The organism is Azospirillum sp. (assembly GCF_050789165.1).
This window is the reverse complement of the sequence record NZ_JBOZRT010000125.1, coordinates 1-57,251: the sequence shown is the minus strand read 5'-3', so window position 1 is coordinate 57,251 and position 57,251 is coordinate 1. Positions and strand designations below refer to the sequence as shown.

Sequence of the window (57,251 nt, the reverse complement as noted above, 5' to 3'; positions counted from 1 at the left end):
TCCAGCGTCAGGATCTGCTTGCCGGCGCGGGTCTGGGCGATCACCTCGCCCTCCTCCACCTGGAAGCCGCGGCCGTCCTCGCTGGCGACGATCAGGCGGCGGTCCGGCTGGTGCTTGAACAGCGCGACGATCTCGGTGTCGTTGCCGAGGTCGATCATGAGGCGCACCGGCTCGCCGAAGCCGCGGCCACGCGGCAGCTTGTCGGCGCCCAGCGTGAAGAACTTGCCGTTGGAGGCGAAGACCAGCAGCTTGTCCGTCGTCTCGCAATGGATGGCGAAGCGGGCGGCGTCGCCTTCCTTGTACTTGACGTCGGCGACCTCGGTCTCGTTCATGTGGCCGCGCACGGCGCGGATCCAGCCCATCTGCGAGCACAGCACGGTCAGCGGCTCGCGCTCGACCATCGCCTCCAGCGGGATGTCGATGACCAGCGGCGCGTCGGTGATCTGGGTGCGGCGGTCGTCGCCGAAGCGCTTGCGCGTCTCCTCCAGCTCCTTGCCCAGCCGCTTCCAGCGCAGGGATTCGTCGCCGAGCAGCTCCTGGATCTCCGCCTTCTCCGCCGACAGCGCGGCGTGCTCCTTGCGGATCTCCATCTCCTCCAGCTTGCGCAGGTTGCGCAGGCGCATGTCGAGGATGGCGTTGGCCTGCACCTCGGTCAGCTCGAAGGCCTTCATCAGCTGGACCTTCGGCTCGTCCTCCTCGCGGATGATGCGGATCACCTCGTCGAGGTTCAGGTAGGCGATCAGGGTGCCGCCCAGCACCTCCAGCCGGTGGTCGATCTTGGCGAGGCGATGCCGCGAGCGGCGCACCAGCACCTCGTGCCGGTGGTCGAGGAAGGCGTCCAGCACCTCCAGCAGGTTCATGACGCGCGGGACGTTGTCCTTGTCCAGCACGTTCATGTTCATGGCGAAGCGGGTTTCCAGGTCGGTGGCCTGGAACAGCGAGGCCATGAGGACCTCGGGATCCACGTTGCGGCTCTTCGGCACCAGGACGAGGCGGATGTCCTCGGCCGACTCGTCGCGCACGTCCTCCAGCAGCACCAGCTTCCGGTTGGTCAGCAGCTCGGCGATCTTCTCGACCAGCCGCGCCTTCTGGACCTGGTAGGGGATCTCGGTGACGACGATCTGCCAGGTGCCCTGGGCCAGCGGCTCCTTGTGCCACTTGGCGCGCAGGCGGAACGAGCCGCGGCCGGTGCGGTAGGTCTCGATCACCGTGGCGCGCGGCTCGACCAGCACGCCGCCGGTCGGGAAGTCCGGGCCCGACATCAGCGAGACGAGGTCCTCGATCTTCGGCGGCGCCGGCATCTCCTTGCCGGCGATGAACGCCTTCACCCGGTCCTGCCGGTGCTTGAGCACGAGGCGCAGCGCCGCGCAGATCTCGCCGACGTTGTGCGGCGGGATGTTGGTCGCCATGCCCACGGCGATGCCGCTGGAGCCGTTGGCGAGCAGGTTGGGGAAGTTGGCCGGCAGCACCGCCGGCTCCTCGCCGTCGCCGTCGTAGGTGGCGCGGAAGTCGACCGCGTCCTCGTCGATGCCCTCCAGCAGCGCCTTGGCGACATCGGTCAGGCGCGCCTCGGTGTATCGCATGGCCGCGGCGTTGTCGCCGTCGATGTTGCCGAAGTTGCCCTGCCCGTCGATCAGCCGGTAGCGCACCGCGAAGTCCTGCGCCAGCCGGACCAGCGCGTCGTACACCGCGGTGTCGCCGTGCGGGTGGTACTTGCCGATCACGTCGCCGACGACGCGGGCCGACTTCTTGGGCGGCGTCTCGGGGTTCAGCCGCAGCTCGTTCATGGCGTAGAGCAGGCGCCGGTGCACCGGCTTCAGCCCGTCGCGCACGTCGGGCAGCGAGCGCGCCATGATGGTGGAGAGCGCGTAGCTCAGATACCGCTCGGAGAGCGCTTGCTCGAGCGGCTTGTCGATGATGTCGGATGCAGGCACTGGGGTCTTCATGCCGGCAACCTACCAGATTTGGGGAGAAAATCCAGCGGGTTTTGTTCTCGTTACGTTCTCATCAGGCGCGCCGCCAGCCGCTCCCGCGCCGGCGGCAGCGGGGCGTTGAGAACATGGCGTTCCAGGAAGTGCCCGGTCAGCCGCAGCCCCGCCGCCACCTCCTCCGTCCCGCCCTGCCCGCGCCCGATCAGGAAGCCCGGCAGCGCCAGCAGGCGGTCGCGGTAGGGCTCGCCGGCGGAGATCGACACCGCCCGCCCGGTGCGCGGGCTGACGAAGGCTAGGTACTCGTTGCCCGACACCGCGCCGGTCACCGCGCAACGCTCCAGGTCCAGCCCGAAGCCCAGTTCGGCCAGCAGCCCGACCTCCCAGCGCACATAGGCTTCAGCCCAGGGGGCCTCGGCCCAGGCGGTGGCGCCGTCCAGCACCTCGAACAGGGCGCACAGGCCGTCGTAGAGCGCCGGGTGCGGTTCGTGCTCGGGCAGCGCCGCCTCGGCCAGGGCGCAGGCGGAGGCGAGCGCCGCCAGCCGCGGCGGGTCGTCGAGCAGCCCGGCGGCGTAGCCGCGCAGCGGTTCCAGCACGTAATTTCCCAGGTGCTCGGCCAGCCGGCCGCGCCAGCGCGCGGCGACGACGCTTCCCGGCTCGGTGTGGCCGCGCTGGCGCGAGGACCGGCCGCCCATGACGAGTCCCGCGTGGCGCCCGTGCTCGCGCGCCAGCAGAGTCACCACCGCCGCGCTCTCGCCGTGCGGACGGGTCGACAGCACGATGCCCTGGTCGGTCCATTCCATGGAACGAAAATAGTACATCCGCGCCGCGGATGCACCCCCGGCACCTCAGGCTGCGCGGCACGCCCGGTTCCGTGTCATGGCAGTTGCAATTTGCCGCGATCTGGGCGGCAATGGATGGAGAGAGATCGTACAAAAGGCTCAAGGGTGTTGACCAGTCCCGCCGACCGATACCTGCTTGCCGAGAAAGCCGGCACCGAAGGCGTGTGGGACTGGGACCTGCGCGCCGGCACGCTGTATCTGTCGCCGCGATTCCGCGCGTTCCTCGGCCTGCCGCCCTCCGAATCGCCGGGTCCGCCGGACGACTGGCTGGAGCGCGTGCACCCCGAGGATCTCGACTGGCTGCAGGCGGCGCTGGAGGGCCAGCGCGGCGGCGTCGCCCTGCCCTTCCACATCGAGCACCGCGTCCGCCCGCACGTCTCCGATGACTGGCGCTGGCTGGTCTGCCGCGGCATGGCGGTGTGCGACGAATCGCAGCAGCCGGTGCGCCTCGTCGGCTCGGTCGCCGACGTCACCGAGCGCAAGCTGGCCGAACTCCAGCTCCGCCGCAGCGAGGAGCGCTACGCGCTGGCCGCCGCCGCCAGCAACGACGGCCTGTACGACTGGGACCTGACGACGGGCCGCGTCTACTACGCGCCGCGCTGGACGGCGATGCTGGGCTTCGAGGAGCACGCCGTCGGCGACGACCCGCAGGAGTGGCTGGGCCGCGTGCACGAGGAGGACCTGATCTGGCTGACCGCCGCGCTGGACGGCGCCGGCGGCGACGGCAGGCCGTTCCAGATCGAGTACCGGATGCGCGACGCCCGGGACAAGGAACGCTGGATGTCGTGCCGCGGCATCGCGGTGAAGGACGCCGCCGGCACCCCCGTGCGCATCGTCGGCAGCCAGGCCGACGTCACCGACCGCAAGCTGGCCGAGCAGCAGCTGCGCCTCAGCGAGGAGCGCTACGCGCTGGCCGCGCAGGGCGCCAACGACGGGCTGTGGGACTGGCGGCTGGATCAGGACGAGGTCTACTACTCGCCGCGCTGGAAGGCGATGCTGGGCTACGCCGAGGACCAGATCGGCACGGCCAGCTGCGAGTGGTTCTCCCGCGTCCACCAGGAGGACGTGGACGGCCTGCGCGCGGCGCTGGACCTGCACCTGTCCGGCGAGCGCGAGAACCTGCAGCACGAGTTCCGCATGCACGCCGCCGACGGCTCGGTGCTGTGGATGCTGGCGCGCGGCCTGGCGGTGCGCGACGACAGCGGGCAGCCGGTGCGCCTCGCCGGCTCGATGACCGACATCACGGCGCGCAAGAAGGCGGAGCAGCAACTGCTGTTCGACGCGGTGCACGACGGCATGACCGGGCTGCCCAACCGCACGCTGCTGCTCGACCGCACCGGGCTGGCGCTCGACCGCCACCGGCGGGCGCGGGGCAAGCACTTCGCGCTGCTGCTGATCGACCTCGACCGGTTCAAGGGGATCAACGACACCAAGGGCCCGGCGGTCGGCGACCTGATCCTGCGCACCATGGCGCAGCGGCTGGAGGACAGCCGGCGCATGGGCGACACGCTGGCGCGGCTGTCGGCGGACGAGTTCGCGCTGCTGCTGAACGATGTGGACGACGTCGGCGACGCGCTGAGCGCGGCGCGGCGCATCGCCGCCATCGTGGCGGAGCCGGTGCCCCTGGACGACCACGCGGTGGTGCTGACCGCCTCCATCGGCGTGGCGCTGAGCGCCACCGGCTACGACCGGCCGGAGGACATGCTGCGCGACGCCGGCCTCGCGGTGTACCGGGCCAAGCAGAACGGCCGCAACCGGGTGGACGTCTTCGACTCCACGCTGCGCCGGCAGGCGATGTCGCAGATGCGCACCGAGGCCGACCTGCGCACGGCGGTGGAGCGCGGCCAGCTCTGCCTGTTCTACCAGCCCATCGTCAGCGTGCTGACCGGCCGCATCGCCGGGTTCGAGGCGCTGATGCGCTGGCGCCACCCGAAGCGCGGCCTCGTGTCGCCCGCCGAGTTCATCCCGCTGGCCGAGGAGTGCGGCCTGATCGTGCCGATGGGCCGCTGGGCCCTGCAGGAGGCGGTGCGCCAGCTGGCCGCGTGGCAGGACCGCTTCCCGCGGCGCAAGCCGCTGTTCATGAGCGTCAACGTCTCCTCCCAGCAGTTCCGCGACGACGACCTGCTGGGCCTGGTCGAGGCGGTGCTGGCCGAGCACCGCATCCCGCCCTCCTCGCTGAAGCTGGAGATCACCGAGAGCCTGCTGATGCAGGACCCGGAGAAGTGCCGCGAGCTGATGCGGGCGATCCGCGACCTCGACGTGCGGCTGAGCATCGACGATTTCGGCACCGGCTATTCGTCGCTGGCGTACCTGCAGAAATTCCCGGCCGACACGCTGAAGATCGACCGCACCTTCGTCTCCGCCATCTCCAAGGGCGAGAGCAGCGCCGCCATCGTCCAGGTCATCACCACGCTGGCGGCGATCCTCAACATGGACGTGGTGGCCGAGGGCGTGGAGACCGAGACCGAGGCGGAGTTCCTGCGCGACATCGTCTGCACCTACGGCCAGGGCTACCTCTGGGCCCGCCCGGAGCCGGCCGAGGAGGCCGAGGCGCGGCTGGTGGGGGAAAGCGTGGAGTTGGGGGTGGCGTAGCGCGGCTTCCGTTTCGCCGTGAAGCCCCTCCCCTCTTGAGGGGAGGGGTTGGGGAGAGGGGGCAAGGCGACGACGAACACATGTCTGAGCGGAACGGAGCCGTCAGGGCCGGTCGCAATCACTGCGCCAATTTCAACCCGACGATCCCGGCAACGATGAAGGCGATGCAGACCAGCCGAAGGACGGTCGCCGGCTCCCCGTGGAGCAGGATGCCAAGAACGGCGGTGCCGATTGTGCCGATGCCAGTCCACACCGCGTAGGCGGTCCCCAAGGGCAGCGTCTTGAGCGCAAACCCGAGCAGGCCAAGACTCGCCACCATTGAAGCGGCTGTCAGCAAGGAGGGAACGAGACGGGTAAAGCCTTCGGTGTGTTTGAGGCCAACGGCCCAGCCGATTTCGAGCAGGCCGGCGACAAACAGAACGATCCAAGCCATAAGAGCCTCCCTTGGCTCAGGCCGGGTCGTCCCAACCGATGCTTCCATAACGGTGTGGGGCCGTCCCCACGGAAGCGCGCCCCTCAGGTAGGACAGGCCAGACACGTCTTCAAGGTGATTCAGCGCGCTCGGAAATCGGGAATGCTCTCGCATCGGCAAGCGCCAAACGCGGCTTGTTGGGCAAGAGCGGCTCGATCAAGCGCCACTCGACGTCGGTCAGGTCATATCGGCTCATGCCCACCTTGAATCAGGGTTCCACGCGAGGGGGAAGACCGCCAGTCGATGAGCGCGCCGGTTCTTGCCGCCGCAGCCGTTACGTCACATGCTGAATGCGGACATTTGATCCGCTCGCGAGAGGAAGCCGATGTCGATATCACTCTATGACCTCAGCGTGCCGACCTTCCTGCAGACCATAAGATCCATCGGAGGCTTTCTCGGCCGTGCGGCCACGCATTTCTCGAACACCGGGGTCGATCCCGACAACGTCGTGAACACCCGCCTCTTCCACGACATGGCGCCCTTCCATTTTCAAATCGAAGCGGCATGGCATCATTCGGTGTGGGGGGTGGAGGCCCTGAAAACCGGCGCGTTCACCCCTCCCGCCCTGGTCGGCCCTGTTCCCCTTGCTGACCTGCAGGCCATGATCGGCAAGGCGGAAAGGGCACTGGAGGCGTTCACTCCCGACGAGATCGATGAGTGCGCGGGCAGGAACCTGAACCTTCACATCGGCCCGCGAACACTTGCCTTCACGTCGGAAACCTTCATTCTCTCCTTCTCGCTGCCAAACTTCCATTTCCACGCTGTCACCGCATACGACATCCTGCGCTCGCAAGGCGTGCCGCTCGGTAAGCGTGACTACGAGGGCCGGCTGCGCACCAGATCGTCTTAAGACAGAACCCCGGACTCCAACGAGCGGTTCGTCACCAACGCCGCGAATTTTCGCTATTATGGCGGAAACGCCACCAGCCATTGCCTTCCAGGGGACCGTTTCGCAACGCCCTGTCCGTTTTGTTCGGCTGCCGGTATGGTGAGATCCCTTACGGACACACCGGATGGCGGTCCCATGCCGACCTCGACGACGATTCTCGCCTTCGCCCTCGTGGCCCTGGGCATGGTCCTGACCCCCGGCCCCAACATGGTCTATCTGATTTCCCGCTCGATCTGCCAGGGGCGTGCGGCGGGGGTGATCTCGCTGGGCGGCGTAGCGCTCGGCTTCGTGTTCTATATGTTCTGTTCCGCCCTCGGCATCACGGCGCTGGTGTTCGCGGTGCCCTACGCGTACGACGCCTTGCGCCTGGCCGGAGCCGCCTACCTCCTCTATCTCGCGTGGCAGGCCGTGAAGCCCGGAGGGCGCTCTCCGTTCCAGGTGCGCGACCTGCCGGTCGACAGCCCCCGCAAGCTGTTCGTGATGGGGTGCGTCACGAACCTGCTCAATCCCAAGATCGCGATGCTCTACCTGTCCCTGCTGCCGCAGTTCATCGACCCGGCGCACGGCGACGTTCTGACCCAATCCCTGGTCCTCGGCTCCGTTCAGATCGCCGTGAGCGTGACGGTCAATCTCCTGCTCATCGTCGCGGCGGGATCCATCACCGTGTTCCTCGCCGGCCGCCCCGCATGGTTGCTCGTGCAACGCTGGCTGATGGGCACGGTCCTGGCCGGGCTCGCCATCCGCATGGCGACGGAAGCGCGTCGTTAGGCCGACGTCTTCCGCGACACGCCGGCCGCGCCGCCGCGCCGATCGTTCCCGTTGCGTTCGCACGCCGATCGCGCTAGGATGACGATCCCATTCCACCCCAGGAGCCCCGCGCCGGACCGTGTGAAGTGAACAGCCTCTGCACACTGTTCCACAGTGTTCCACTCTGTTCCATTCCGGCCTCCGCACCCCCGCCGCGGCACAGCGGCAAGCTTTCGTTAACCATAATCCACGACCGTGGCCGCTCCCTGCCCCAGCGCGGAGCGTCCTCCATGCCCATCCCCGCCCGCCGGTTCACGCGTGCCGGCGCCTTCGCCGCCTCCCTCCTCCTGGCCCTGCCGGCGCACGCCGGGCCGTTTGCGCTCGCCACCGACGGCGGCGACGCCTGGGGCTTCGCCAAGGTCGTCGAGGGCACCGCCGAGCCCGGCGCCTGCGACGAGGTGCTGGTCGAGGCGCCCGGCGGCACCGTGCCGGCGGAGCGCGACGGCGACCGCTTCACGGCGCTCGTCCGCCTGCGCGCCGGCGCCAACGCCGTGCGCGCGGTGTGCCGCGCCGACGGCGCCGAGTGGGCGGCGGCGGAGCAGCGCTGGACGGTGCGCCTCGCCGACGCGCCCAAGGCGTGGGTGCGCGCCTCGGTCACCCACGACGGGCTGGTGCTGGACGCCGGTCGCAGCGAGACCGCCCCCGGCCGCCCCGCCCCGCTCGCCCGCGTGGTCTGGAGCGAGGCGCCCGGCAACCCGGCGCCGCTGGTCGCCGCGGACGGCGCGCCGGTGGCGGGCAGCGGGGCGCGGCGCCTCGCGCTGCGGACGCCGACCGCGGACGGCACCTACCGGGTGAAGCTGACGGTCACCGACGCGCTGGGGCGCGCGGACACGGCGGCGGGGATCTTCCGGGTCGAGGACGGCCGGCCGGTCGCCGTCGATCTGCGGCGCGCGGCGCCGGAGTGGACGGCGGACGCGGTGGTGTACGGCGTCGTGCCCTGGCTGTTCGGGCCGCGCGGGCTGCCGGACGTGACGGCGCGGCTGGACGCCATCGCCGCGCTGGGCGTCAACACGCTGTGGCTGTCGCCCGTCACCGGCGCACCGGGGCAGGATTTCGGCTACGCCGTCACCGACCATTTCGCCGTGCGCGCCCGCTACGGCAGCGAGGCCGACCTCAAGGAGCTGGTGCGGGCGGCGCACGCGCGGGGCCTGCGCGTGCTGATGGACGTGGTGCCCAACCATCTGGCCGAGCAGCACCCCTACTTCGCCGACGCCGCGGCGCGGGGGGCGGAGTCGCCCTATCACGGCTTCTTCGACCGCGGGCCGGACGGCGGCGTCACCCACTATTTCGACTGGAGCAACCTGAAGAACCTCAACTACGACCACCCCGAGGTGCAGCGCTACATGACCGAGGCGTTTGCGCACTGGGTGCGCGCGGTGGGGATCGACGGCTTCCGGGTGGACGCCAGCTGGGCGGTGCGCGAGCGCGCGCCCGAGTTCTGGCCGCGCCTGCGCGAGGAGATCAAGCGCCTCGACCCCGACGTGCTGCTGCTCGCCGAATCCTCGGCGCGCGATCCCTGGTACGTCGAGCACGGCTTCGACGCCGCCTACGACTGGACCGACACGCTCGGGCAATGGGCGTGGCACGACGCCTTCGACGACCCGGCGCAGACGTCGGCGAAGCTGCGCGCCGCGCTGGCGGCCTGGGACGGGCGGACGCCGGTCTTCCGCTTCCTCAACAACAACGACACCGGCGCGCGCTTCGTCACCCGGCACGGGGTGGCGCGGGCGCGGCTCGCCGCGACGCTGCTGCTGACCCTGCCCGGCCTGCCCGGCGTCTACGCCGGCGACGAGGTCGGCGCCGAATACGAGCCCTACGGCGCCCAGCGCGCGCTGTCCTGGGGGGATCCGCACGGGCTGACCGCCCACTACACCCGCCTGATCGCGCTGCGCCGCGACCGCGCGGAGCTGCGCCGCGGCGACTTCCGCCTCGTGGAGACCGACGCCGACGACCGGGTTCTGGCCTACCGGCGCGGCGGGCTGCTGGTGCTGCTGAACGTCTCCGACGCGCCGGTGGACGTCGCCGTGCCGCTGCGCGGGCGGGCGGAGGACCTGCTGGGCAGCGGGACGATGGCGGTCGAGGGCCGCGTCGCCCTGCCGCCGCTCGGCGCCCTGGTGCTGAAGGCGGCCGAGGTGCAGGCGGCGGAAGGGCGGTAGCCACCGGTTTGCCCCTCCCCGATTGCCCCGCCCCCCTTCCGACCACACTCTCCTTGGCAAGGGCCCGCGTGTGGCCCGCAGGAGGGACGCCCGATGGACGAGATCCGATCCACGCCGCCGACACTGGGCTCGGCGGACATCAGCGCGCTGGCCCACCTCTACCGGGGCGAGCTGTACCGCAGCACGGTCTGGCGCACCCGGCTCGACGCCACCACCAACTGGGCGGTGGTCACCACCGGTTTGGCGCTGTCGCTGTCCTTCTCCAGCGCCGACGCCTCTCCGCTGCCGCTGGTGCTGGTCGGGCTGCTGGTCGCGGTGTTCCTGATGATCGAGGCGCGGCGCTACCGCTTCTTCGATTTCTGGCGGATCCGCGCGCACATCCTGGAGGTGCACTTCTTCGGCCCGATCCTGCTCGGCCAGGGGGTGCGGCTGGACAATGGCTGGAACACGGTGCTGCACCAGGACTACCGCACGCCGGCCCTGCACATCACGCTGATGGAGGCCGCCGGGCGGCGGCTGCGCCGCAACTACGGCTGGATCTTCGGCATCCAGGTGGCGGCCTACGCGGGCAAGCTGCTGATCCACCCGACGCCGATCGCCACGCTGGACCAGCTGTGGGCGCGCGCCACCATCGGCCCGGTGCCGGGCGCGGTGGTGATCCTGTGCGGCGTGCTGTTCCACGCCACCTGGATCACCATCGCCGTGCGCACCTACCGCAGCCGCCGCGGCGCCGACCGCGACCGCCCGCCGCGCCCGGCGCGCGACGCCGTGCTCGACCTTGCGCGCGGGGCGTCGTGACTATTTCTGTTCGAAGTCGAGGCCCCAGACGCTGTAGCGCTCGGGATCCTCAGTCCAGTTCTCGCGGACCTTGACGAACAGCATCAGGTGGACGCGGCGCTCCAGGAACGCCTCCAGCTCGGTGCGGGCGGCGAGGCCGATCTGCTTAATGCGTGCCCCGCCCTTGCCCAGCACGATGGCCTTCTGGCTCTCGCGCTGCACGTAGACGACCTGCCGGATCTTCACCGAGCCGTCCTCGAACTCCTCCCACTCCTCGGTCTCGACCGTGGCGGCGTAGGGCAGCTCCTGGTGCAGCTGGAGGAACAGCTTCTCGCGCGTCACCTCGGCGGCCAGCAGGCGCATCGGCATGTCGGAGATCTGGTCCTCCGGGTACAGCCACGGCCCCTCCGGCAGGCGCTCGGCGAGGAACTTGCGCAGGTCCTGCACGCCGTCGCCGGTGGCCGCCGACACCATGAAGGTGTCGGTGAAGATGCCCGCGTCGTTCAGCTCGGCGGTGAGGCCCAGCAGGTTCTCGCGGTGCTTCACCAGGTCGATCTTGTTGAGCACCAGGATCGCCTTGCGCTGCTGCTCCTGCAGCGCCGCGACGATGCCGCGGGTGTCGTCGTCGATGCCGCGGCGCGACGCGTCCACCAGCACGCCGACGAGGTCGGCGTCGTGCGCGCCCTGCCAGGCGGCGGCGACCATGGCGCGCTCCAGCCGCTTCTTCGGCGTGAAGATGCCCGGCGTGTCGACGAAGAGGATCTGGCTGTCGCCCTCGATGGTGATGCCCAGCACGCGCGAGCGCGTGGTCTGCACCTTCGGGCTGACGATCGACACCTTGGCGCCGATCATCGCGTTCAGCAGCGTCGACTTGCCGGCGTTCGGCGCGCCCACCAGCGCGACGAAGCCGCAGCGGGGGTTCTCCGGCTCGTGCCCGGGCTCTTCGGAATCGGGCAGGTCGTCGATGTCGGTCTCGTCAATCATGCACGGCAACTCCCAACTGGCGCAGCAGCGCTCTGGCCGCCTGCTTCTCGGCGGCGCGCTTGGAGGACCCGGTGGCCGTCGCCGGCTCCTCGCCCTGCACCGTCACGCGCACGCGGAACACCGGCTCGTGCGCCGGGCCGCTCTGGTCCATCATCTCGTAAACCGGCAGCGGCCGGCCACGTCCCTGCGCCCATTCCTGCAACGCCGTCTTCGGGTCGAGCGGCGGCGGCTGGTGGCGGTCGATCATCCCGGCCCAGGCGCCGCGGATGAAGCGCTTGGCCGCCTCCAGCCCGCCGTCCAGGTAGAGCGCGCCGATGGCCGCCTCGCAGGCGTCGGCCAGGATGGTGCGGTTGCCGCGCCCGCCGCCGGAATCCTCGGCCGGCGACAGGCGCAGGTAGCGCCCGAGGTCCAGCCCCTCGGCCACCGCGCCCAGCGCCTCGCGCCGCACCAGCGCGGCGTGCCGCTTGGCGAGCGCCCCTTCCTTCTCGTTCGGAAAGCGCTCCAACAGCCAGTCGGCGATGCACAGGCCGAGCACCCGGTCGCCGAGGAACTCCAGCCGCTCGTAGGCGATGCCGGGCCCCTGCGAGGGCGAGGTGCCCTTGTCCGAGCGTTCCAGCCCCATCAGGCTGGGGTGCGTCACCGCGTCGGCGAGCAGGCCGACGTCGGTGAAACGGTGGCCGAGCGCCGCGGCCAGTTCGGCGACATCTGCGCCTGGAAGGGTCCCGCCTTCGGGCTCGGTGGTGTCTTCTGTCACGTCACATCCTCGAACAGTCGGGCGGCAACAACACACGCCCCACAACCGTCATCCCCGCGAAGGCGGGGATCCATAGGTTCCACGGTTTCCCGCTTTGGAAATTATGGATCCCCGCCTTCGCGGGGATGACGAAAAAACAAAGGGTCTAATTAACCCCACTGAACAAGCGCGAGAAGCGCAGGTCGAAGGGCCAGCGCCAGACCTCGAAGAAGCGAGTGCCGTCCTCCAGCGAGAAGAACAGGAACTCCGCCCGGCCGACCACGTTCTCGACCGGCACGTAGCCGACCATGCTGGGAACGCGGCTGTCCAGCGAGTTGTCGCGGTTGTCGCCCATCATGAACAGGTGGTTCTCGGGCACCTTGTAGAGCGGCGTGTCGTCCAGCGCCCCGTGGTCGGTCTCCTCGATGATGCGGTGCTTCTTGCCGTTCGGCAGCGTCTCGATGTACTGCGCCACGCGGGTCTCGCGGCCCAGGCTGTCCTTGGCGACGTAGTCCTCGATGCGGTCGCGCTGCACCGGCTTGCCGTTGATGTGCAGCACGCCGCCGATCATCTGCACCGTGTCGCCGGGCAAGCCGATGACGCGCTTGATGTAGTCGGTCTTGTTGTCGCGCGGCAGCTTGAACACCGCGACGTCGCCTCGCTCCGGAATCTTGCCGAGGATCCGGCCCTCGAACAGCGGCAGCCCGAAGGCCACCGTGTGCTTGCTGTAGCCGTACGAGAACTTCGACACGAACAGGTAGTCACCGATCAGCAGCGTCGGGATCATCGAGCCCGAGGGGATGTTGAACGGCTCGTAGGCGAAGGTGCGCACGCCGAACGCGATCAGCACCGCGTAGAACACCGTCTTCAGCGTCTCGCCGATGCTGCCGGCATCCTTCTTCTTCTCGACCAAGGACATGGGAACTCGATTCTGCGTGTCGGTGTAAGTTATTCGGGTTCGGCGCTGATGACGACGAAGGCTTCGGCCAGCGGGTACTCGTCGGTCAGCGTGACGTGGATGCGGGCGACCATGCCCTTGGGGGTGATCGCCTGCAGCCGCTCCAGCGCGCCGCCGGTGAGCGCCATGGTGGGCTGGCCGCTGGGCAGGTTGACCACGCCCATGTCGCGCCAGAACACGCCGTTGCGGAAGCCGGTGCCCAGCGCCTTGGCGCACGCCTCCTTGGCGGCGAAGCGCTTGGCGTAGGTGCCGGCGCGCGCGTCGTACTTGCCGCCCTTGCCAACCCGGCGCTCCGCCTTGGCGCGCTCGGCCGGCGTAAAGCAGCGGTCGATGAAACGGTCGCCGAAGCGCTCCAGGGTCTGCTCGACGCGGCGGATGTCGGTGAGGTCGTTGCCGATGCCCAGGATCATCGCACCGCCCCGGGGCGCTCTTCATCCATGCGCCGGCGCATGGCCCGGATGCTCTCGCCCAGGCCGACGAACAGCGCCTCGCCGATCAGGAAGTGGCCGATGTTCAGCTCGACGATGTTCTGGATGGCGGCGACCGGGCCGACAGTGCCATAGTCCAGCCCATGCCCGGCGTGGCACTCCAGCCCGATGGCCTCGGCGTGGGCCGCCGCCTGCACCAGGCGGGTCAGCTCCGACCCGCGCCCGGCGCCCGGCGCGGTGTCGCAATAGGCGCCGGTGTGCAGCTCGACCACCGGAGCGCCCAGCTCGCGCGCCGCGTCCAGCTGGCGCACCTCTGGGTCAATGAACAGGGAGACGCGGATGCCGGCGGCGCCCAGTTCGGCGATGTAGCGTTGCAGGTGCCCACGCCCGCCGTCGACGTCCAGGCCGCCCTCGGTGGTCACCTCGGTGCGCTTCTCCGGCACCAGGCAGACGGCGTGCGGGCGGTGCCGCAGCGCGATGGCCAGCATCTCGTCGGTGGCCGCCATCTCCAGGTTGAGCGGCAGCGTCAGTTCAGCCATCAGGCGCTCGATGTCGGCGTCGCGGATGTGCCGGCGGTCCTCGCGCAGGTGGGCGGTGATGCCGTCGGCGCCAGCCTCGGCGGCGAGGTGGGCGGCGCGCACGGGGTCGGGATGCTTGCCGCCGCGCGCGTTGCGCACGGTTGCCACGTGGTCGATGTTCACGCCCAGGCGCAGGTAACGGGTCATCGCGACGCTCCCGGAATCGGCCGCGCGCCGGCCGGGAGGGCCAGCGCAGGCACTCGGGACTATATAGCGACGCCGGAGCGCCGCGTCACGCCTCCTGCACGGCGCGCAGGAAGTGCTCCACCTCGCTGCGCAGCAAACGGCTCTCGCCGTTCAGCCGGTCGGCGGCGGCGGCGACGACGCCGGCCATGCCGGTGGTGCGGCTTGCGCCGTCGCTGACCTCGGCAATGCTGTTGGACACCTGACGGGCGCCGTGCGCCGCCTCCTCGACGTTGCGGACGATCTCGCTGGTCGCCGCCCCTTGCTGCTCGACCGCGCCGGCGATGCAGGTCGCCAGTTCGTTGAGGCGGCCGATCACCTCCGCCACCTCGCGGATGGCGGACACCGCGCCCTCGGTCTGGTCCTGCACGGCGGCGATCTGCTGGATGATTTCCTCGGTGGCGTGCGCCGTCTGGTTGGCGAGGTTCTTCACCTCGGTGGCGACGACCGCGAAGCCCTTGCCGGCCTCGCCGGCGCGGGCCGCCTCGATGGTGGCGTTGAGCGCCAGCAGGTTGGTCTGCGAAGCGATGGAGGTGATGAGCTGCACCACCTCGCCGATGCGGCGGCCGGAGTCCGACAGGTCGGCGATGCGGGCGTTCGCCGCCTCGGCCTGGGTCTGGGCGGCGCGGGAGATATCCGCGGCCATGCGGACCTGCCGGTCGATCTCTTCGGTGGAGGCGATCAGCTCGCTGGCGGCGGCGGCCACCGTCTCGACGTTGGCGGTGGACTGCTGGGTGGCGGCCGACACCTCGCCGCTGCGCGCCTGGGTCTGCGACGCGGTGGCGGACAGCTCGCCCGACGCCGAGGTCAGCTTCTCCAACGCCTCCTGCACCGCGCGCATCAGCTGCTGCACGGCCCCGTCGAAGTCCTTCGACAGTCCCTCCACCCGCTGCTGGCGGACGAGGCGGCGGCCGGCGGCGGCATCGGCCTCGTCCTGCAGGCGGCGGTGCTCGACGGCGCGGTCCTTGAACGTCTGCAGGGTGGCGGCCATGGCGCCCACCTCGTCGCCGCGGCCGACGTGCGCCACGCCGACCGACAGGTCGCCCTCGGCCAGCGCCCGCATGGTGCCGGACAGGCCGGCCAGCGGCCTCGTGATGTCGCGGGCGATCAACTGCGCCGCGACCAGCGACAACAGCACCAGCACCGCGCCGATGCCCATGACCTCCACCGCGTTCGTCCAGAACGCGGCGTCCACGTCGTCGGTGTAGACGCCGGTCCCGAGCATCCAGCCCCACGGCGCGAAGGGTGCGGCGTAGGACAGCTTCGGCTGCGGGTCCTTGAAGCCCTGGCGCGCCACCACGTAGGGAACGAAGCCGCCGCCCGCCTTCGCCGCCTCGATCATGGCGCGGATGTAGGGCTTGCCGGCGGCGTCCAGCGCGTCCATGCGCGGCTTGCCTTCGTCCTGCGGGCGCGGGCCGATGACCAGCGAGGTGCCGTCCATCTGGTAGACGAAGACGTAGTCGTTGAGCGGTCCGTAGCGCAGCGGCCGCAAGGTGGCGATGGCCTGGGCCTTGGCCTGCTCCTCGCTCATCTCGCCCTTGGCGGCGCGCTGCTGGTACGAGGTGGCGATGGAGAGGGCGGCCTGCACCATGTTGCGGACCTGGCTCTCCTTCTCCGCGACGATGGCGGCGCGCAGGTTGTGCAGCGCCACGCCGGAGCCCGCCGCCATGCCGGTCAGCACCGCCGCGAGCATCAGCAGGATCTTGGTGCGGATCTTCAGGTTGCTCAGCATGACGTTCCATCCCCCGTGTTCTTCGTGACGCGGACGGATGCTTTTTCGGCTATTTTTCTCTGAAATTAAGAAAAATGCCGTCTATCCGGGCGCAGATCTGCATCCATCGCGCGCGGACAGGTTGATACACAACGCGAACTGGTTTGCCTAGACGCCCAACATATGCCATTTGGTCGCAGGCGGGCAGTGTCCTACTACTTTACTTGGATACGTGCTGCCAGTTCTTTCAGCGTGTCGAGCGGCGGCCCCTTGCGCGGCCATTCCAGGCCGACGCCATCGCCCTCGTGGCGCGGCAGCACGTGCAGGTGGACGTGCGGCACCGTCTGCCAGCCGGCCGGCCGGTTCGCCTGGAGGATGGTGAGTCCGGCAGGCTCGAACGCCGCCTGCACGGCGCGGGCGACCTTGTGCGCGGTGCGGAACAGCGCCGCCGCCTCATCCTCGGTCAGGTCGAGGATGGTCTCGGCCGGGCGCTTCGCGACCACCAGCACGTGGCCGGGATTGACCTGCCCGGCATCCATGAAGGCGAAGCTGTGCTCGTCCTCGTAGACTTTGGCGCAGGGGATCTCCCCGGCGATGATCCGGCTGAAGACGGTCTCGGTCATGCGTTTCCTCCCGTTATTTGGTCAGGAAGAAATACACCGTCATGGCCGAGCCGACGAGGATGATGAACTTGCGCAGGTAGGCCGGCGGGATGCGCCGGGCGATGCGGGCGCCGGAATAGCCGCCGGCCACGCAGGCCACCAGCATGATCAGCGCCTCGGTCCAGTACACGGCCCCGCCGGCGACGAAGGCGACCACCGCGATGGCGTTCAGACAGCCCGACAGCAGCGACTTCAGCCCGTTCATGGCGTGGATATCGCGCAGGCCGAAGACGCCGAAGGTCGCCAGCATCAGGATGCCGATGCCGCCGCCGAAATAGCCGCCGTAGACGGCGATGAAGAACTGCACGACCAGCACGCCGACCGGCCCCAGGCGCGTCTTTCGGCGGATGCAGGCCGCCAGTTTCGGCCCGGCGGCGAAGAGCGCGGTGGCGAACAGCAACAGCCACGGAATGAGGACGGCAAAGGTGGCGTCCGGCGTCCACAGCAGCAGCAGCGCCCCCAGCAGCCCGCCGACCAGGCTGATGCCGATGAAGGCCGGCAGATCGATCTCGGTCAGCTTGCTCAGCTCGTTCCGGTACCCGTAGGCGCCGGCCAGCGCGCCGGGGCACACGGCGACGGTGCTGGTGGCGTTGGCGGCGACCGGCGGCACCCCGGCGAACACCAGCGCCGGAAAGGTCAGGAAGCTGCCGCCGCCGGCAACGGCGTTGACCACGCCGGCCGCGTACGCGGCGACGATCAGGAGCAGGGTGGAGAGCATCGAGGGGCCCGCAGCGAATTGTGCGGCGCACTATGCCCCGAACGAACGAGGGATGAAAGCCCCCTCCCTACCGCCCCCGCGCGCGGTCCACCGCGTTGATCACCGGCGTGGCCCGCAACGCCGCCATGATGTTGGTCAGGTGCTTGGCGTCCTTGACGTCGATGTCGATGATCAGCTCGAAGAAGTCGGTGTTGCGGTTGGTGATCTTCAGGTTGGTGATGTTGCCGCCGTTCTTGCCGATCACCGTGGACAGGCTGCCCAGGCTGCCCGGCTCGTTGGCGACCACCAGGTGGATGCGGCCGACGTGCTCCTCCGGGCTGTCGGGGCCGACGTCCCAGGCGACGTCGATCCAGCGCTCCGGCGAGTCGTTGAAGCTCTCCAGCGTCTCGCAGTCGATGGTGTGGATGGTCACGCCCTTGCCGGTGGTGACGATGCCGACGATGCGGTCGCCCGGCAGCGGATGGCAGCAGCGCGCGTAGTGCACCGCCATGCCGGGGATCAACCCGCGGATCGGCAGCGGCGCCTCGCGGCCCTTCGGCTTCGGCTTGGGCTTGGCGATCAGCGCCGCGGCCTTGTCGTCGCCGTCCTTGAGCTGCACCGTCTGCTGCGCCAGCGCGTGCGGCTTGTGGCCGGGGAAGACGGCGTGGAAGACCTCGCGCCCCGAATGCAGGCCCGACCCGACGGCGGCCAGCAGATCGTCCACGCTGGGCTGCTGGAAGATCTTGAGGACGCCCTCCAGCGCTTTCTCGCCGTAGTCGTAGCCTTCCTGGCGGAACTGCCGCTGCAGGATGGCGCGGCCGAGTTCGATGTACTGCGAGCGCTGCTGGGTGCGCAGGAACTTGCGGATGCGGGCGCGCGCCTTGCCGGTGACGACGAAGCGCTCCCAACCCGGCACCGGCGTCTGCGCCTTGGAGGTGATGATGTCGACCTGATCGCCGTTCTGCAGCTGGGTGCGCAACGGCAGCATGCGCCCGTTGATCTTGGCGCCGACGCAGTGGTCGCCGACCTCGGAGTGCACGGCGTAGGCGAAATCCACCGGCGTGGCCCCGCGCGGCAGCGCGATCAGGTCGCCTTTGGGCGTGAAGCAGAACACCTGGTCCTGGAACAGCTCCAGCTTGGTGTGCTCCAGGAACTCCTCGGGCTTGGTGGCGTGCTCCAGGATGTCGAGCAGTTCGCGCAGCCAGCGGTACTCACGCGCCCCGGCGCGCGGCTGACCCTGCTTGTAGGCCCAGTGGGCGGCGACGCCCAGCTCGCACACCTCGTGCATGTCCTTGGTGCGGATCTGCACTTCGATGCGGTTGCGCTGCGGGCCGATGACGCCGGTGTGCAGGCTCTTGTAGCCGTTCGGCTTCGGCGTCGAGATGTAGTCCTTGAAACGGCCCGGCACCACCGGATAGCGGCTGTGGATGATGCCCAGCGCCTGATAGCACTCGCCGACGTTCCCGACGATGATGCGGAACGCCATGATGTCGGAGAGCTGCTCGAAGCTGACGTTCTTCTGCTGCAGCTTGCGCCAGATCGAGTAGGGCGTCTTCTCGCGCCCGCTGATCTGGGCGTCCTCGACGCCGTCGTCCCGCAGCACCTTGCCGAGCTCGTCGATGATGCGCTGGACGCGGTCCTCGCCCTCCGAGCGCAGGCGCGAGAGCTGCGCCAGGATCGAGTCGCGGCCCTCCGCGTTCAGCTGGGCGAAGGCGAGGTCTTCCAGCTCGTCCTTCACCTGGTGCATGCCGATGCGCTCGGCCAGCGGCGCGTAGATCTCCAGCGTCTCGCGGGCGATGCGCTTGCGCTTGTCCGGGTTCTTGATGTGGTGGAGCGTGCGCATGTTGTGCAGCCGGTCGGCCAGCTTGACCAGCAACACGCGGATGTCCTCGGACATCGCCAGCACCAGCTTGCGGAAGTTCTCCGCCTGCTTGGCCTGCTCGCTCTGCATCTCCAGGCGCGACAGCTTGGTCACGCCGTCCACCAGCCGGCCGATCTCGCGGCCGAACAGGCGTTCGATGTCGTCCTGGGTGGCGACCGTGTCCTCGACCGTGTCGTGCAGCAGCGCCGTCACGATGGTGGCGGTGTCGAGCTTCAGGTTGGTGAGGATGCCGGCGACTTCCAGCGGGTGCGAGAAGTACGGGTCGCCCGAGGCGCGGGTCTGCGACCCGTGCGCTTTCATGGAGAAGACGTAGGCGCGGTTCAGCAGGTCCTCGTCGGCCGACGGATCGTAGGCCCTCACCCGCTCAACGAGTTCATATTGCCGGATCATGCCACCCGACCCGGCGCCATCCGCGCCCTAACGGTTGAAATATCTGGATATATGGATGCGGGTGGCGCGAACGGCCACCCGTGCGCCCGCGCTGGATCAGAAGTCGCCCTCGCCGTCGCGGCCCACCACGTCGTCCTCGGTCATGCCGAAGGCCTTGGCCGGGTCCGCGTCCATGTCGGCGGCCAGGTCGTCGTCCTCGCCCAGCTCCTCGCCCTCGCCCATGGCGTCGTCGCCGTCCAGCGAGTTGTCGGCGCCGCGGGCCCAGTCATGCTCGCCGGCCATCAGCTCGACGATCTCCTCCTCGGGCTCGTCGGGCTCGACGTGCTTCTGGTGGCCCTTGATCAGGGAATTCTTCAGGTGCTCCAGCACGACCGTCTCGTCGGCGATCTCGCGCAGAGCCACGACCGGGTTCTTGTCGTTGTCGCGGTCGATGGACAGCGGAGCGCCCGAGGCGACCTCGCGGGCGCGCTGGGCGGCCATCATCACCAGCTCGAACCGGTTGGGAACCTTGAGAACGCAATCTTCGACGGTAACGCGGGCCATGCCAAACCAACTCCGGAGTCCTGGGAGGGGTTGAATATATTGACCGCGCTGCGCCCATGCAAGCGGCAAGACTCCCCCTGCGCCATCCTCCATCCGCCACCCGTCGGACGTGCGGGTCCCCCGTCCGCAGGACGTCCCGTTGCGCCCTTGTCGCGCCTGGACAATCCGCCTATTTTACAGACTGCCGTATTGCATTACGGTGGTTCACAAATATTTCCATCATTGCTTGTAGAAGGACAAGGACATTGGATCGCTCAGCCACATTGCCAAAAGAATTGAGCCGGCTGTTCTATAAGGAAGAACGCTTGGCTATGTTCATCGACGGCGCCAACCTCTACGCCGCCGCCAGAGCTCTTGGATTCGACATAGATTACAAGAGATTGCGGGACGGCTTTGCTGCAGAAGGGCGTCTAGTACGCGCCTTCTACTACACGGCTTTGGTCGAGGACCAGGAGTATTCGCCGATCCGGCCGCTGGTCGACTGGCTGGACTACAACGGCTACACGATGGTGACGAAGCCGACCAAGGAGTTCACCGACGCGTCCGGCCGCCGCAAGATCAAGGGCAACATGGACATCGAGCTGGCCATCGACGTGATGGAGATGGCCGAGCGCGTGGACCACATCCTGCTGTTCTCCGGCGACGGCGACTTCCGCCGGCTGGTCGAGGCGGTGCAGCGCAAGGGCGTGCGCGTCAGCGTGATCTCCACCGTGCGCTCGCAGCCGCCGATGGTGGCGGACGAGCTGCGCCGGCAGGCCGACAACTTCATCGAGCTGCAGGATCTCGCCGGCTCGATCGCCCGCGTCCACCACCACCGCGAGCCGCCGCAGCATGGCGGCATGGGTGGAGGCAACGTCCAGCAGAGCCCGTCGCACGCCCAGAGCCCGATGCAGGACTACGGCAACGGCGACGACTTGCTGTAACGAGCCCGACCGCGACTGCGCGCGGTGCCCGCGTCTCGCGGCGTTCCGCGCGCAAAACCGCGTCGCCTTCCCGGACTTCCACAACGCCCCGGTGCCGTCCGAGGGCGGCGTTTGCGCGCGTATTCTTGTGGTCGGCCTCGCGCCGGCCTTGAAGGGCGGCAACCGGTCGGGGCTGCCGTTCCGCGGCGACGCCTCCGGCCGCTGGCTGCGCGCGGCGCTGGACCGGCACGGGCTGGGCGAGGACATGGTGCGCATCACCAACGCCGTACGCTGCGTGCCACCGGCGAACAGGCCGACCGCGGCGGAGGTGGCGGCGTGCCGGCCGTTCCTCGTGGGAGAGCTGTCCGGTCCGGAATTGCGCGTGGCGCTGGCGCTCGGCCGGGTGGCGCACGACGCGGTGTTCGGGGCGCTGGGCCTTCGCGGGGCGGCGTTCGGCCACGGCGCGGTGCACGCGCTGGGCCGGCTGACCCTGGTGGACAGCTATCACCCCAGCCCGCAGAACACCAACACCGGACGCCTGACACCGGCGATGTTCGACGCGGTGTTCAAGACGTTGAAGGACCTTCTCTAGCCCCTCAACTCCCCGTCCGCGCCGCCGCCATCTCCGCGGCCATCCGCATCGCCGCCACGAGGCTGGAGGCACTCGCCCTCCCCGTTCCGGCGAGGTCCAGCGCGGTTCCGTGATCCGGCGAGGTGCGCACGAAGGGCAGGCCCAGCGTCACGTTGACCCCGGTGTCGAAATCCACCGTCTTCAACGGGATCAGCGCCTGATCGTGGTACATGCACAGCACCGCGTCGTAGCGCGTGCGCGCCTGGGCGTGGAACAGTGTGTCCGCCGGCCACGGCCCCGCGGCGTCGATGCCCTCGGCGCGCAGCGCGGCGACCGCCGGCGCGATCACCTCGATCTCCTCCCGGCCCATGGAGCCGCCCTCGCCCGCGTGCGGGTTGAGCGCCGCCACGGCCAGCCGTGGCGCCGCGATGCCGAAGTCGCGCGCCAGCGCCGCCGCCGTCACACGGCCGCAATGCACGATGGCCTCCGCCGTGAGCATCTCCACCGCCTGGCGCACCGACACGTGGATGGTCACCGGCACCACCCGCAGCCCGCCGCCGGCCAGCATCATCACCGGCTCCTCGGTCATCCCGGCGAGGTGCGCCAGGTACTCGGTGTGGCCGGGGTGGCGGAAGCCGGCGGCGTAGAGCGCCGACTTCTGGATCGGGTTGGTCACCACCGCCGACGCCCGACCGGCGCGGACCAGCTCCACCGCGCGGTCGATGCCGGCGATCACCGCCGCCCCGTTGGCCGGGTCGGGCCGACCGGGCTCGACCGGCGCCGCCAGGACCAGCGGCAGCACGGGCAGCGCGGAGTCGAAGACGGCGCCCGCCTCCTCCGGCCCGGCGACGGCGCGCACCGGAACCTCCAACCCGATCAGGGTCGCGAGGCGGGTCAGGCGGTCCGGGTCGTCCAGAACGACGAAGGGCGGAACGCCGGTGTTCCGGCGCTCCGCCCAGGCCTTCAGCACGATCTCGCCGCCGATCCCCGCCGGCTCACCCATGGTGACGGCCAACGGGAGGCGGGCGGTCATCAGACGCGGTACTCCACGAACGCGGCGCGGCGCAGGTCGCGCAGGTAGCGGCGGGCCACCAGCTCGGCGCGCTCCTGGATCAGCATGCCCTCGACCTCGTCGCGGGTCGGCAAGCGCGGCGCCTGGGCCTGCTTCGGCGGCGGGGGCGGGGCGGCGACCTTCTCGGTCACCGTCTCGGTGATCATCGGCACGTCGCGCTTGCAGACGATCAGGATGAGCGAGCCGCCGGGGGTGTTGATCACCGGGCTCGGCTGGCCCAGCGGGATGCCCAGCGCCAGGTTCTGCAGGCCCGGCGCAAGATCCTTGACGCGCAGCATGCCCATGTCGCCGCCGTCGGGCATGCCGACGGCGTTGGCCTTGGCGGTGAAGTCGGCGCAGCTCTTGATCGACTTGCGCATCTGCTCCATCTGCGCCGCCACCGCCTTGAGCTGCGACGGGTCGGACGCCGGCATGGCGAGCTGCTTCATGTTGACCTTGGCCTTGGCGATGTCGGGCTTCTGCACCCGCTGCACCACCGGCTGCGGCGCCGCAACCTCCTCCTCGCCGCCCACGGCGCGCTTCGAGCGCACCAGCAGGATGTGGTAGCCGGACGCGGTGCGCACCGGCTGCGACAGCTGGCCGGGGCGGAGCTGCGCCAGCGCCGCGTCGATCTGCGGGTCCAGCTCGCCCGGGCGCACCCAGCCGAGGTCGCCGCTGGAGGCGGCGGTGGTGGACTGCGAGAACTGGCGGGCCACGGCGGCAAAGTTGCCGCCCTTGCGGATCTCGTCGATCAGGCGCTCGCCGGCGCGGCGCACCTGCTCGTCCTGGTCGGGGTTGTCGACGGCCAGGAAGATCTCGGCGACCAGGTATTCCGGCTTGCCGATGCTCTCCTTGACGCGCTGCATGGCGGCGTCGACATCCTCGTCGGCGATGGCCACCTCCTGGCGGACGCGGCGCTGCATGACGCGCTGCCACGACAGCTGGGCGCGGACCTGGTCGATCAGCGTCGCCTGCGGAATGCCGGAGTCGGCGAGGAACTTCAGGAGCTTCGCCTTGTCCATGCGGTTCTGCTGGGCCAGCTGCTCGATCGCCTTGTCCACGTCGGCCTGCGGCACGGTGATGCCCTGGCGCTTGGCCTCCTGGATCTGCAGCCGCTCGTCCACCAGCTGGCGGAGCACCTGCGGCATCAGGCGCTGGCGCGTGTCGGCGCTGTCCGGCATGCCGGCGCTGACCACCATCAGCCGCAGCCGGGCGTTGACGTCCGACACCGAGACGGCGTCCTCGTTGACCACCGCGGCGATGCGCTCGCCGACCTGGCCGGCGGACTGGCCGCCCTGGGCCGGAGGATGCGCCGGCTGGGCCTTGGCCTTCTGCGCCGCGCTCTCGGCCGGGGCGAGCGCCACGACCGCGCACGCGCTTGCCACGGCAAGGGCGGTCCGGACGGCACGCAAACTGAACATGGACTTCCGCTCCCCAGATGAACGGCCCTTAATACGGCTCCGCCGTCCGAGTTGCAAACGGGATCGTTCGTTTGGCCGAGCTATGACTCAGCCATCCTCAAGATGCAGCAGCGCGCTGATGCCGATCAGCAGCGCGATGCCCGCCGGCATCCAGGCGGCCATGGGCACCGGAATGGTCTCCGACAGGCCCAGCGTCTTGACGATGTCGGTCGCCATGAACAGCGCGAATCCCGTCAGCACGCCGCCCGCCACCATGATCATGGTGCCGCCGCGCCGCGGCAGGCGCAGCGAGAAGGCGGCGGCGAACAGCACCATGGCGCAGTACAGGAGCGGCTGCGACAGCAGCGAAGCGTAGTGCAGCCGGTGCCGCGTCGCCGGGAATCCGGTCAGCTCCAGCGTGTGGATGAAGCGCGGCAGGTCCCAGAAGGAGATGGTCTCGGGCGCGGCGAAGCTGCTCTCGATCTGCTCCATGTCCAGTTCGGTGGGGATGGTGTAGCTGGGCAAGTCCTCCGGGTCGCGCTTGGGGCGGGTGAGGACCGCCTCGCGCAGCTCCCACTTGCGCTCCTTCAGCACCGCCGACGGCGCGTCGATGCGACCGACGTAGTTCTTGTCGTCCTGGAACAGGAAGACGATCACGTTGCTCAGCTCCAGCGTCGCCGGGTTCACCGCTTCGGCGTGGATGAAATACTGCTCGCTGTCGAGCTGCTGGCGCAGCCACAGACCGGACTTGGAGATGTCGAAGCTGCTGGAGCGCTGCTTCAGGTAGCGCGTCTGCAGCTGGTCGTACTTGGCGATGAACACCGCGCCGATGGGGTTGATCAGCGTCACCTTGATCACGCCGATCAGCGCCGCGGCCAGCAGCACCGGCATCAGGAACTGCCACGCAGACACGCCGACGGCGCGCGCCACCACCAGCTCCGCGCTGCGCGTCAGCCGCCAGAAGGTGAACATGCCGGCGAACAGGATGACGAACGGGAAGACCTGCTGCCCGATCTCCGGCTGCTTGAGCAGCGCCATCTGCATCACCAAGCCGAAGGTGATGTTGGGCTTCGACCCGGCGCGCCGCAGCAGCTCGACCACGTCGAGCAGCAGGATGATGCCGAGGAAGACCAGCAGCAGCAGCACGAACCAGGTGACGAACTGCCGGCCGATGTAGCGCGACAGCGTCGCGGACGAATACATGAGGTCGGCCTCCAGCGGCCGGAAACGGGAACCGGTGCGCTATGTACGCCCGAACCGCGGCCAAGACAACCCGTGCGGCCAACTCTCTGCAGCCAACCTCTCTGCGGCTTGACAGCCGGTGCAGTCCCTTTACGCTCGGCCGGCCATCCGCTGAAGGAAAGAGGGGGAGATGAAGTTCAGCTTCGCCAAGCCGGCCCTGCCGAAGGCCGGCACCATCGTCGTCACCGTGCTTGCCGAGCGCACGCTGGGCCGCGCCGCCCGCGAACTCGACCAAAAGTCCGGCGGCATGCTGACGCGCGCCATGGAGGCGAGCCGCTTCACCGGCAAGAAGGACGAGACGCTCGCCGTCCTCGCCCCCGCCAACCTGGACGCCGGCCGCGTGCTGCTGCTGGGCCTGGGCAAGGCGGAGGACATTGCCCCGCTGACGCTGCAGTCGGCCGGCGGCACCGTCGTCGCCGCGCTGGAGAAGAGCGGCGAGACCGAGGCGCACCTCTTCGTCGAGGTGCCCGAGGGGGCCGGCATCAAGCCCGCCGAGGCCGCGGCCGAGATGGCGTTCGGCGGCCGGCTGCGCTCCTACCGCTTCGACAAGTACCGCACCAAGGACAAGAAGGACGCCAAGCCGTCGCTGAAGAAGGTCTGCCTGCTGACCGACGAGGCGGAGGCCGCCAAGCGCGCCTTCGGCAAGCTGGACAAGGTGGCCGACGGCGTGCTGTTCGCCCGCGACCTGGTGTCGGAACCGGCCAACGTCATCTACCCCGAGACGCTGGCCGACAAGTGCAAGGAGCTCGCCGCGCTCGGCCTCGAGGTCGAGGTGTTCGACCAGAAGAAGCTGCGCAAGCTTGGCATGAACGCACTGCTCGGCGTGGCGCAGGGCAGCGCGCACGAGCCGCGCGTGGTGATCCTGCGCTGGAACGGCGCGCCCGACGCCCAGGACAAGCGCCCGGTCGCCTTCATCGGCAAGGGCGTCACCTTCGACTCGGGCGGCATCTCCATCAAGCCGGCCGCCGGCATGGAGGAGATGAAGTGGGACATGGCCGGTTCCGCCGTGGTGATCGGCACCATGATGGCGCTGGCCGGCCGCAAGGCGAAGGTCAACGCGGTGGGCGTCGTCGGTCTGGTGGAGAACATGCCCTCCGGCACCGCCCAGCGCCCGGGCGACATCGTCGCCTCGCTGTCCGGCCAGACCATCGAGATCGTCAACACCGACGCCGAGGGCCGGCTCGTGCTGGCCGACTGCCTGTGGTACACGCAGGATCTCTACAAGCCGCGGCTGATGGTGGACGTGGCGACGCTGACCGGCGCCATCATCATCGCGCTGGGCCACGAGCACGCCGGCCTGTTCGCCAACGACGACGCGCTGGCCGAGGCGCTGACCGGCGCCGGTAAGGCGGTGGGCGAGCCGCTGTGGCGCCTGCCGCTGGCCGACGCCTACGACAAGGACATCAACACCGACGCCGCCGACATGAAGAACACCGGCGGCGGCCGGGGCGCCGGCAGCATCACGGCGGCGCAGTTCCTCAAGCGCTTCGTCAACGACGTGCCGTGGGCGCACCTGGACATCGCCGGCACGGCGTGGTCGAAGAAGGACACCAGCACGGTGCCGAAGGGCGGCACCGCGTTCGGCGTCCGCCTGCTCGACCGCTTCGTGGCCGATTTCCACGAGGGGTGAGGGGAGCGCCGGCAGCGGCCCCCCACCCAACCCTCCCCCACTGACGCGGGGGGGCTTTTGTTCCTCCCCCCGCGAAGTGGGGGGAGGTTAGGAGGGGGGACCGCCGCATGCACCTAGACAAAGGCCGATGACCGAAGTCCGCTTCTACCACCTCCAGCGCCGCAGCCTGGAGCAGGCGCTGCCGAAGCTCCTGGAGAAGACGCTGGAGCGCGGCTGGCGGGCCGTCGTGCTCGCCGGCTCGGCGGAGCGCGTCGACGCGCTGAACCAGCACCTGTGGACCTACGATCCGGCCTCCTTCCTGCCGCACGGCGCGAAGCGCGACGGATTCGCCGACGCGCAGCCGGTGTGGCTGACGGCGGAGGACGAGAACCCCAACGGCGCCACCGTGCTGTTCCAGATCGACGGCGCGGCCAGCGAGAACCTTGCAACCTACGATCTCGTCTGCGACCTGTTCGACGGCAACGACGAGGAGGCCGTGATGGCCGCCCGCGACCGCTGGAAGGCCTGCAAGGCCGCCGGCCACGGCCTCACCTACTGGCAGGAGAACGAGCGCGGCGCCTGGGAGAAAAAGGCGTAACGGGGGCCCATCCACAACCCCATTGCTTTTCCCCGAACGATTGGCAAGGCTGATCGCCGGCCGACAGAAGAGGGGCAGCAGCGGTTCATCATGGCGCAGGACGACATCAGGGACGCCGCGATCCTGATCGTGGACGACAACGCCTCGAACGTCGAGCTGCTGCGCGAGATGCTGGCGCACGACGGCTACACCAACGTCCGCGGCGAGACCGACCCGCGCAAGGTGCCGCCGCTGTGCGAGGCGCAGGCGTTCGACCTGCTGCTGCTCGACATCCGCATGCCGCACATGAGCGGCTTCGAGCTGATGGAGCGCCTGAAGGCGATCTACGCCGGCGACTACGTCCCCGTGCTGGTGCTGACCGCGCAGACCGACCAGGACACCCGCCGCAAGTCGCTGGAGTTGGGCGCCAACGACTTCCTGACGAAGCCGTTCATCGCCTGGGAGCTGCTGCACCGCGTGCACAACATGCTGCAGATCCGCACGCTGTACCGGAGGGTCGCCCAGCACAACCGCGACCTGGAGCGCCGCGTCGCCGACCGCACGGCCGAGCTGACCGAGGCACTGGCCGCCGCCCGCCAGGCCGACCGCGCCAAGCTCGACTTCCTGTCGGTGATGAGCCACGAGCTGCGCACCCCGCTCAACTCCATCATCGGCTTCGCCGAGGTGATGGCGGCGGAATCGCTGGGGCCGCTCGGCCACCCGGACTACAAGGAATACGTCACGCTGATCGAGGAGAGCGGCAATGTCCTGCTCTCCATGGTCAACAAGATCCTCGACTACACGCGCGGCTCGACCGGATCGGTGGAGATCCAGGAATCGGACGTGCGGCTGCCGGCGCTGCTGGCGACCTGCGTCAACCTGCTGTCCGCCAAGGCGCAGCCCAAGGGCATTGCGCTGACCCTGTCGCCGGTGCCGCCGACGACACTGCGCGCCGACCACCGGCGGCTGCGCGAGATGCTGCTGAACCTGCTGGACAACGCCATCAAGTTCACGCCCTCCGGCGGCCACGTGACGCTCAGCGCCGGTCCGCACGCCGACGGCGTGGCGATCCGCGTCGCCGACGACGGGCCCGGCATCGCGCCGGAGATGATCGACCGCATCTTCAACCCCTTCACCCAGGCGGAGCGCTCGCTGGCCCGCCAGCACGAGGGCATCGGCCTCGGCCTGCCGATCGTGCGCCGCTTCGCCGAACTGCACGGCGGCCGGGTGGAACTGGACAGCGCGCCGGGACTCGGCACCACGGTCACCATCGTACTGCCCGCATCGCGAATCATCGGCACCACCACGGCTTGAGTGTCCGCGGCGCGGAAGATTCGACACCAACTCAACTCGGACCGTTCTCGGACTCGACTGGAGATTGCCGCAGTCGATACACGAACGTGTAATGAATTCGCCTTTTTCACCACGCTAAACACTGGACGATCAGGCGTATTCATGTATGCTCCCCACGATAGGCGAGATAAACGCAGGGAGAGCCCAGGTGGCAGAGGATCTACAGCAGCTTACGGCGCAGATCGTCGCAGCGTACGCGGCGAACAACAGCGTCTCGGTGAACGACCTTCCTTCGGTCATTCAGGGCGTCTACTCGGCGCTCAGCCGCGTCGGCAGTGAAACCAGCGACTCGGCCGTTGCCGAGCCGCAGACCCCCGCGGTTCCGATCAAGAAGTCGGTGAAGCCCGACTACATCACCTGCCTGGAATGCGGCAAGCAGCAGAAGATGCTCAAGCGGCATCTTGCGTCCGACCACGACCTGACGCCGGACCAATACCGCGCCAAGTGGAGTCTGCCGCGCGAATACCCGATGACCGCGCCGAACTACGCGGAAGCACGCTCCCAGCTTGCGAAGGCCTCGGGCCTGGGCCTGCAGGGCGGCCGCACCAAGGGCCGCGCCAAGAAGAAGTGATCCGACCGGACACGGGAAGGGCGGGAACCGCGCCTCGCGCCGTCCCCGCCCCTCCGTCCGGTCGCCGTGCGTCCGTCAGTTGTCGAGCGCCGTACCCACCGCGGCGCCACCGAGGCCGCCGATGACGGCGCCCCGCTTGCCGCCCAGCGCGTAGCCGCCGGCCGCGCCCGCGCCGCCGCCGACCAGGGTTCCGGTGTTGCACGCCGCCAGCAACATGGTGGCGGCAAGAGCGGCGGCCATCAGCTTGAAACGTTTCATGACGAAGTCCCTCTGTTGCAGTCCGGGTTCCTACCGGTCAACAGGGAAAACGCCGATATGCTCCCGGCAAGGCTTCATTCGGGCACATCAGGTCCCTCTCCCAGCGCCGCTGGGAGAGGTCAGGAAGGGGGCAAGTCGTTCCTCGGGCGGGCTTGTAGCCCCCACCCAGCCCTCCCCAGCCAGGGGCAGGGGAGAGACTTGAGGGGGCCTTACTCCCACTCGATTGCCGAGAGACGCCATAACACATTGAAATTCATGATAAATATTTCGCGCACCGCCTGTATGGTCCGACGATCGGGCCGTCAACTGGCTCCAGCGATGGGCACGAGCGACTCCGAATCGAAAAGTACCGTCAGCAAGCGTATCAGCGAGCTGGCCTCCCGCACACCGACCGGCACCCACGGCATCCAGCATCGGGCCACAACGGATATCGCCTATGGGTATCATGCCGGCTGCCCCATCAGCGCGGCGACCACCGTGCTGATCACGACCGGATCAACCGCACCACTGATCCCCAGACGTGCGGTGGCGAACTCAACCTCGATGGTGCCGGCGGGCGGGACCGACGGTTTCGGCGGCGGCACCGCTGCGTTCTCCGCCAGCGGCTTTCAGGCCGGCGGTCTGGAGCACATCTCCACGACGATGCGCAGGAACAGGTTGATGTCGAGCGGCTTGGCGAGGTAGTGCAGGAAGCCCGCCTCCAATCCCCGGCGGATGACGCTGGGGTTGACGTTGGCGGACAGGGCGATGACCGGGATGTGGCTGGTTCTGGGGTTGGCCTTGAGCTGGCCCAAGGCCTCGATGCCGTTCATGCCGGGCAGATTGACGTCGAGTACGATGACGTCGGGCTGGGTCGCCGCCGCCACCTCGATGCCGGCCTCTGCGGTCGGCGCCGAGGCCAGGGTGAAGTCGGGCAACTCGGACACCAAATCCCGCATGAGCTGGAGGTTGACCGGATTGTCCTCCACATAGAGCAGCCTGCGTGGGGCGCCGGCCGCGGCTACGCGCAACACATCGCGCGCGTTGTCCTCCACCGCCTCCGACGGGGCGGCCATGGGATCCTCGCTGGCGGGCACCTCCACCCAGAAGGTGGTGCCGCGCCCCACCTCGGTGTCGAAACCGATGCGACCGTCCATGGCTTCCACCATGCGCTTGGTAATGGTCAACCCAACGCCGGTGCCCTCGATTTCGGTGGTTTCGGCGCCCAGGCGGTTGAACGGCTGGAAGATCTGGGAGTGCTTCTCAGGCGGGATGCCCGGGCCGTCGTCGGTGACCACGAAGCGCACCGAACCCCCGCTCCCCGCTTCCGCGGCCAAGTGGACGGTGCCGCCGGGGCGATTGTACTTCACCGCGTTGGAGGTCAGATTGAGCAGCACCTGCTTCAGGCGCATGTAGTCCGCGCGCACCCGCCCGGCCACGTTGTCGGCCACCGTCCAGTCGTGGACGGTCGTGTTGCCGCGCGTGGTGAAGGCGCGGGTCAGTTCCAGCACCTCGGCCATCAGCGCCTTGGTTTCAATGGGTTCGACCGACAGCGTCAGCACGCCGCTCTCGATGCGGGCCAGGTCGAGCACCTCGTTGATCAGGCTGAGCAGGTGGTTGCCGCCCTTCATGATCTGCTGAACGCGGAAGCGCTGCTTGTCGTCGAGCGGCGCCGAGATGGCGCTGTCCAGGATCTGGGCGAAACCCAGGATGGCGTTCAGGGGCGTGCGCAGTTCGTGGCTCATGGACGACAGGAAGTCGGACTTGGCCCGATTGGCGCTTTCGGCGGTCTCCTTGGCGATGCGCAGTTCGTCCTGATGGCGCTCCAGCCTGGCCAAGGCGTCGCGCAACGACCGGGTGCGCTCGAGCACCCGCTCCTCCAACTCATCGTGGGCGCGTTGCAGTTCCTCCTCGGCGCGCTTGCGCTCGACCACCTCGGCCGCCAGGGTGGTGTTGGCGCGACCCAGTTCCTCGCCCTGCAGGCGCAGTTCCTCGTTGGCGAGGCCCATGCTGGCGATCATGTTGGTGACGAGGGTGAAGAAGCCCATCATGAGCCGGACCCGGTCTTCCGAAAGAACCGGAACCCGCTTCAGGGCCGCAAGATAGTCCTCGTCACGGAAGCCGAATTGGCGGGCCTGGGCCAGGAATGCCGCGGCGTCGGGCTGCTCGAAGAAAAACTGCCCGGTGAAGAAGTTGCCGACGTGCTGGCCCCTGACGACGATCGGCATGGCGGCGTCGACCAGGCCGTTGCGGCATTTGTAGACGTTGTAGGGCTGGCCCTGATCGAGGCTGGCTGCCAGCTCGGTATCGCTTTCGTGGCACCGGGACGCGGTGCCCGGATGGACGCGGTGGAACCGCGTGCAGATATCCTGCCAACCGGTGGCGACGAGAATGTTTCCCTCGAGATCGAGGACAGCGGTCACAGCGCCAGTCAGGGTGGTAAATTCCTCGCAAAGCCTTTGCAGGTGGGCGACCGGCAGAATTTCCGACAATTTCACGGCATCCGCTCCGGCTTAGAGGGCGGGTAAAAGGCTCCCGTATTCATACCACGACAAGATAACACCATCGGCCGATACTTCCCAGATAATCAAGGCAATCGAGCGAAGCCCATTCTATTCCATAACAGATTGCAATTGCCCGGACGGACGGCCGGATCGGTGCAGGTGCCGTGGCTCCAGACCGGGTTTCTGATCGCCGCCAGCACCGCGCTGGACGTCGCGGCGGCGCTGACCGGTGGCGGCAGCCTGATCGGCAGCATCCTCAAGCACGCTATGGACCGCCCGCTCGACAAGGCGGCCAAGGATCTGCTCGACCGAGTACCCGTCGTCATCCTTGATGAGGGGAGCCGGTGCTGCCGCTGTTGCGTGACGGAAACAAGGCCGACGTTCCGACGGCGCCGCGTCCTTTGGTAAAGATCCTCGGGATGGGGGGGTGGTCTGGAAATCAGCCGCCCGCAACTCCGCCCCGCTGCAACCAACCATGCGGCACAGCGAGCGGTTGATCTTAAGGAAGCGGCCATCCGTCGACATCAGCCCCATGCCGTGGGCGGCGGTTTCGAACGCAGCCCGGAACCGCCCTTCGCTTTCCCGCAACGAGGCTTCGGCGCGCCAGCGGCGACGCAACGCCGACACCACGACGTAGGCGATCAGCAGGAACAGCGCACCGGCGACCGCGCCACCGATCGTCACCCCAGCCAGATGTCCCGCTCGTTGAACACATCTCGCTGGTGGCTTCGCCCGTCTCCTGCGAAGCCCGCAGGAGAGGAGATAGGTGGGGGTGAACTCCGCGGGTGGGGCGGGCAACTAGGCGAAGCAATGGCGCCGAAGGTCCCCAACGCCTCCTGCGATTGCCTGTCCGATGGCTGCAGAGACGTCCAGCTGATTGTGGGCAGGGCAAATATGTCGCACCCAACGCCTCCTGACAACATTCGATCCGTCTGATAACCGTTTTGATAAAAATTGCCTAAATTCCCTCAAGGGAGAGGGCTGGCGCGGTCGAGGAAACGGACAGGCGGGAGCACACCGAAGAATGATAAGCGCGTTACGCAACATCCCCATTGCCGCCAAGCTCGCCGGCGCCGGCGCGCTCGTCGTGCTGATGGTCGCGGGTATGGCCTATGGCGGGTACGACGCCTTCAGCCGCGTCCGCACGGATACGGATCTGTCGCAACGTGCGGCCGGCGTCGCCGTGACCGCCCAGGAGATCCAGGCCCGCTTCATGGCGGTCGCCTATGCGAACCTCGCGATCGCGACCACGGGGAACGAAGAGGATCTGCTGCGTTCGGCGGACGGGAGCCGGAAGGACCGCGAGCGGAGCTTGGCCCTCATCGACCAGGCCATCGAACTCGCGGTCAAGCCGGAGCGCAAGGACGCGCTCCGTCAGGCTCGTGAGCTGATGGCACGCTACGGAGACCTCAGCGAGCAGGGCACGGCGGCGCGGCGGACCTACCTCAAGCGGCTGAACGACGGGTACCGGACGGCGCGCGGGACGCTCGAGCGCGAGGTGTCCGAGCTTATCCGGGTCACCGACGCCGACAGCGCCGTGGGGGCTGCGGTGCGCTCGTACGACCAGACGCTCAAGGGCGTTGCCGATGCCTTCGTCACCTACCTCGCCAGCGGCACGGCGGCCGACCTCGCGGCCTTGCGGACGAAGCAGGAGGCCATGCGCGCCCCGCTGGCCGAGATCGAGCAGCTGTCCGGCAAATTCCCGCGCCTGCGCGACACCGCCACGGGGCATGGTGCGTTCGTCAGCGCCCTGAACGGCACCGTCGAGGCGCGCCAGACCAACGACGGCCTCTGGTTCGGCGAGGCACGGCCGCTGCGGGTGAAGATGCAGGCCATGCTGACCGACATCACCGGAGCGGCGCAGGGCTTGTCGGCCCAGCTCGCCGAACAGACCGTCGGCACGGTCGACACCGCGACGTGGCAGACGCTGGCGGCGGCGGCCCTGCTGGTTCTGCTGGTCGCCGCGGTGAACGGCGTGCTGTACCGGCTGATTGCCACCCCCGTGACCCGCCTGACGGAGGTGATGAAGGCGCTGGCGCAAGGGGATGCCACGATCGCCGTGCCAGCCGTGGAGCGTCGCGACGAGATGGGCGAGATGGCCCGGGCGGTCGAGGTGTTCAAACGGAACAGCATCGAAAACGAGCGCCTGCGCGCGGAGCAGGAACGGCAGCGCGAGGTCGGCGAAGTGGAGCGCCGGGCGGCCCTGCAGTCCATGGCGGAAACCGTGGAGATGGAAACCCGCGCCGCCGTGAACCGCATCGCCGAGCGCACCCGGGAGATGAACGAGAGCGCGCAGGTGATGGCCGCCGCCGCGGTGCAGGTCAACGGCAACGCGCAGTCGGTGTCGGCCGCCGCCGAGCAGGCGCTCTCCAACGCGCAGACGGTGGCCAGCGCCACCGAGCAGCTGACCGCCTCGATCGGCGAGATCAGCGGCCAGATCGCGCAGGCGAGCACCGTCAGCCGGCGCGCCGTCGAGCAGGAGCGGCACACCCAGGCGGCGATCCGCACCCTCAACGAGGCGGTGGAGCAGATCGGGCACGCTGCGACGCTGATCAACTCGATCGCCAGCCAGACCAACCTGCTGGCCTTGAACGCCACCATCGAGGCGGCGCGGGCCGGCGAGGCGGGCAAGGGCTTCGCCGTCGTCGCCAACGAGGTGAAGTCACTCGCCAACCAGACCGCGAAGACCACCGACGAGATCTCCACCCAGATCGCCCAGGTGCAGTCCGGAACGGCGGCGGCCATCGCGGCCGTGGACGCCATCGGCATCGCCATCCGCAGCATGGACGAGGTCAGCGGCAACATCGCCGCGGCCATGGAGGAGCAGGCCGCCGCCACCAAGGAGATCGCCCGCAACATCGCCGAGACGGCGCAGGCCGCCCAGGAGGTGTCGACCCGCATCGCGACCGTCTCGCGCGACGCCGGCGTCGCTGAGGAAAGGGCTTCGGGCGTGCATTCGGTGTCGTCGATGGTGGCCGAAAGCATCGATGAGCTTCGCCATGTCCTGGTTCGCGTCGTGCGCACTGCGACGGCTGACGTCGACCGCCGGCGGGAGCCCCGCTACCGGCTCGATCGCCGCTGCCGGATCGAGGCGGCCGGGACTTCCCGGGACGTTCGGGTCGAGAACGTCTCCAAGGGCGGAGCCACTATCACGGACGCGGAGGCGCTTCGCCAGGGGCAGCGCGGCCGCCTGTGGCTGACGGACGGCGGTGCGGCGATCGATTTCGAGATCCTGGCGGCCGATGGCCCCCGCTGCCACCTGCGCTTCGCGGTGGACGGACCGGGCAAGGCCGTGCTCGAGCAGCAGATCGATGGCCTCGTGCGTGGCCTTGTCCGTTTGGACGCGGCATGAACCTTCTCCCATGCTCAGGCGGCTGGACCGCCAGCACCTCAATGGAACTTTCAGGCGCCGTCGTCATGGTTTGCCGAAGATCAACGAGGCGCCTGAGGAGACCACGCAAGTTCGACAGGAACTAGCGATCGATCAGGGAGGGGCCAGAGGTGGACGGGCGAACCGTGCCGCCTTGGCTGGGCACGGCAGCCGCCGGTACATGAGAAATTGCGAATTGTTCGCATTTTAATCCAATCTACATTTTTGCTCGTGTATTTAGCATACATGGATATGTCGCATGGAGGCCCGGGATGCGCGTCAACGAACCGATCACCGCCCGCGAAATCATGCTCCAGGACGGCGAGGTGCTGGTCTCGCGCACCGACACCGGCGGGCGCATCACCTTCGTGAACAAAGCCTTCATCGACATCAGCGGCTTCACCGAGCAGGAACTCCTTGGCTCGCCCCACAACATCGTCCGCCACCCGCACATGCCGAAGGAGGCCTTCGCCGACCTGTGGGCGACGATCAAGTCCGGGCGCCCGTGGGAAGGGCTGGTCAAGAACCGCTCCAAGCAGGGCGACTTCTACTGGGTGCGCGCCAACGCCACACCCGTCGTCGAAGACGGCCGCATCACGGGCTTCATCTCCATCCGCACCAAGCCGTCGCGTGCCCAGGTCGAGGCGGCCGAGCGCATCTACGCGCAGATCCGTTCCAATCCCGCCTGCGGCCTCCAGGTCAAGGACGGTGCCGTGAGCCGCCCGGGGCTGGCGCACCGGCTGTCCGTCCTCAAAACCAGCATCGCCGGGCGCATCGCCGGCATGGCGGCCATTTCGGTGGCCACCGCGGGCACGTCGCTGTGGCTGGCCACCGGGGCCGCCGACGCGCTGCCCGCCGTCGGCGCCACCGTCGCGGGATCCGCGGCCGTCGCGGCGCTCGGCATCAGCCTGTCCGTGCTCATCCGCGCAGCGCTGGGCCGCATGGAATCGCATTTCGACGCCATCGCGCGCAACGACACCGACTACGAGATCGAGATGACGCCCACCGTCGAGCTTCAGCGTGTCACCACGCTGCTGCGGGCGACCAAGGCGAAGCTGGCGTACGCGGTCCATGAGCGACGGGAACTCGAGCGGCAAACCGAAGAGAACCGCCGGGCGGCCATAGAAGGCATGGCCGAGACCATCGAGCAGGAGGCCCGGCATGCCATGGAGGATGTGGCGCGCCTGACGACCGCCATGGATTCCGACGCGCAGAACATGGCCGCTTCGGCCAACCGGGTGAGCCAGCATTCACAGGGCGTGGCAGCAGCGGCCGATCAGGCGCTGGCCAACGCGCAGGCGGTGTCCGCCGCAACCGAGGAACTGGCAGCCTCCATCCGCGAGATCGCCTCCCAGGTGGCGCATTCCAGCGTGGTGACCAACACCGCGGTCGAGAACAGCCGCAGGACGCAGGACGCCATCCAGGCGCTGTCGGCCGAAGTGGCGCGCATCGGTGAGATGGCCAGCCTGATCGGCGACATCGCCAGCCAGACCAACCTGCTGGCGCTCAACGCCACCATCGAGGCGGCACGCGCCGGCGAGGCCGGCAAGGGCTTCGCCGTGGTGGCGTCGGAGGTGAAGGCGCTCGCCAGCCAGACCGCCCGTTCGACCGAGGAGATCACGCAACGCATCGCCGCCATCCAGGCCGCGACCAACGACGCGGTCAACGCGGTGGCGGGCATCGGGCAGACGGTGCAGGAGATCGATCAGACGTCGGGGGCCATCGCCGCCGCTATGGAGGAGCAGAGCGCCGCCACCCAGGAAATCAGCCGCAACGTCGCCGAAACCAGCGCGGCCGCCCAGGAGGTCTCCTCGCTCATCGCCCGGGTGTCGCAGGATGCGCACGAGACCGGCGGCCAGGCGGGCGAGGTGCGCGGTAAGTCCACTCAGGTGGCTTCGAGCATCGAAGCCCTGCGCTCAGCCCTGGTGAAAGTGGTGCGGACCTCCACCAAGGAGGCGGATCGCCGGCAGAAGGCCCGGTATGAGGTGAACCTGTCGGGCACGGTGCGGCTGCACGGTGCCGACGCCTTGGTGCGGGTCGTCAACCTGAGCCAGGGTGGCGCCAAAATTGAGGCGGCCACCGCTGCCGAGGCGGGCGACCGGGGCACGCTGCGCATCCAAGGCTGCGACACGCCGTTGCCGTTCGTGATCAAGCGCGCCGACGGCAAGACGGCGCATCTCGAGTTCGATCTGGACGCCAATGTCTCCAACGCGCTCGAGGCGGCCTTCTCCTCCCTTGTCGGCGGGCGCGACCGTGTGGCGATGCGTGCGTGACGTCCCGAAGAGGTGAACATCCTGAATGGTGCGGGCGCCCGGCCAGGGATGCCCCGCCTTTATGCGTCAAGCACTTCCAGGTCCAATCGCGGCTGAAACCGTCAGGAGCCTTGCTGCTCCTGACGGTATTTTTGATTCCCGCGACAATCGATATCGGCGAGGCCCGTCAGCCGAGCCACGGGACGCGATGATTGCCCACCGATGACCGCCGATAGGCGATACTTGAAAACATACTATTTATCAGTCTGTTACGTCGTGCCGCGGCGTAGTTTTGGATATTCCCGGACAGGCGCGCATCACTCCCACTCGATGGTGCCGGGCGGCTTCGAGGTGATGTCGTAGGTCACCCGGTTGATGCCGCGCACCTCGTTGACGATGCGGTTGGACACGCGGGCCAGGAACTCGTGCGGGAACGGGTACCAGTCGGCGGTCATGCCGTCGGTGGAGGTCACGGCGCGCAGCGCGCAGGCGTGGTCGTAGGTGCGGCCGTCGCCCATCACGCCCACCGTGCGCACCGGCAGCAGCACCACGAACGCCTGCCAGATGGCGTCGTAGAGGCCGGCGTTGCGGATCTCCTCCAGGTAGATGGTGTCCGCCTTGCGCAGGATCTCCAGCTTCTCCGGCGTGATCTCGCCGGGGACGCGGATCGCCAGGCCGGGGCCGGGGAACGGGTGGCGCTTCACGAACGCCTCGGGCAGGCCCAGCTCGCGGCCCAGCGCGCGGACCTCGTCCTTGAACAGCTCGCGCAGCGGCTCGACCAGCTTGAGGTTCATGCGCTCGGGCAGGCCGCCGACGTTGTGGTGCGACTTGATGGTCACCGACGGACCGCCGGTGAACGACACGCTCTCGATCACGTCGGGGTACAGAGTGCCCTGCGCCAGGAAGCCGGCGCCGCCCACCTTGTGCGCCTCGCCATCGAAGACGTCGATGAAGGTGGCGCCGATGATCTTGCGCTTCTGCTCGGGGTCGGACACGCCCTTCAGCTTGCCGAGGAACAGGTCGGCGGCGTTCACGTGGATCAGCGGGATGTTGTAGTGGTCGCGGAACAGCGTCACCACCTCGTCCGCCTCGCCGGCGCGCATCATGCCCGTATCGACGAAGATGCAGGTGAGCTGGTCGCCGATCGCCTCGTGGATCAGCACCGCCGCCACCGACGAATCGACGCCGCCCGACAGGCCGCAGATCACCTTGGCCGACCCGACCTGGGCGCGGATCTTTTCGATGGCCGCCTGCTTGAAGGCGGCCATGGTCCAGTCGCCCTTGATGCCCGCCACGCGGTGCACGAAGTTGGACAGCAGCTTCGCGCCGTGCGGGGTGTGCACCACCTCCGGATGGAACTGCACGCCGTAGAACTGGCGGCGGTCGTCGGCGATGGCGGCGAAGGGCGCGCCCTCGCTGACCGCCACCGGGCGGAAGCCCTCGGGCAGCGCGGTGACGCGGTCGCCGTGGCTCATCCACACCTGCTCGCGCCCGCCGATCTCCCACACGCCGTCGAACAGCGCGCAGGGTTCCTTGATCTCCAGGAAGGCGCGGCCGAACTCGCGGTGGTCGGAGCCGGTGACGGCGCCGCCCAGCTGGTGGCACATGGTCTGCTGGCCGTAGCAGATGCCCAGCACCGGCACGCCCTTCTGGAACACCACGTCCGGCGCGCGCGGGGCGTTCACCTCCAGCACCGAGGCCGGGCTGCCCGACAGGATGATCGCCTTCGGGTCGAACGCCTCGATCTTGTCGGGCGTCATGGTGAAGGGGTGGATCTCGCAGTAGACGCCGGCCTCGCGCACGCGGCGGGCGATGAGCTGGGTCACCTGGGACCCGAAATCGAGGATAAGGACGCGGTCTGCGGTCATGGGTCGGGCACGCTGTCGGTGGAAGCGTGCTAGATGCGCCCAATGGAGGGTCGGGTCAAGGGATTTGGCCCCTCAGCCGACGGCGGACTGCCCTGCGAGCGGCACCAGGTCGCGCCAGCCGTACGCCAGCTCGACGATCTCCGACCCCGCGAAGCGTCCCGGCCGGTCGGCGACGCGCACGCCGCCCAGGCGCTCGTAGAACCAGCGCGTCGGATTCGTGCTCAGGCACCACACCAGGCCGGAGCGGAACCCGCCCGCCAGCATGCGCTCGGCGCTCGCCGCCATCAGCAGCCGGCCCATGCCGCGCCCCTTGGCGTCGTCGAGCAGGTAGAGTGCATAGACCTCCCCCGCGAATCCGTCGATGCCGCGCCGCTGCGGGCCGAAGCTGCAGAAGCCGACGACCGCGCCGTCCTCGTCCACCGCCACCAGGGTGCCCATGCCGGGGCCGCGGTCCGGCAGGCTGCCGCGCCAGCGCGCCTCGGCGCCGCGCAACGACATGCCGGTCAGGTACTTGGCCGGCAGCATGCCGGCGTAGGTGGACTGCCAACTCGCCACGTGGACCCGCGCGATGGCGGTTGCGTCGCCCGCCTGCGCGTCGCGGATGAGGACCAAGGCACGCTCCCGTTCCAGACCTTCCAAGAAGAAGCTTGGGACGGGAGCGCGCCTTGTCCAGACGTGTTACTGCGAAGAGCCGACCTGCCGGCGCGGGTCCTCGGCCGGATCGACGTAGTTCAGGTCGAACGGCCCGACGCCGTTGATCTGCACCACCGCCTCCTGCGTGACGAAGGCGTAGTGGCGCATGTTCGCGGGCATGGCGAAGAAGCCGCCGGCGGTCAGCGTCTGCACCTTGTCGCGGTCGGCCGTCTCGCCCATGCCGACGGCGAAGGTGCCGGAGAGCACGGTGACCGCCTCGTCCCTGGAATGCCAGTGCGCCGGCACCGCGTAACCGGTCGGGAAGCGGACGCGGACCGCGAAGGGACCGGGCTCGGCCGGCTTGCCGTAGATGACCGACCACTCCGCCCCGGCCGGCAGCGGCGTGGCGGGCTCCCATTTGACGGCGTCGGGGGAGAGGACGACATGCCGGTCGGCCGCCGCAGCGGACGCGGCGGCGACAAGCGCCAGGGACAGGACCGGCAGGAACAGGAACGCACGCGGCATGGCAGGCCTCCTTCACCGGGGATCGGAAGCCGTCAAGCGTACGCCGCGCGCCGCGGCACCGTCCAACGGGGCAAGGAGGCAGAGGCCGGCGCGTTCGCCGCGCCCCTGTCCCTATTCGGGCGGATCACTCCACGGCCGGTTGCACGCGCCGCCGCCGGACGGCTCCGCCGACCAGCTTGAACAGCAACGCCCGCCCCTCCGTCCCCAGCCCCGGGCCGAACACCGCGGCGGCCATGGCGGCGGCGGTCAGCGCCACCTTGCCGGCGGTGAAGGCCGGCGCGACCTCGGCGCCGAACGCCTCCCACCCCACCGCGTAGGCGACCACCGCCGGCGCCAGGATGCCGAGCAGGCGGGCCGGGTTCAGGGGCGCATCGCCAGGGCAGAGGCGGCGGCAGGCCCACTCGGTGACGGTGATCTGGAACAGCTCGCGCCCCAGCACCGCCACCGCCGCGCCCAGCACGCCCCATTGCCACACCAACGCCACCGCCAGCGCCGAGCCGACCGCCAGGCTGGCCGCGGAGATCCACGGCAGCACCCGCATCTGCTTGGCCTTCATCAGCGACACCTCGGAATGCATGCGCACCCCGTGCAGCACGTAGGACAGCGTGAGGAACGGCATGCAGGCCAGCACCGGCGCGTAGTCGGCCGAGGCGATCAGGAAGAGGATCTCCGGCGTGGTCAGCGTCATGCCCAGCGCCGCGGCGGTGAGGACGACGATGAACAGGTGGAAGACGAACTCCGACTGCTCGCGGTCCTCGCCGCCGTGCTGCGCCTCGAAGCGGCGCACCGACCAGATCTGCAGGAACGACGCGGTCAGGAACATGTAGAGGATGGTGGATAGCCGCATGCCGAACGAGAAGACGCCGACCGCCGCCGTGGTCATCAGCACGTTGAGCAGCCAGCGCGCGACGAACTGGTTGGCGATGTCCAGCAGCGACTGCGGCATGAAGGGCAGGCCCAGCGTCACCACCCGTCTGAGGATCGCCGGCGAGAAGCCCACCCCGGTCTTCGCCAGGATCGACGCCATCAGCGACAGGCCGAGGATCGAGAACGCCACCCCGTTGGCCAGAAAGATGCCCGACACGCCGAGGTCCAGCACCAGCAGGAACGCCAGGTTCAGCCCCAGCAGCAGCACCGCCTTGGCGATGGAGACCAGCAGGCACATGCCCGAGCGCTTGTGGACCCGGTAATAGGCCAGCGCCAGCTCGAACATGGTGCTCAGCGCGATGCTGGCCAGCGCCACCGCGATCACCGCGGCGAAGCCGCCGTCGCCGAACAGGCCCTGGCTGACCGCCCAGCCCGCGGGATAGGACAGCGCCAGCAGGACCAGCGTCGCCGCGCCCAGGCCGAACATGGTGGTGCTGACCACGCGGTCGCGGTCCTTCTCCTCCGCATGCTCGAAGTAGACGACGGTGAAGGCGTTGTTCATGCCGATCATCAGCATGACGGCGAGGATGTCGCCGACGACGCCGATCAGCGCGTAGACGCCGAACTCCGACGGCGTCAGCACCTTCGTATAGAGCGGCAACAGCAACAGGCCGGCGGCCCGGTTGACGATGTTGGCCACCGTGTAAATCCAGCCGTGCTTCAGTATCGTTGCCGCTTCGGATGCCATTGTCGGTCCTTCACACAATGGGAAAGGCCGGCGGCCACCCCATTGGGATTAGCCAGCCCGGCGATCATCAGTGGATTCTTCAGCGAATGACTTGCGCTGATGATCGGTACCATGCGGCAGCGCGTCAATTTTGCATTGGGTGAAGCGGCGACTCTTCGGTCATACCCTATGACTGTGACCGAAGAGTTCCCCTGACCGGCCGCAACCGTGCTTTCCGGAGCACACCCGCCCACCGGCCACGCCGCCCGCCCGGCCTCCCCCGGCGGGGCCAAGGTCCCGTCCGGCCACCCCGTTGGCGCGGCGCACACCGCATTGCGGGCACGCGGCCTCCATCGTCCGGGGTGGATTTGACCGGCGTTTACCTACAATTCGCCACGATTTGGCGCCGGACATGCCCCGCTTCGGAGAGGGGACCACCCCAATGCGATCCCCCCGGCGCGGCGCCGCTCATCCCGCGGGGGGCTCCGGTGAGCACTGGTATTCGCCTTCCGAAGCCGCGTGTTACGGCCTCCGACATCCAGGCGCTCCAAAGATTTCTTGATGGCGCGCGGCCCTCATTCCAACTTTTGTACAACAAAACGCGCACCGGCAGCCCTTCGAGCCCGCGGTTTCTTCCGTATGCTTGCGGGGGCCGGACATAAGACACCCAAGACATGTGCAAAGAGCGCCGCCCGCGGAGCGAATTCGCGGCGGACGGGATCATATTGTCAACATGCGGGACGAGTGATGAGCCAATCCGATCCTGAAGCGGTCTTCCAGACCGCCCCGGTCAAGAAGGCCGGCTGGCCGAGCCCGAGCGTCGGGCTGCTGCTGGCGCTGTGCGATGGTGTGGTCCTGGCGCTCCTCGGCTGGATCCTCAGCCGGACGCTGGTGCCCTCGGTTCCGATGCCCGAGCTCGACCTGACGGAACGCGCGCTGGTCACCGGCCTAATGCTGGTGCCGCTGGTGAAGTCGGTGTTCGGCATCTACTCGCTCGGCCGTTTCGATTACGCCGAGCGCACGCGCCGCACCTTCCAGGCCGCGGTGCTGTGCGCCGCCGTGCTCATGGTCCCGTTCGCCGTCATGGACGGCGTGCGCTCGTTCTTCGTGCAGTCGCTGGCCATCGCGCTGGGCGGCTTCGCCGTCACCTTCCTGGCCGACCTGCTGGTGGTGCACGGGCTGCTGACGCTGGTGCTGCAGTGGCGCACCCCGGTCGTCATCGTCGGCGCCGGGTCCGTCGGCGCGGCCGTGGCCGAGAAGCTGCACCGCCTGCCGTGGCTGGGCATGCGCGCCGTGGGCTTCGTCGATGACGACGAGTCGCTGTGGAACACCCGCGTGTCCGGTGTGCCGGTGCTCGGCCCCACCAGCATGCTGCAGGCCGCGCCCGCCATCGCCGCCCAGGCGCAGGCCGCCATCGTCGCCGACGTCGGCCGGCACGGCGCCGACCTGCCGGGCCTGCTGAAGGCCCTGCCCTACCGCCAGGTCTACTGCGTGCTGGGCAACGGCGGGGTGACGGCGCTCGACGCGTCGTACCAGAACCTGCACGGCTCGCTGGCGCTGCGCGTCACGCCGCGCTCGGAAGCGACCTACCTGCGCATCCGCCGGGTCATGGACATCGTGCTGTCGAGCCTGCTGCTGGTGCTGGTGGCGCCGCTGATGCTGGGCATCGCCATCCTGATCAAGCTGGACAGCCCCGGCCCGGTCATGTTCCGCCAGAAGCGCTGGGCCGGCGCCAACCGCACCTTCGACCTGCTGAAGTTCCGCTCCATGCACATCGACGCGGAGGAGCAGCTGAAGCGCCTGCTCGACAGCGACCCGCAGATGCGCGCGGAGTACGAGACCTTCCACAAGCTCAGCTTCGATCCGCGCATCACGCCGTTCGGCCGGTTCCTGCGCAAGACCTCGCTGGACGAGCTGCCGCAGCTCTGGAACATCCTGATGGGCGACATGAGCCTGATCGGCCCGCGCGCCTACATGCCGAAGGAACTGCCCGAGGTCGGCGAGTCCGCTGCGGTGATCGGCAGCGTCCGCCCCGGCCTCACCGGCTACTGGCAGGTATCCGGCCGGCACCGCACCAGCTTCCAGGAGCGCGTGGCGATGGACGTCTTCTACGTCCGCAACCGCGGACTCGTGTTCGACCTGTTCATCCTGTTCAAGACGGCTTTCGTGGTGCTGAGGGGCGAGGGGTCATAGGACGCCCCGCCGCGGCCTTGCGCCCCCGAATAAGGGGTGCAAGGCCGCCTCCTAGGCCGGCCGGGGTGCTCCATCCCGGGCGGTTTAGCTCTTTCACGCGGCTTACGCGGCGGGGAAGCCCCGCGGCACTCTGGCTCCCCAGAGCCAAGCCACGGCATTCGAAAGCAGCGGCCCGGAGACCATGCAGAAGCTCGAGAAATTCCTGACCGTCCTGGTGGTCATGTCGTACGGCGGCACCGTGCTGCCGGCGCTGATCGCCAACGGCGCCCTGCCCACGGGCCCGCTCGACGTCGAGAGCCCGGGCGTGATGATCATCTTCGCCGTCACCTACCTCGTCATCCTGTTCCTGCTGATGCTGCGGCAGGGGATCATCTGGCGGGTGCCGACGGTGAACCCGGTGCTCACCGCGCTGATCATCCTCGCCTTCGTCTCGGCGGCGTGGTCGGTGTTCCCCGACGTGACGCTCCGCCGCTCGGTGGCGCTCACCTTCACCACGCTGTTCGGCCTCTACCTGGCGCTGCGCTGGCGCCTGGACGAGGCGGTGGCGCTGCTGGCGACCGGGCTGGGCATGCTGATCCTGCTGTCCTTCGTCTTCGTCGCGGCGCTGCCGCAGATCGGCGTGGACCAGGACATCCACCGCGGCGCCTGGAAGGGCGTGTTCTTCCAGAAGAACGTCACCGGCCGCATGATCGTCTGGTTCTCGCTCAGCGTGCTGTGGCTGGACTGGATGGGCTGCCGGCCGAAGTGGCTGCTGCGCGGCTCGTTCCTGGCGGCCTTCGTGCTGCTGGTGATGTCGCGCTCGGGCACAGGCCTCCTGTCCACCATCATGGTGGCGGTGGTGATGCTGTCGGTGCGGCTGCTGCGCGTGAACATCCGCACGCTGATTCCGGCGCTGGCCTTCCTCGGCCTCGGCGCCGTGGTGGCGACGACGCTGATCTCCGCCGACTTCCGCGAGGCCATGTACATGCTCGGCCGCGACGCCACGCTGACCGGCCGCACCGAGCTGTGGCGCTTCGCCCGCGAGATGCTGCAGGACAACTTCGTCCTCGGCTACGGCTACGCCGCGTTCTGGTACGGCCTGTACGGCCCGGCCAGCTACTACACCACCGGCTGGGGCATCACCTCGGTGCACAACGGCTGGCTGGAGGTGCTGCTGGACGCCGGCCTGCCCGGCCTGATCATGATGATCTACCTGATGGGCCGGCTGCTGTTCGGCGGCGTGCTGGTCGCCCGCTACGTGGATTGGCGCGAGGCGCCGTGGATCCTCGCGGTGGCGCTCGGCCTGCTGGCCGTCTCCATCTCCGAAAGCGTGTTCCTGGAACGCCATTCGCTCAACTGGGTGGTCTTCGTGCTGGGCGTGACGCGGGTCATCATCCTGCGCCGGCGCGCCAAGGCCCCAGCGTCGTCCCCTGGCCCGGCGCCGCAGGCGACCCCCGCCTACGCCGGTGCCGGCGGGCTCGGCTACGCCCCGACCCGCTGACGACGCGACCACCCGACAACGCACTCAAGACATTCGAAGGCCCGCCATGAAGACCATGCAGGACAAGGTCACCGTCGTGATCCCGACCCGAAACCGGCCGGATCTGGTGACCCGCGCCGTGCACAGCGCGCTGGCGCAGACCTATCGCGACCTCGAGGTGATCGTGGTGGTGGACGGCCCCGACCCGGCCACCGTCGCGGTGCTGGGCGCGATCTCCGACCCCCGCCTGACCGTCGTCGCGCTGGAGAAGAACATCGGCGCCGCCAACGCCCGCAACCTGGGCGTCCAGCGCGCCGCCGGCAGCTGGATCGCCTTCCTCGACGACGACGACCACTGGATGGACGAGAAGGTCGCCGTCCAGATGGCCGCCCGCCCGAAGGACGTGCGCTATCCGGTCATGAGCTGCCGCTGCGAGGTGGTGACGGCGCGCGGCACCTTCGTCTGGCCGCGCCGGCTGGCGACGCCGAAGGACGCCATCGGCGACTACCTGTTCGTCCGCAAGGGCCTGTTCAAGGGCGAGACCTTCGCCCCCACCACCACGCTGCTGGCGCCCAGGGAACTGCTGCTCAAGCACCCCATACCCGTCTCGCTGTTCGACGACTGGGAGTGGCTGATCGGCTGCGGCCGCATCAAGGGCTGCGCGCTGATCACCGTGCCGGAGGCGCTGGCCGTCCACTACACCGAGAACAACCGCATCACCCTGTCCACCTGCCACAACATCGACGACGCGCTCGGCTGGGCGCAGACGATGCAGCCGCTGCTCTCGCCGCGCGCCTACGCCAGCCTGCTGCTGCAGGCCACCGGCGGCGAGCCGGCGGCGCGCACCGGCGCGGTGCGCTGGAAGATCCTGGGCGAGGCGATGCGGCGCGGCTCGCCGACGCCGATGGCGCTGGCGACCTTCACCATGCACTCGCTGTTCCCGGTCGCGCTGCGCCGCCGGCTGCGCCAGGCGCTGTTCTCCGCCCACTCCGCCGCCTGAGAGGGGAGACCGAGCGCATGACCCGCACGCGTACCCGCGTGGCCTTCGCCACGCCCGGCGCCCTGGACGGCGGCGGCATCGGCCGCATGACCGACTACATCGTGGACCAGCTGGACACCCGTGGCCGGCGCACCGGCGTGGGGCCGAACACCGTGGTGCTCGACACCCGCGGCCGCGGCAGCGTCTTCCTGTCGCCCTTCTACCTCGCCGCGGCGCTCGCCCGGCTGGTGCGCATGCAGGCGCGGGGCGAGGTGGACGCCGTCCACATCAACGTCTCGGAGCGCGCCAGCTTCCTGCGCAAGGCGGCGATCCAGGCGGCGGCCGGCCTGTTCGGCACGCCGACCGTGGTGCACCTGCACGGCGCCTCCTTCGTCGATTACTTCCGCGGCGGCCCGTTCGCCCGCGCCATTTCGCGCTGGCTGTTCCGCCGGTGCACGCGCGCCATCGTGCTCGGCCACGGCTGGCGCGACTTCCTGGTGGAGGAGGTCGGCATCGACCCCGGCAAGGTGGACGTGCTGTACAACGCCGTGCCCGACTTCGTCGGCCCGGACGTCGAGCGCGCACCGCCGCCCTCCGGTGATCCGGCCGGCGAGCCGGTCCGCCTGCTGGTGCTGGCGCACCTCAGCGAGCGCAAGGGTATCGGCACGCTGCTGAACGCCGCGCGGCTGCTGCGGGAGCGCGGCGTCGCCTTCCGCCTGACGCTGGGCGGAAACGGCGACATCGACGGCTACCGCCGCATGGCCGGGGAGCTGGGAATCGCCGACTCCTGCGATTTCCTCGGCTGGGTGACGCGCGATCAGGCGCACGACCTGATCCGCTCGCACCATATGCTGCTGCTGCCCTCGACGCACGAGGGGCTGCCGATGGTGATCCTGGAGGCGCTGTGCGCCCGGTTGCCGGTGATCACCACGCCGGTCGGCTCGATCCCCGAGGTGCTGGACCACCGCGAGACGGCGCTGATCGTGCCGGTCGGCGAGCGGGAGGCGCTGGCCGATGCGGTGCAGGCGCTGGCCTCAGACCCGGAGCTGTACCGCGCGGTCGGCGAGGCCGGCCGCCGCCTGTTCGAGGAGCAGTTCAACATCGAGGGCTACTGCGAGCGGCTGTGCGCCGTCTACGACGCGCTCAGCCGGCCCGGCCCGCGCCGCCCGCAGCGGATCGCCGACGGCGAGCCGGCCCCGGTGCTGGCCGACAGCCGCCCGCCGGCCAAGGCGTCGCTGCCCCGCGTCGGCCGCCACTAGCCCGAACGGAACCTGGAACGGTCAGAAGACCAGGAGTGGACATGATCTACATCGTCAGCCCCGGCGGTACCCAGGAAAAGGGAGGGATGGGGCGGATCGTCGACAACTTCACCACCGACCTGCGCGAGAACCGGCCGGACATCCGCTTCGAGGTGGTGGACAGCTACGGCCCGGGCAAGTTCCACCTGATGCCGTTCTACTTCGCGCTGGCGGTGGCGCGGCTGGGCCTGTGCTTCCTGGCCGGGCGCGGCAACCTCGTGCACATCCACATGGCCGAGCATGGCAGCGTGCTGCGCAAGGGCATCATCGTCGCGCTGGCGGCGCTGTTCCGGGTGCCGGTGGTGCTGCACCTGCACGGCGGCCGCTTCCCCGAGCAGGTGCGCAACGCCGGCCCGCTGACCCGCTGGGCGATCCGGCGGCTGGTGGCGGCCTGCAGCGAGACGGTGGTGCTCGGCGACTTCTGGCGCCGCTTCATGACCGAGGAGTTCGGGGCGGAGGCCAAGCGGGTGACAGTGCTGCACAACGCGGTGCCCGGCCCGTCGGCCATCCCGCTGCGCGCCAGCGACCGCCCGGTGCGCCTGCTGTTCCTCGGCCGGCTGATCAAGCTGAAGGGCATCCACGTGCTGCTGGAGGCGCTGGCCACCGAGCCGTGCCGCGCGCGGCCGTGGGAGCTGGTGATCGCCGGCGACGGCGACCTGGAGACCTACCGCAGGCAGGCGGCGGCCTTGGGCCTGTCGGACCGTGTCACCTTCACCGGCTGGCTCGACCAGGACGGCTGCCGGCGGCAGCTGGCCCAGGCCGATGTGCTGGTGCAGCCCTCCATGTTCGAGGGGCTGCCGATGGCGGTGCTGGAGGCGATGGCGCACGGGCTGACCATCGTCGCCACCCCCGTCGGCTCGGTCGGCGACGCCATCGAGCACGAGGTCACCGGCCTGCTGGTGCCGCCCGGCGAGGTCGAACCGCTCACCTCGGCCCTGGTCCGCGTTCTCGACGACGCAGCGCTGCGCCGGGAGCTGGGGATCGGCGCGCGGCGCAAGTTCGAGACCTGCTTCGACATCGCCGTCTACCGCGAGCGCCTGATCGACATCTACCGCCGCAACGCCCGCCACTGGCGCTCCGAGCCGGAGACGGTGCCGGCGGCGGACGGGACCGCGTCGACGGTGGCACGGCGGCTGGGATGACTTTTTAGCCCCCTCCCCATCCCTCCCCCGCTTCGCGGTGGAGGGGGCAGAGCGGCGGAGTTCCCTCCACCGCAAAGCGGGGGAGGGTTAGGGAGGGGGCCAACACACATTGCCATTAGCCCTCTCTCGGAGGACCAAACCCATGAAGGAAGCCTTCGGCGCCCTGGTGCGCTGGTCGGGCCTCGACGCGGCGCTGCGGTTCCTGTTCGCGCGCCGGCGGGTCACCATCGTCGTCTACCATGACCCCGACCCCGACATCCTGCGCCAGCATCTCGCGTGGTATGCCAAGCGTTACACCTTCACCACGCTGGACGCCGTCGCCGACGCCATGGACAGCGGCCGGTGGGACTCCCTGCCCCGCTATCCCCTGGTCGTCACGCTCGACGACGGGCACCTCGGCAACGCCAAGCTCGAGCCGTTGTTCCGCGACTACGGCGTGCGGCCGACCATGTACCTGTGCAGCCGCATCGTCGGCACCGCGCGGCCCTACTGGTGGCAGACCGCCGCCGCCGACCGCATCGGCCCGGAAGCGCTGAAGGTCGTCCCCGACACCGAGCGCCGCCGCCGCCTCGCCGAAGCCGGCGACGACCCCGACGTTGATGCCCGCGGCCCACGCCAGGCGCTGTCCTGGGACGAGGTGCGAGCCATGGCCGGCGTCTACGACTACGGCGGCCACACCCGGCACCACCCGATCCTCCTGCAATGCGACGACCGGACTGCCGCCGAGGAGATCGGCCTGTGCAAGACCGAGATCGAGGATGCCCTGCACGGGCCCTGCGCCCACTTCGCCTACACCAACGGCGACTTCGGCGAGCGCGAGGTGGCGCTGATCCGCGCCTCCGGCTACCGCACGGCACGCAGCATCGAGCCGGGCTGGAACGGCCCGAACGCCGACCCCTTCCGCCTCAAGGCCTTCCCGGTCAGCGACGACGTCAGCGTCGGCTGGCTGGCGGTGCAGATCACCGGCATCCCGAGCTGGGCGCGCAAGCTGAAGGCGCTGCTGCGCGGACGCGGCGCCGGAACGGCCCCGGCCTATCCCGAACCGGCGAGCGCGCTGGGCGGACGCGGCTGACGACATCGGCCGTAAGTAAAATTTCGATTTTCCGCCTAAGACAGAAGAGTTCCGCAGGATACCCAGCTTCATCAACGTATTATCATCCTTTGCCCCCTCGCATTCCTGAGACTTCAACGCAATAAATGGGGAAAGCAGGGTGCGTGTTCCGATCTCTCTAGGAGGTTCCTTCACGATGTCGACGACCGCCAACATCCAGTCCACCATTGATCCCGCCGTCGCCCCCTCCATCGCCAAGGACATCCGTTCCTTTATCGTCGAGAGCTTCCTGCTTGGTCAGGACTCCGGGTTCGACAACTCTGAGTCGCTGCTGGAGTCGGGAATCATCGACTCGACCGGCATCATGCACGTGGTCGCGTTCCTGGAGGAGACGTTCGGCGTCGCCATCGAGGACGACGACCTGGTGGCCGACAACCTGGACTCCGTGGACCGCATCGCCGGCTTCGTCGGCCGCAAGCAGGCCCTGAAGGCCGCGGCCTGAGCACAGCCACACGGCGGGGACACCTCAATGGCCTTCCTGGTCCACCACCTCCTGGCCGAAACCGCCCGGCGCGACCCACACAAGGCCGCGCTGATCGCGGGATCCACGCGCCGCACCTTCGCGGAGCTGGACGCCGACAGCGACGCCGTGGCCTGCGCGCTGCAGCGCCAGGGCGTCGCACGCGGCGACCGCGTCGCCATCATGCTGGAGAACTCGGTCGAGTACGTGATCGCCTTCTTCGGCGCCATGAAGGCCGGCGCGGTCTATGTCCCCGTCAACCCGTCCACCAAGGCGGACAAGCTCGCCTACATCCTCAACGACTGCGGCGTGCGGGCGCTGGTGGCACCCACGGCGCTGACCCGCACGGTGCTGCCGGCGCTGGCCGAGGCGCCGTCGGTGCAGGCCACCCTGTGGGTCGGCCCGGTGCTGCCGGCGCTCGGCGGCGCCGCCTCGATCGCCGAGATCCTGGCCGACACCGCCCGTCCCGTCCCGGCCGACCCCGGCTGCATCGACCAGGACCTCGCCGCGATCCTCTACACCTCCGGCACCACGGGCAAGCCCAAGGGCGTGATGCTGACGCACGCCAACCTGGTGGCCACCGCCCGCTCAATCGCCGGCTATCTCCGGAACACGCCGGACGACGTGGTGCTGTGCCTGCTGCCGCTGACCTTCGGCTACGGCCTGTCGCAGGTCACCACCTCGGCGCTGGTCGGCTTCACGCTGGTGCTGGAGCGCTCCTTCGCCTTCCCGCTCGACACGCTGAAGCGCATGGTCGAGCACCGCATCACCGGCCTGCCCGGCGTGCCCACGGTCTTCGCCACGCTGCTGCAGATGGACGCGGCGAAGGACGCCGACCTGTCCTCGCTGCGCTACCTGACCAACGCGGCGGCCCCGCTGCCGGTGGCCCACCTCCAGCGGGTGCGCGAGCTGTTTCCCGGGGCGGCATTCTACTCCATGTACGGCGCCACCGAGTGCTCGACCCGCATCGCCTACCTGGAACCGTCGGAGCTGGCCGCCCGGCCCGGCTCGGTCGGCAAGGCGATCCCCAACTGCGAGGCGTACGTCGTCGATGAGGCCGGCCGCCGCGCCGCGCCCGGCGAGGTCGGCGAGCTGGTGGTGCGCGGCGCCAACGTCATGCGCGGCTACTGGAACCGGCCGGACGCCACGGCCGACCGCCTGCGCGACGGCGCCTACCACACCGGCGACCTGTTCCGCGCCGACGAGCAGGGCTTCCTCTATTTCGTCGCCCGCAAGGACGACGTGTTCAAGTGCCGCGGCGAGAAGGTCTCGCCCAAGGAGGTCGAGGCGGTGCTGTGCGAGCTGCCCGACGTGGCCGAGGCCGCCGTGCTCGGCGTGCCCGACCCGGCGGACGGCATGGCGGTGAAGGCCGTGATCGTCCCGCGCGAGGGCACCACGCTGGCCCCGGCCGCCATCGTCCAGCACTGCCGTGCCCGCCTGGAGGGGCACATGGTGCCCAAGTTCGTGGAGTTCCGCGCCGAGCTGCCGAAGACCGAGTCCGGCAAGCTGAAGCGCAGCGAACTCGCCATCCCCGCCTGAAGCTCCCCTTTCTGGAGAAACGCGCCGATGTGTGGTGTCGCCGGTATCTTCGCGGGCCCGCGTGCCGAACCGCCGTCGCTGGACGAGTTGCGGCGCATGATCGCCATGCTGGGCCACCGCGGGCCCGACGGCTACGGCTTCTACCGCGACGAGCGGGTCGGGCTGGCCCACTCGCGGCTCAGCATCGTCGGCCTGGCCGGCGGCTTCCAGCCGATCCACAACGAGGACCGCACGGTCTGGATCACCTTCAACGGCGAGATCTTCAACCACGTCGAGCTGCGGCGTGAGCTGGAGGCCCGCGGCCACCGCTTCTACACCAACACCGACACCGAGGTGATCGTCCACGCCTACGAGGAGTGGGGCTCGGCAACGTGGCCGAAGCTCAACGGCCAGTTCGCCATCGGCCTGTGGGACACCGTTGCGCGCAAGCTGTGGCTGGTGCGCGACAAGCTGGGCATCCTGCCCCTCCAGTTCGCCCGCGTCGGCGAGCGCATCGTCTTCGCCTCCGAGGCCAAGGCGCTGTTCGCCGGCGGCAGCGTGACGCCGACCTTCGACGGCGCCCACCTCGCCCAGGTCTTCACCCAGTGGACCGTGGCGCCGCAGGGCACCGTGTTCGCCGGCGTCCACATGGTGCCGGCCGGCACCGCGCTGTGCATCGACCAGAACCTGACGGTCACCGAGGAGCGCTACTGGTCCCCCAACTTGGCCGGCGACCCTGCCCTGGCCAACCTGACCCTGGAGGAAGCCGCCGAGGCGCTGGGTGAGAAGCTGTTCGACGCGGTGAAGCTGCGCCTGCGCGCCGATGTGCCGGTGGGCGTCTACATCTCCGGCGGGCTCGACAGCTCGGTCATCGCCGCGCTGGTGCGCTGGGGCAAGCAGGGGCACGTGCACTCCTTCGGCGTGCGCTTCGCCGACCCGGCCTTCGACGAGACCCCGCAGCAGCGCCTCGTCGCCGGCTTCACCGGCACCGAGCACCACGACATCGTCTGCGGCCCGGCCGAGATCCAGGCGGCGCTGCCCGATGTGGTCTGGCACGGCGAGATGCCGCTGGTGCGCACCGCCCCGGCGCCGCTGTTCCTGCTCTCCCGCCTCGTGCGCAACAGCGACATCCGCGTCGTGCTGTCCGGCGAGGGCGCCGACGAGCTGCTGGGCGGCTACGACATCTTCAAGGAGGACCGCATCCGCCGCTTCTGGGCGCGCCGGCCGGACTCCGCGCTCCGCCCGCAGCTCCTGGGCCGCATCCACGCCTTCGCGGCGATGAACGGCGCCAAGGACAGCCGCCTGTGGCAGAGCTTCTTCCGCCGCGGCCTCACCGACACCGACGACCCGTTCTACGCCCACCGCATCCGCTGGGCCAACACCGCCTGGACGCTGCGCCTGCTCGCCCCCGACGTCCGCGCCGCCTGCGACCCGGCCCGTATGGAGGCCGACATCCTCGCCCATCTGCCCGAGGGCTGGCAGGGCTGGAACCCGCTCTCCCGTGCGCAGGCGGTGGAGATGGACAGCTTCCTCACCCCCTACCTGCTGTCCAGCCAGGGCGACCGGGTGGCGATGGCGAACTCCATCGAGGTGCGCTACCCGTTCCTCGACCCGGACGTGGTGGACTTCTGCAACGCGCTGCCGCCGCGCCTGAAGATGCTGGGCCTGCGCGACAAGCTGCCGCTGCGCCGCATCGCCCGCGACCTGCTGCCGGCCGAGATCGGCCACCGCCCGAAGCGCCCCTACCGCGCGCCGATGACCACCGCGCTGTTCGGAGCGAACGCGCCGGAATACGTGCGCGACCTGCTGTCCGAGCAGATGCTGTCCCGCTACGGGCTGGTCGATGCCCAAGGCGCCGCGGCGCTTGCCGCCAAGGCGCACCGCCAGGACGGCCGCATGGCCGGCGAGCGCGAGGAGATGGCCCTGGTCGGCGTCCTCACGCTGCAGATGCTGGCGCACGCCTATCACGACACCTTCCGCCAGCGCGCGTCCGACCGGCTCGCCGCGCTGGAGGGCACCCCGATCCACGTGCTCGAGGACCGAGTTGGGGCGGACCACCACTCGGCCGAGCGCGCGGCCTGAGCCGTCCCCGCCGACGGGCGGGGGCTGTATGCAAACCAAACCTGGGAAACACATCATGCGCGACAACCAGATTGTGTTCGATCGCAGCGCCCTGGACATCGACTACGCCGCCGCGGCGCGCGAGATCGAGGAGTCCATCCGCCACATCGTCGCCGTCGATCTGCGGCGCCAGGGCGTGGTGCTGGGCGTGTCGGGCGGCATCGACTCCGCCGTCTGCGCCACGCTTGCCGTCCGGGCGCTCGGCGCCGAGCGCGTCCGCCTGCTGCTGATGCCGGAGAAGGAGTCCTCCCCGGACAGCACCCGCCGCGGCCGCCTGCTGTGCGAGGGCCTGGGCGTGACGCCGGTCATGGAGAACATCACCGCGCCGCTGACCGCGCTCGGCTGTTACGAGCGCCGCGACGCCGCCATCCGCCGCCTGATCCCGGAGTTTGGCAATGGCTGGAAGCAGAAGATCGGCCTCGCCGCCGGCCTGCTCGACCACGACCGTGTCAATTACTTCACCATCACCGTGGAGTCGCCGGACGGCATCCGGCAGACCACGCGCATGCCGGTGGACGTCTATCTGGAGGTGGTCGCCGCCACCAACCTGAAGCAGCGCGTGCGCAAGACCATGGAGTACACGCACGCCGACGCGCTGAACTACGCCGTGCTCGGCACGCCGAACCGGCTGGAGTACGAGCTGGGCTTCTTCGTCCGCGGTGGCGACGGGCTGGCCGACCTCAAGCCGATCGCGCACCTCTACAAGACGCAGGTCTACGCCATGGCCGCGCACCTCGGCGTGCCCGAGGACATCCGCAACCAGGCGCCGAGCACCGACACCTACACCCTCGAGCAGAGCCAGGAGGAGTTCTACTACGCGCTCCCCTACGACCAGCTCGATCTCGCGCTGTGCGCCTACGGCAGCGGCGTGCCGGAGGACGAGGCGGCCCGCGCGCTCGGCATCGCGCCGGCGCAGGTGGCCCGCGTCTACAAGGACATCACGCTGAAGCGCCGCACCTCGGCGCGCATCCTGCGCGACGCCGTGCTGGTGCAGGACGTCGAGGTCGAAGGGATCGCCGCATGAGCGTCGTCGCCTGGGCACAGCGCGGCATCGCCCGGTACGAGCCGCTCGACCGCCCGGACCTCGAAGCGTTCCAGCGCGGCACCTTTGGCGATGGGGCCCTGCAACTCGACCACGCCCATTTCCACTGGGCGTTCGAGGAGGTGCCGAGCCCCGACCCCGAGGGCGTGCAGTTCTGGCTGTGCAAGCGCAACGGTGCGGTCGTCGGGCAGCAGGCCGGCATCCCGTTCCGCCTCAAGGTGGGCGAGCGGGTGTGCCGCGCCTCCTGGGCGATCGACCTCATGGTATCGCCGGAGTGGCGTCTGCGCGGCGTCGGCCCGGCGCTGTCGGAGACCCACTCCCTGTCCAGCGAGGTGGCGGTCGGCGTCGGCATCTCGGACGCGGCGTACAAGGCGTACAAGCGTGGCGGCTGGCTCGACCTGGGTGGGCTGACCACCTTCGTCCGCCTGATCGACCTGCGGCGCTGCGTTCAGGCCAGCAAGCACGACGGCCCGCTCGCCCGCGTCCTTGCGACGGCCGGCACGCCGTTCGCGGCTGCCGCCTCGGCCGGCTTCGCCGGTCTGGCCCGGCTGCGCGGCGCCCGCCTGGAGGAGGTGCCGGCCTTCGATGGGCGGGTGGACGCCCTGTGGGCAGCGGTGGCGCCGCACCACGCGGTGATCGCCGAGCGCAACCGGGACTTCCTGTCCTGGCGCTTCGACCGCTGCCCGACGGCCGGGCGCTTCCGCCGGCTCTACGTGCTGCGCGGGGGCGAGCTGGTGGGGTACGTGGTGCTGCGCGTGGACCATTGGAAGGGCGCGTCGGTCGGCGTGGTGGTGGACTATCTGGCCCGGCCGGGCTGGGAGGCCGCCGCGTTCGCCCTGGCGGTGTCGTTCGCCCGGCGCGGGCGGCTGGCGGCGCTGCTCTGCCGCACGCTGAACGCGGCGATCGAGCGGCCGCTCCGGCGCATGGGCTTCCTGTGCCTGCCCAACGGCCTGCACGCGCCGACGCGGATCATGGCCCGGCCGGCACCGGGAGCCGAAGACTTGGCTGGCCTGCTGTCCAACCCGCGCAACTGGTTCGTCACCGCGGCCGACAGCGACCTCAGCTTCAAGGAGCTGGGCGCCTAAGCCGATCTCACAGCACACCGAGCTCACCCGACCCCGCCCCTCCGCCGCCTTCCCAGGTGGCGGCGGTGCCGGGGCCGCCCGGTTCCGCGCACGAAGCGCGGCAGGGCGGGGCCGGGTGAACCAGCGCGGGGCGCCGGCGCCAGCCGGCGCCCCGTCGCTTGTTTACGGGAGAGTTGCAGGAAGCGGCGGAGTTCCCTCCCCCGCCCAGCGGGGGAGGGATAGGGTGGGGGCAAAACGCCGCCGCCCGCCGCTGGTGAGGGCGGCGGGCGGCGGCGATGGTGAAGAGCGATCGCTATGATCCGTGTGTCTGGTGAACGCCTTGAAGACCTGGCGGCGACCTACTCTCCCACGTCTTGAGACGCAGTACCATCG

At 69.4% G+C, this 57,251-nt stretch carries 48 protein-coding genes (1 of these 48 running past the window's edge); 24 read left to right on the top strand and 24 right to left on the bottom strand.

What is annotated here, in order from left to right; all coding sequences use genetic code 11:
- On the bottom strand, positions 1-1,946 hold the 5' portion of the coding sequence (gene parC, locus ACRWK7_RS27085) for a DNA topoisomerase IV subunit A (protein WP_431859617.1). It extends 319 nt beyond the left edge of the window; only the first 1,946 of its 2,265 coding nucleotides appear in the window; its start codon is at positions 1,944-1,946; the stop codon falls past the left edge of the window.
- 50 nt (positions 1,947-1,996) lie between these two features.
- Positions 1,997-2,731: a DNA repair protein RecO gene (gene recO, locus ACRWK7_RS27080; protein WP_431859615.1), complete on the bottom strand. Its 735-nt coding sequence runs from the start codon at positions 2,729-2,731 to the stop codon at positions 1,997-1,999.
- Positions 2,732-2,875: 144 nt separating this feature from the next.
- Here recO and ACRWK7_RS27075 point away from each other — a divergent pair, with 144 nt between their 5' ends.
- The gene (locus tag ACRWK7_RS27075; RefSeq protein WP_431859613.1) at positions 2,876-5,362 is read left to right on the top strand and encodes a sensor domain-containing protein; all 2,487 of its coding nucleotides are present in this window, start codon (positions 2,876-2,878) and stop codon (positions 5,360-5,362) included.
- Between the two features lie 118 nt (positions 5,363-5,480).
- Here the strand turns inward: ACRWK7_RS27075 and sugE are convergent, their stop codons facing one another.
- The gene (sugE, locus tag ACRWK7_RS27070; RefSeq protein ID WP_431859612.1) at positions 5,481-5,795 is read right to left on the bottom strand and encodes a quaternary ammonium compound efflux SMR transporter SugE; all 315 of its coding nucleotides are present in this window, start codon (positions 5,793-5,795) and stop codon (positions 5,481-5,483) included.
- A gap of 364 nt (positions 5,796-6,159) precedes the next feature.
- Between sugE and ACRWK7_RS27065 the strand changes: the two genes are divergently transcribed.
- The 4 genes from ACRWK7_RS27065 to ACRWK7_RS27050 all read left to right on the top strand — a co-directional run bounded on the left by ACRWK7_RS27065 (position 6,160) and on the right by ACRWK7_RS27050 (position 10,484).
- Positions 6,160-6,684 carry a DUF1993 domain-containing protein gene (locus ACRWK7_RS27065; RefSeq protein ID WP_431859610.1) on the top strand — a complete coding sequence of 175 codons (525 nt, stop codon included), beginning with the start codon at positions 6,160-6,162 and terminating at the stop codon, positions 6,682-6,684.
- A 174-nt stretch (positions 6,685-6,858) separates the two neighbouring features.
- A complete protein-coding gene (locus ACRWK7_RS27060; RefSeq protein ID WP_431859609.1) occupies positions 6,859-7,491 on the top strand; it encodes a LysE family translocator in 633 nt (210 codons plus the stop codon).
- 269 nt (positions 7,492-7,760) lie between these two features.
- Positions 7,761-9,686, top strand: coding sequence for an alpha-amylase family glycosyl hydrolase (locus tag ACRWK7_RS27055; RefSeq protein WP_431859607.1), 1,926 nt, complete (start codon positions 7,761-7,763; stop codon positions 9,684-9,686).
- A 93-nt stretch (positions 9,687-9,779) separates the two neighbouring features.
- Complete coding sequence (locus ACRWK7_RS27050; protein WP_431859605.1) at positions 9,780-10,484, top strand: DUF2270 domain-containing protein; 705 nt, start codon at positions 9,780-9,782, stop codon at positions 10,482-10,484.
- Here ACRWK7_RS27050 and era read toward each other — a convergent pair whose 3' ends face one another.
- From era to rpoZ, 10 genes are all read right to left on the bottom strand, one after another.
- Positions 10,485-11,447, bottom strand: coding sequence for a GTPase Era (gene era / locus ACRWK7_RS27045; RefSeq protein ID WP_431859603.1), 963 nt, complete (start codon positions 11,445-11,447; stop codon positions 10,485-10,487). It lies immediately after the preceding gene.
- Positions 11,440-12,201 (bottom strand): ribonuclease III, encoded by a 762-nt coding sequence (gene rnc, locus ACRWK7_RS27040; protein ID WP_431859601.1) that lies wholly within the window; start codon positions 12,199-12,201, stop codon positions 11,440-11,442. The genes era and rnc overlap by 8 nt, the downstream gene beginning before the upstream one ends.
- Before the next feature lie 145 nt (positions 12,202-12,346).
- Positions 12,347-13,099 carry a signal peptidase I gene (gene lepB, locus ACRWK7_RS27035; protein WP_431859599.1) on the bottom strand — a complete coding sequence of 251 codons (753 nt, stop codon included), beginning with the start codon at positions 13,097-13,099 and terminating at the stop codon, positions 12,347-12,349.
- 29 nt (positions 13,100-13,128) lie between these two features.
- A complete protein-coding gene (gene acpS, locus ACRWK7_RS27030; RefSeq protein ID WP_431859597.1) occupies positions 13,129-13,548 on the bottom strand; it encodes a holo-ACP synthase in 420 nt (139 codons plus the stop codon).
- Positions 13,545-14,291, bottom strand: coding sequence for a pyridoxine 5'-phosphate synthase (locus tag ACRWK7_RS27025; RefSeq protein ID WP_431859594.1), 747 nt, complete (start codon positions 14,289-14,291; stop codon positions 13,545-13,547). Before ACRWK7_RS27025 ends, acpS begins: the two co-directional genes overlap by 4 nt.
- Before the next feature lie 85 nt (positions 14,292-14,376).
- Positions 14,377-16,059, bottom strand: coding sequence for a methyl-accepting chemotaxis protein (locus tag ACRWK7_RS27020; protein WP_431859592.1), 1,683 nt, complete (start codon positions 16,057-16,059; stop codon positions 14,377-14,379).
- A 194-nt stretch (positions 16,060-16,253) separates the two neighbouring features.
- A complete protein-coding gene (locus ACRWK7_RS27015; RefSeq protein WP_431859590.1) occupies positions 16,254-16,661 on the bottom strand; it encodes an HIT family protein in 408 nt (135 codons plus the stop codon).
- Positions 16,662-16,674: 13 nt separating this feature from the next.
- Complete coding sequence (locus tag ACRWK7_RS27010) at positions 16,675-17,418, bottom strand: sulfite exporter TauE/SafE family protein (RefSeq protein ID WP_431859588.1); 744 nt, start codon at positions 17,416-17,418, stop codon at positions 16,675-16,677.
- Positions 17,419-17,485: 67 nt separating this feature from the next.
- The gene (locus tag ACRWK7_RS27005; RefSeq protein WP_431859586.1) at positions 17,486-19,669 is read right to left on the bottom strand and encodes a RelA/SpoT family protein; all 2,184 of its coding nucleotides are present in this window, start codon (positions 19,667-19,669) and stop codon (positions 17,486-17,488) included.
- A 96-nt stretch (positions 19,670-19,765) separates the two neighbouring features.
- Entirely contained in the window at positions 19,766-20,212 is a 447-nt protein-coding gene (gene rpoZ, locus ACRWK7_RS27000; protein WP_431859584.1) for a DNA-directed RNA polymerase subunit omega, read from the bottom strand.
- 311 nt (positions 20,213-20,523) lie between these two features.
- Between rpoZ and ACRWK7_RS26995 the strand changes: the two genes are divergently transcribed.
- The gene (locus ACRWK7_RS26995) at positions 20,524-21,135 is read left to right on the top strand and encodes an NYN domain-containing protein (RefSeq protein WP_431859706.1); all 612 of its coding nucleotides are present in this window, start codon (positions 20,524-20,526) and stop codon (positions 21,133-21,135) included.
- Positions 21,044-21,706 carry a uracil-DNA glycosylase family protein gene (locus tag ACRWK7_RS26990; RefSeq protein WP_431859582.1) on the top strand — a complete coding sequence of 221 codons (663 nt, stop codon included), beginning with the start codon at positions 21,044-21,046 and terminating at the stop codon, positions 21,704-21,706. The genes ACRWK7_RS26995 and ACRWK7_RS26990 overlap by 92 nt, the downstream gene beginning before the upstream one ends.
- 4 nt (positions 21,707-21,710) lie before the next feature.
- On the opposite strand, the gene pdxA is transcribed toward ACRWK7_RS26990, so the two are convergent.
- The 3 genes from pdxA to lptG all read right to left on the bottom strand — a co-directional run bounded on the left by pdxA (position 21,711) and on the right by lptG (position 25,339).
- The gene (gene pdxA, locus ACRWK7_RS26985) at positions 21,711-22,718 is read right to left on the bottom strand and encodes a 4-hydroxythreonine-4-phosphate dehydrogenase PdxA (protein WP_431859580.1); all 1,008 of its coding nucleotides are present in this window, start codon (positions 22,716-22,718) and stop codon (positions 21,711-21,713) included.
- Entirely contained in the window at positions 22,718-24,157 is a 1,440-nt protein-coding gene (locus ACRWK7_RS26980; RefSeq protein ID WP_431859578.1) for a peptidylprolyl isomerase, read from the bottom strand. Before ACRWK7_RS26980 ends, pdxA begins: the two co-directional genes overlap by 1 nt.
- Positions 24,158-24,244: 87 nt before the next feature.
- Positions 24,245-25,339 carry an LPS export ABC transporter permease LptG gene (lptG, locus tag ACRWK7_RS26975; protein WP_431859576.1) on the bottom strand — a complete coding sequence of 365 codons (1,095 nt, stop codon included), beginning with the start codon at positions 25,337-25,339 and terminating at the stop codon, positions 24,245-24,247.
- A 169-nt stretch (positions 25,340-25,508) separates the two neighbouring features.
- Between lptG and ACRWK7_RS26970 the strand changes: the two genes are divergently transcribed.
- From ACRWK7_RS26970 to ACRWK7_RS26955, 4 genes are all read left to right on the top strand, one after another.
- Positions 25,509-27,008 carry a leucyl aminopeptidase gene (locus ACRWK7_RS26970; RefSeq protein WP_431859574.1) on the top strand — a complete coding sequence of 500 codons (1,500 nt, stop codon included), beginning with the start codon at positions 25,509-25,511 and terminating at the stop codon, positions 27,006-27,008.
- A gap of 127 nt (positions 27,009-27,135) precedes the next feature.
- On the top strand, positions 27,136-27,585 hold the full coding sequence (locus ACRWK7_RS26965) for a DNA polymerase III subunit chi (protein WP_431859573.1): 450 nt from the start codon (positions 27,136-27,138) through the stop codon (positions 27,583-27,585).
- Positions 27,586-27,675: 90 nt separating this feature from the next.
- Positions 27,676-28,878: an ATP-binding response regulator gene (locus tag ACRWK7_RS26960; RefSeq protein WP_431859571.1), complete on the top strand. Its 1,203-nt coding sequence runs from the start codon at positions 27,676-27,678 to the stop codon at positions 28,876-28,878.
- Between the two features lie 187 nt (positions 28,879-29,065).
- Complete coding sequence (locus ACRWK7_RS26955) at positions 29,066-29,488, top strand: MucR family transcriptional regulator (protein ID WP_431859569.1); 423 nt, start codon at positions 29,066-29,068, stop codon at positions 29,486-29,488.
- A 75-nt stretch (positions 29,489-29,563) separates the two neighbouring features.
- Here ACRWK7_RS26955 and ACRWK7_RS26950 read toward each other — a convergent pair whose 3' ends face one another.
- From ACRWK7_RS26950 to ACRWK7_RS26935, 4 genes are all read right to left on the bottom strand, one after another.
- Positions 29,564-29,746 (bottom strand): hypothetical protein, encoded by a 183-nt coding sequence (locus tag ACRWK7_RS26950; protein ID WP_431859567.1) that lies wholly within the window; start codon positions 29,744-29,746, stop codon positions 29,564-29,566.
- A 443-nt stretch (positions 29,747-30,189) separates the two neighbouring features.
- The gene (locus tag ACRWK7_RS26945; RefSeq protein WP_431859565.1) at positions 30,190-30,330 is read right to left on the bottom strand and encodes a hypothetical protein; all 141 of its coding nucleotides are present in this window, start codon (positions 30,328-30,330) and stop codon (positions 30,190-30,192) included.
- A gap of 24 nt (positions 30,331-30,354) precedes the next feature.
- Positions 30,355-32,223 carry a PocR ligand-binding domain-containing protein gene (locus ACRWK7_RS26940; RefSeq protein ID WP_431859563.1) on the bottom strand — a complete coding sequence of 623 codons (1,869 nt, stop codon included), beginning with the start codon at positions 32,221-32,223 and terminating at the stop codon, positions 30,355-30,357.
- A gap of 114 nt (positions 32,224-32,337) precedes the next feature.
- Positions 32,338-32,913 carry a PAS domain S-box protein gene (locus ACRWK7_RS26935; protein ID WP_431859561.1) on the bottom strand — a complete coding sequence of 192 codons (576 nt, stop codon included), beginning with the start codon at positions 32,911-32,913 and terminating at the stop codon, positions 32,338-32,340.
- Between the two features lie 340 nt (positions 32,914-33,253).
- Here ACRWK7_RS26935 and ACRWK7_RS26930 point away from each other — a divergent pair, with 340 nt between their 5' ends.
- Together ACRWK7_RS26930 and ACRWK7_RS26925 are read left to right on the top strand one after the other, a co-directional pair.
- Entirely contained in the window at positions 33,254-35,581 is a 2,328-nt protein-coding gene (locus ACRWK7_RS26930) for a methyl-accepting chemotaxis protein (RefSeq protein ID WP_431859559.1), read from the top strand.
- 290 nt (positions 35,582-35,871) lie between these two features.
- Entirely contained in the window at positions 35,872-37,872 is a 2,001-nt protein-coding gene (locus ACRWK7_RS26925) for a methyl-accepting chemotaxis protein (protein WP_431859557.1), read from the top strand.
- Positions 37,873-38,168: 296 nt separating this feature from the next.
- Here the strand turns inward: ACRWK7_RS26925 and guaA are convergent, their stop codons facing one another.
- The 4 genes from guaA to ACRWK7_RS26905 all read right to left on the bottom strand — a co-directional run bounded on the left by guaA (position 38,169) and on the right by ACRWK7_RS26905 (position 42,492).
- Complete coding sequence (gene guaA / locus ACRWK7_RS26920; protein WP_431859555.1) at positions 38,169-39,719, bottom strand: glutamine-hydrolyzing GMP synthase; 1,551 nt, start codon at positions 39,717-39,719, stop codon at positions 38,169-38,171.
- A gap of 72 nt (positions 39,720-39,791) precedes the next feature.
- Positions 39,792-40,331 (bottom strand): N-acetyltransferase family protein, encoded by a 540-nt coding sequence (locus ACRWK7_RS26915; RefSeq protein ID WP_431859553.1) that lies wholly within the window; start codon positions 40,329-40,331, stop codon positions 39,792-39,794.
- A 66-nt stretch (positions 40,332-40,397) separates the two neighbouring features.
- Complete coding sequence (locus ACRWK7_RS26910; RefSeq protein WP_431859551.1) at positions 40,398-40,877, bottom strand: cupin domain-containing protein; 480 nt, start codon at positions 40,875-40,877, stop codon at positions 40,398-40,400.
- A 124-nt stretch (positions 40,878-41,001) separates the two neighbouring features.
- The gene (locus ACRWK7_RS26905; protein WP_431859549.1) at positions 41,002-42,492 is read right to left on the bottom strand and encodes a lipopolysaccharide biosynthesis protein; all 1,491 of its coding nucleotides are present in this window, start codon (positions 42,490-42,492) and stop codon (positions 41,002-41,004) included.
- 726 nt (positions 42,493-43,218) lie between these two features.
- Here ACRWK7_RS26905 and ACRWK7_RS26900 point away from each other — a divergent pair.
- The 11 genes from ACRWK7_RS26900 (at position 43,219) to ACRWK7_RS26850 (ending at position 56,879) form a co-directional block, all read left to right on the top strand.
- Positions 43,219-44,664, top strand: a complete 1,446-nt coding sequence (locus ACRWK7_RS26900) for an exopolysaccharide biosynthesis polyprenyl glycosylphosphotransferase (RefSeq protein ID WP_431859547.1) — start codon at positions 43,219-43,221, stop codon at positions 44,662-44,664.
- A 181-nt stretch (positions 44,665-44,845) separates the two neighbouring features.
- Positions 44,846-46,144, top strand: coding sequence for an O-antigen ligase family protein (locus tag ACRWK7_RS26895; protein WP_431859545.1), 1,299 nt, complete (start codon positions 44,846-44,848; stop codon positions 46,142-46,144).
- 46 nt (positions 46,145-46,190) lie between these two features.
- Positions 46,191-47,123, top strand: a complete 933-nt coding sequence (locus tag ACRWK7_RS26890; protein WP_431859543.1) for a glycosyltransferase family 2 protein — start codon at positions 46,191-46,193, stop codon at positions 47,121-47,123.
- 17 nt (positions 47,124-47,140) lie between these two features.
- Complete coding sequence (locus tag ACRWK7_RS26885; RefSeq protein WP_431859541.1) at positions 47,141-48,361, top strand: glycosyltransferase family 4 protein; 1,221 nt, start codon at positions 47,141-47,143, stop codon at positions 48,359-48,361.
- A 41-nt stretch (positions 48,362-48,402) separates the two neighbouring features.
- Complete coding sequence (locus tag ACRWK7_RS26880; RefSeq protein ID WP_431859539.1) at positions 48,403-49,542, top strand: glycosyltransferase family 4 protein; 1,140 nt, start codon at positions 48,403-48,405, stop codon at positions 49,540-49,542.
- Positions 49,543-49,684: 142 nt separating this feature from the next.
- A complete protein-coding gene (locus ACRWK7_RS26875; protein ID WP_431859537.1) occupies positions 49,685-50,614 on the top strand; it encodes a polysaccharide deacetylase family protein in 930 nt (309 codons plus the stop codon).
- A 175-nt stretch (positions 50,615-50,789) separates the two neighbouring features.
- Positions 50,790-51,095: a phosphopantetheine-binding protein gene (locus ACRWK7_RS26870; RefSeq protein ID WP_431859535.1), complete on the top strand. Its 306-nt coding sequence runs from the start codon at positions 50,790-50,792 to the stop codon at positions 51,093-51,095.
- 27 nt (positions 51,096-51,122) lie between these two features.
- Positions 51,123-52,652 (top strand): class I adenylate-forming enzyme family protein, encoded by a 1,530-nt coding sequence (locus tag ACRWK7_RS26865; RefSeq protein ID WP_431859533.1) that lies wholly within the window; start codon positions 51,123-51,125, stop codon positions 52,650-52,652.
- 27 nt (positions 52,653-52,679) lie between these two features.
- Entirely contained in the window at positions 52,680-54,713 is a 2,034-nt protein-coding gene (gene asnB / locus ACRWK7_RS26860) for an asparagine synthase (glutamine-hydrolyzing) (protein ID WP_431859531.1), read from the top strand.
- Between the two features lie 55 nt (positions 54,714-54,768).
- The gene (gene nadE, locus ACRWK7_RS26855; RefSeq protein WP_431859529.1) at positions 54,769-55,776 is read left to right on the top strand and encodes an NAD(+) synthase; all 1,008 of its coding nucleotides are present in this window, start codon (positions 54,769-54,771) and stop codon (positions 55,774-55,776) included.
- The gene (locus tag ACRWK7_RS26850) at positions 55,773-56,879 is read left to right on the top strand and encodes a GNAT family N-acetyltransferase (RefSeq protein WP_431859528.1); all 1,107 of its coding nucleotides are present in this window, start codon (positions 55,773-55,775) and stop codon (positions 56,877-56,879) included. Before nadE ends, ACRWK7_RS26850 begins: the two co-directional genes overlap by 4 nt.
- The last annotated feature ends 372 nt before the right edge of the window (positions 56,880-57,251 follow it).

Bases quoted from the DNA above. Each gene is read 5' to 3' on its own strand.
- recO (WP_431859615.1), bottom strand. From the start codon at position 2,731: ATGGAATGGACCGACCAGGGCATCGTGCTGTCGACCCGTCCGCACGGC.
- sugE (WP_431859612.1), bottom strand. From the start codon at position 5,795: ATGGCTTGGATCGTTCTGTTTGTCGCCGGCCTGCTCGAAATCGGCTGG.
- ACRWK7_RS27065 (WP_431859610.1), top strand. From the start codon at position 6,160: ATGTCGATATCACTCTATGACCTCAGCGTGCCGACCTTCCTGCAGACC.
- ACRWK7_RS27060 (WP_431859609.1), top strand. From the start codon at position 6,859: ATGCCGACCTCGACGACGATTCTCGCCTTCGCCCTCGTGGCCCTGGGC.
- ACRWK7_RS27055 (WP_431859607.1), top strand. From the start codon at position 7,761: ATGCCCATCCCCGCCCGCCGGTTCACGCGTGCCGGCGCCTTCGCCGCC.
- ACRWK7_RS27050 (WP_431859605.1), top strand. From the start codon at position 9,780: ATGGACGAGATCCGATCCACGCCGCCGACACTGGGCTCGGCGGACATC.
- era (WP_431859603.1), bottom strand. From the start codon at position 11,447: ATGATTGACGAGACCGACATCGACGACCTGCCCGATTCCGAAGAGCCC.
- lepB (WP_431859599.1), bottom strand. From the start codon at position 13,099: ATGTCCTTGGTCGAGAAGAAGAAGGATGCCGGCAGCATCGGCGAGACG.
- acpS (WP_431859597.1), bottom strand. From the start codon at position 13,548: ATGATCCTGGGCATCGGCAACGACCTCACCGACATCCGCCGCGTCGAG.
- ACRWK7_RS27025 (WP_431859594.1), bottom strand. From the start codon at position 14,291: ATGACCCGTTACCTGCGCCTGGGCGTGAACATCGACCACGTGGCAACC.
- ACRWK7_RS27020 (WP_431859592.1), bottom strand. From the start codon at position 16,059: ATGCTGAGCAACCTGAAGATCCGCACCAAGATCCTGCTGATGCTCGCG.
- ACRWK7_RS27015 (WP_431859590.1), bottom strand. From the start codon at position 16,661: ATGACCGAGACCGTCTTCAGCCGGATCATCGCCGGGGAGATCCCCTGC.
- ACRWK7_RS27010 (WP_431859588.1), bottom strand. From the start codon at position 17,418: ATGCTCTCCACCCTGCTCCTGATCGTCGCCGCGTACGCGGCCGGCGTG.
- ACRWK7_RS27005 (WP_431859586.1), bottom strand. From the start codon at position 19,669: ATGATCCGGCAATATGAACTCGTTGAGCGGGTGAGGGCCTACGATCCG.
- rpoZ (WP_431859584.1), bottom strand. From the start codon at position 20,212: ATGGCCCGCGTTACCGTCGAAGATTGCGTTCTCAAGGTTCCCAACCGG.
- ACRWK7_RS26995 (WP_431859706.1), top strand. From the start codon at position 20,524: ATGTTCATCGACGGCGCCAACCTCTACGCCGCCGCCAGAGCTCTTGGA.
- ACRWK7_RS26990 (WP_431859582.1), top strand. From the start codon at position 21,044: ATGGCGGCATGGGTGGAGGCAACGTCCAGCAGAGCCCGTCGCACGCCC.
- pdxA (WP_431859580.1), bottom strand. From the start codon at position 22,718: ATGACCGCCCGCCTCCCGTTGGCCGTCACCATGGGTGAGCCGGCGGGG.
- ACRWK7_RS26980 (WP_431859578.1), bottom strand. From the start codon at position 24,157: ATGTTCAGTTTGCGTGCCGTCCGGACCGCCCTTGCCGTGGCAAGCGCG.
- lptG (WP_431859576.1), bottom strand. From the start codon at position 25,339: ATGTATTCGTCCGCGACGCTGTCGCGCTACATCGGCCGGCAGTTCGTC.
- ACRWK7_RS26970 (WP_431859574.1), top strand. From the start codon at position 25,509: ATGAAGTTCAGCTTCGCCAAGCCGGCCCTGCCGAAGGCCGGCACCATC.
- ACRWK7_RS26965 (WP_431859573.1), top strand. From the start codon at position 27,136: ATGACCGAAGTCCGCTTCTACCACCTCCAGCGCCGCAGCCTGGAGCAG.
- ACRWK7_RS26960 (WP_431859571.1), top strand. From the start codon at position 27,676: ATGGCGCAGGACGACATCAGGGACGCCGCGATCCTGATCGTGGACGAC.
- ACRWK7_RS26950 (WP_431859567.1), bottom strand. From the start codon at position 29,746: ATGAAACGTTTCAAGCTGATGGCCGCCGCTCTTGCCGCCACCATGTTG.
- ACRWK7_RS26930 (WP_431859559.1), top strand. From the start codon at position 33,254: ATGATAAGCGCGTTACGCAACATCCCCATTGCCGCCAAGCTCGCCGGC.
- ACRWK7_RS26925 (WP_431859557.1), top strand. From the start codon at position 35,872: ATGCGCGTCAACGAACCGATCACCGCCCGCGAAATCATGCTCCAGGAC.
- guaA (WP_431859555.1), bottom strand. From the start codon at position 39,719: ATGACCGCAGACCGCGTCCTTATCCTCGATTTCGGGTCCCAGGTGACC.
- ACRWK7_RS26910 (WP_431859551.1), bottom strand. From the start codon at position 40,877: ATGCCGCGTGCGTTCCTGTTCCTGCCGGTCCTGTCCCTGGCGCTTGTC.
- ACRWK7_RS26905 (WP_431859549.1), bottom strand. From the start codon at position 42,492: ATGGCATCCGAAGCGGCAACGATACTGAAGCACGGCTGGATTTACACG.
- ACRWK7_RS26900 (WP_431859547.1), top strand. From the start codon at position 43,219: ATGAGCCAATCCGATCCTGAAGCGGTCTTCCAGACCGCCCCGGTCAAG.
- ACRWK7_RS26895 (WP_431859545.1), top strand. From the start codon at position 44,846: ATGCAGAAGCTCGAGAAATTCCTGACCGTCCTGGTGGTCATGTCGTAC.
- ACRWK7_RS26890 (WP_431859543.1), top strand. From the start codon at position 46,191: ATGAAGACCATGCAGGACAAGGTCACCGTCGTGATCCCGACCCGAAAC.
- ACRWK7_RS26885 (WP_431859541.1), top strand. From the start codon at position 47,141: ATGACCCGCACGCGTACCCGCGTGGCCTTCGCCACGCCCGGCGCCCTG.
- ACRWK7_RS26880 (WP_431859539.1), top strand. From the start codon at position 48,403: ATGATCTACATCGTCAGCCCCGGCGGTACCCAGGAAAAGGGAGGGATG.
- ACRWK7_RS26875 (WP_431859537.1), top strand. From the start codon at position 49,685: ATGAAGGAAGCCTTCGGCGCCCTGGTGCGCTGGTCGGGCCTCGACGCG.
- ACRWK7_RS26870 (WP_431859535.1), top strand. From the start codon at position 50,790: ATGTCGACGACCGCCAACATCCAGTCCACCATTGATCCCGCCGTCGCC.
- ACRWK7_RS26865 (WP_431859533.1), top strand. From the start codon at position 51,123: ATGGCCTTCCTGGTCCACCACCTCCTGGCCGAAACCGCCCGGCGCGAC.
- asnB (WP_431859531.1), top strand. From the start codon at position 52,680: ATGTGTGGTGTCGCCGGTATCTTCGCGGGCCCGCGTGCCGAACCGCCG.
- nadE (WP_431859529.1), top strand. From the start codon at position 54,769: ATGCGCGACAACCAGATTGTGTTCGATCGCAGCGCCCTGGACATCGAC.
- ACRWK7_RS26850 (WP_431859528.1), top strand. From the start codon at position 55,773: ATGAGCGTCGTCGCCTGGGCACAGCGCGGCATCGCCCGGTACGAGCCG.